Genomic DNA, 57,671 nt, shown 5'->3' with positions numbered 1-57,671 from the left:
TTATACATTCTGAAAGTATTGTAGTGATCGGTAAGAATGGTAATTTAAAAGGCGAGTTAAAGGCTGATAAAATCGTTGTAAATGGTTATTTTGAGGGCGAATTAGAGGCAAATAGTTTAGAAATTTTAACCGGTGGAATGGTTAATGGAGATATCAATATTAAAGAATTAGCTATAGAAAATGGCGGACGCTTTAATGGGGTGAGCAAGATCAAGCAAGATGAACCGGTTAAATTAATAGAAAATACACCAGAAGAATAAATGCAAGCTAATTTTTTTGAATACTTGCAAGAAAATAAAGCACCGCAACTTGTGCTTTGTGAAAATGATAAAGAAGCTTTTTTATTGACTCAAGTTTCTCTTTATCAAGGTTTTAAAACTTTTGTTTTACCAGATTTTAGAGCTGAATTTGGGGATGATCTAAGGGCATTTTCTAAAGAACTTTTTGAAATTTGTAAAGTTTTAAATGCCTATCATAAAGAAAACAATGATAAAATTTTAATCTCTCCATTATCTACTGTTTTAAAAAAACTTCCCTCTAAAAATCATTTAAAAAATTATGTTGTATCTAAAAAAGATACATTTAAAATCAATGAATTTCGTGATGAACTTGTAAAATTAGGCTATGAATTTGTTGATATGGTGCAAGATAAAGGTGAGGTGAGTATTAGAGGTGAGGTTATCGATATATTTTGCATCAATGAAGAGACTCCAATTAGAATTTTATTATTTGATGAAGAGATAGAAAGCATTAGAAAATTTGATCTTGCGACGCAAAAATCCATAGCTAAAGAATATGAGAGTTTTGAAATTTGTCCATTTTTAAACCATTTTTCAAATTCAGATTATGAAAATTTTCAAAATAATTTAGAGCATTTTGAAAGTAATACTTTAATCAATGATATCAATTCTTTGGGCTTTTGGTGTATAGATGATTTTTATGATTATTTAGAGCTTGATTTTGTTAGTATTAAAAAATTTGATGAACAGGAATGGCAAAAAGATTTAAGCAAGATCAATGCTAGAATTATACCTGAAGTAAAAAAATATAAAGATTTGAAAAGTTTTTATAATAAAGATTTTTTTTATTTTCATCAAAATAAAAAGATTACGGTATTGGCAAAAAATGAGGCTCTTTTTAAAGCTTTAGAATTAGATGAATTTTCAAATATTCATTTTGCAAAAAGTGAGTTGATTTTAAATTTAATCACTCATGAAGAATTGATTATCTCACTCAATAAAAAAGAAAAACAAAAATACAAACGCAAAGCAAATTTAATCATAGATGAGCTAAAACAAGGCGATTTTATTGTCCATGAAGATTATGGCGTGGGTAAATTTTTAGGTCTTGAGATGATCAGCGTAGCGGGAGCTAAAAAAGAATTTGTTTCTATTGAATATCAAAATAGCGATAAACTTCTTTTGCCAGTTGAAAATTTATATCTTATAGACAAATATTTAGCTACAAGTGGTTCTATTCCACTTTTAGATCGTCTAGGAAAAACCACTTTTATTAAATTAAAAGAAAAATTAAAAGTCAAGCTTTTAGCCATTGCTTCTGAGATTGTTGCTATGGCGGCTAAAAGATCTTTGATTAAGCCAAAGCCAATCAAAGTTGATTATGCCCAACAGGTATATTTTACCTCAAAAGCCGGATTTTCCTATACCGAAGATCAAGTTAAGGTGTGTGAGGAAATTTTACAAGATTTTCAAAGCGGTAAAGTTATGGACAGGCTTTTAAGCGGAGATGTGGGTTTTGGTAAAACTGAAGTTGCCATGAATGCCATTTATCCCGTGGTTAAAAGCGGATTTAGTGTTTTTTTCTTTGCACCAACGACGCTTTTATCACATCAGCATTTTAAGACTTTGAAAAAACGTTTTGAAAATTTTGAAATTCCTATTTTTAAGCTTGATCGTTTTACAAATTCTAAAGAGAAAAAAGCACTTTTAGAATATTTAGATCAAGAAAAACCTTGTGTTATTGTTGGCACTCATGCGCTTTTAAATTTACAGTGTAAAAATCTAGCTCTTGTGATTATTGATGAGGAGCATAAATTTGGAGTAAAACAAAAAGAAAAATTAAAAGAATTAACCCAAAATTCACATCTTTTATCCATGTCAGCTACTCCTATTCCAAGAAGTTTAAATCAGGCTTTAAGCTCTATAAAATCTTATAGCGTATTGCAAACTCCGCCAGAAGATAGACTGGATGTGAGAACTTTTGTTAAAGAAAGCGATGATGCGCTTTTAAAAGAAATTATTTCTAGAGAATTAAGACGTGGAGGGCAAATTTTTTATATTCACAATCACATAGCAAGTATTGAACAATGCAAAAAACATTTGCTTGAACTTTTTAAAAATTTAAAAATTTTAGTCTTGCATTCTAAAATCGATGCAAAAGTACAAGAAGAAGAAATGCTTAAATTTGAAAATAAAGAATATGATTTGCTTTTAAGCACTTCTATAGTTGAAAATGGCATTGATTTGGCCAATGCTAATACTATGATTGTAGAAAAAAGTGATCGTTTTGGAATGGCTGATTTGCATCAATTGCGTGGAAGAGTTGGAAGGAGTAATAAGCAAGGATATTGTTATTTTTTAGTTGAAAATAAAGAAAATATCACTCAAGATGCTTTAAAACGTTTAATTTCTTTAGAAAGCAATTCTTTTTTAGGAGCAGGATCTGTTTTGGCTTATCATGATCTTGAGATTAGAGGTGGAGGAAATTTATTAGGAATTGATCAAAGTGGGCATATGGAACAAATAGGACTTAGCCTTTATTTGAAAATGCTAGAGGATGAACTCAATGCTTTAACAAAAAAAGAAATTTTTGAAGAGAAAAAAATTGATTTAAAATTAAATATCAATGCTTTTTTAAATTCAGAATTGATTTCTGAAGATCGCCTTAGACTTGAAATTTATCGTCGCTTGAGTAAGTGTGAAAAAATCAATGAAATTTATGAAATCGAAGGTGAAATTGAAGATCGTTTTGGTAAGCTTGATGTTTATACTAAGCAATTTTTATCTTTAATGATGATTAAAATTTTAGCCTTAGGCAAATTTAAAGTAATCAGCAATTTTGAACAAAATATTCAATTTATAAATTTTAATGATGAAAAAGAATTTATCAAAGCAAGAAGCAAAGATGATGATGATGTTATCGATGCTATTTTAACATATTTAAGAAAAATAGATGAAAATCAAAATATCTCAAAGGATATTGTATGAACGGAGCAGAAATCTTTAAAAAATTGTTGAGTTTAAATTTGGATTTTAAAGAATTTGATTGGCTTGAAAATCAGGGCTTAAGTGATGTTGAATTATTAATTTCTGTTATTTTAACGCAAAATACAAATTGGAATAATGTCTTAAAAGCTTTAAATAATCTTAGAAATTCTCAAATCATTTCTTTAGAGCAAATTAGTCAAATAGAAAATCACAATCTTGCATTGCTTATAAAGCCAAGTGGATTTTACAATACTAAAGCAAAGCGTTTAAAAGATTTAATTGAAGCGATTTTAAAAAAATACAATGATTTGGATAATTTTAAGGAAAATGTTTCTAGGGAATGGCTTTTAAAGATTAAAGGTTTAGGTTTTGAAAGTGTGGATAGTATTTTAAATTATCTTTGCAAAAGAGAAATTTTGGTTGTCGATAGTTACACTCATAGACTTGCTTTATTTTTAGGATATGAATTTGAAGATTATGAAGAATTGAGGGAATTTTTTCAAAGTGGTATAGAAAACGAACAAGAAAATTTATGCAAAATTTTAAACAAATCTTATGAGCTTTATGAACTTTATCAGATTTTTCATGCTTTGATTGTTGCTTTTGGAAAACTCGCTTTTAAGGGTAAAAAATTAAGCCTTGAGGGTGAAAAATTGATTCAAATTTTAAAGGAGGGATGATGAGAGCAAAAGGGAGTGATTTGATTCCTGTTTTAACAATAGCGGGAAGCGATTGTAGTGGTGGAGCTGGAATTCAAGCGGATTTAAAGACTTTTAGCGCTCACGAGCTTTTTGGCATGAGTGTAATTTTAAGTGTTGTGGCTGAAAATACAGCAAGGGTTATTTCAGTACATGATATACCAACTTCAAGCGTGGATGAGCAAATGTTAGCTGTTTTTGAAGATATAGTGCCAAAGGCAACTAAGATAGGAATGATAGGAAGTTGTGAGCTTATGAGCTGTGTTGCGAAAAATTTAGAGCTTTACAAACCGGAAAATTTGGTTATTGATCCTGTGATGTTTGCTAAAAATGGTTACGCTTTAATGCCTGAAGAAAATTGTGATTTTTTTAAAAAAACGATTGTTGCTTTTGCGGATTTACTCACCCCAAACATACCAGAAGCAGAATTTCTTTGTGGTTTTAAAATCAAAGATGAAGAAGAAATGATAGAAGCGGCAAAATATTTATGTACTTTGGGTGCTAAAGCCGTTTTACTTAAAGGCGGACATAGTGAAAATAATGCAAACGATGTACTCTTTGATGGTAAAGAAATCCATATTTTAAAAGGTGAGCGTATAGAAACTAAAAATACACATGGAACGGGTTGTACTCTTTCTTCAGCTATTGCAAGTAATTTGGCTAAGGGTTATGATTTGTTAGAAGCAGTCAGTAGTGCAAAAGAATACGTTAAAAATGCGATTTATTATTCTTTAAATTTAGGCAAAGGTTGTGGGCCAACCAATCATTTTTATAGGTTTTTAAGTGAAAAATAATCTTGATTTAAAATTATATCTTGTTGCAAGCAGAGGAAAAAGAAGCGATGAGGTATTTTTAAATATACTTGAAAATGCTATTAAAGGCGGAGTTGGTATAATTCAATTGCGCGAAAAAGAACTAAATTCTCGCGAGTTTTATGAGCTAGGAAAAAAGGTGCAAAAGCTTTGTAAAACTTATGAAATACCTTTTTTAATTAATGATAGAATCGATATAGCTTTAGCTTTAAATGCCGATGGTGTGCATTTAGGACAAGAAGATTTGCAAGTTAAGATCGCAAGGGAGCTTTTGGGAGAGAAAAAAATAATAGGTTTAAGTTTAAAAACCTTAGAACAACTTGATTTTATAGAAAGTGCTGATTATTTAGGTTGTGGTGCAATTAGGGCAACGCCAACCAAAGAAAGCTCCCTTATAAGTTTAGAAACTTTAGGGCAAATTTGCAAAAAAAGTCCTATACCCGTAGTGGCCATAGGCGGGATTGATGAAGAGGTGATATCTGAATTAAAAGGTATTGCTTTGACTGGAATTGCTGTTGTTAGAGCCATCATGGAAGCTAGTGATCCTTATTTAAGTGCAAAGAAACTTAAGGAAACTTTTTGTGCCAATTTATCTTCTAAATAAAGCTCCTTTTGAGGGAGTGAAAAATCTTATCTTAAATGAGATTGTTTTTTTTGATATTAAACTCAATTTAGATCGATATGATGCTTTAATTTGTACTTCAAAAAATGCTTTAATAGCTCTACAAAAAAACAAAATTCCTTTAAATTTGGATATGGAAGTTTATACCATAGGCGAGAATACGGCTTGTTTTGCCCAAAAATTAGGATTTAAAAATATTAAAATTGCTAAAAAATCTTATGCTAGTGATTTTTTTCAAGAATTTAAAGAAGAGTTGGAAAATAAAAAATGTCTTTATTTAAGAGCAAAAATCATAGCTTCGAGTTTAAATTTAGATTTAAGAAATAATGGTGTTGATTTGGATGAAGTTATTGTTTATGAAAATGTTTTTAAATCAAGCGGTGAAATTTTAATACATCCTTCGATATTTATTTTTACTTCTGCTTTAAGTGTGGAAAATTTTTTAAAAAATTATAGTTTGCATGAAGATGATATCGCTATAAGTATTGGAAATAGTACAGCAAAAAAGCTTTTGAATTTTAAAAATCTTTTTGTGTGTGAAAAACAAAGTATTGAAGCTTGTGTTGCTTTGGCTAAAAAGTTAGAGTCTAGACTAGTATAATTTAGTTTTTTTGGGTTTAAGCCAGAAATTTTCTTTTGTGTGCAAAATGAAGGTTTTATTGATTAAAATTTCATCATTAACTCCTTTTTGAGAATTTAAGGCTATGCTAATATGAGCAATTATAATCCCATCTTTGCTTAAATTTGCGTCTTGATTGATGGATATAAGTTTAAAATTTTCACACTTAGCGATGGGGTAATAATAAGTGATTTGAATTTTATCATTTGGATTAGGATAGTTTAAAGTGATGGAATTTAAACATTCTTTATTTTCTAATTTAGCTTTATATAATAAATATTTGGCGAGTTTTTCATCAATGAGTATTTGTGTTTGTAAATAATAATACGTATCTCTTATAAATCTTGGCGTGTAGCTTAAAAGTGTAGTGTTTAAACTCAGCCAAAATCCTAAAAAAGATATTAAAACTATGAGAGTGATTAAAATATAAGCTTTTTTCATAAAAATAATCTTTTTTCAAGACAATATTCTTGCTTTTGGTTTTTCATACATATTTTTAATTTGGAATTTTGCATTTTGAAAAAACTTATATTTTCGGCTAAGATGGCTTTTTGTTTTAATTCATCGTTAAATTTTGGCTTGATTTCATAATGAATTTGATTGTCTTTAAAAATGAGATTTAACTCAGCACTTATAGGTATAAAGTCCCCAATAAAAGAACTTGAAAGATTGTTTTCTGATAGAATAAAAATTTTTTTAATTTGATGATCGTGTAAGCCATAAACTATGTTTTGTTCATCCTTATAAAGTGCTTTTCTATTTTGAAGTTGGGTTTGTAAATCGCTTTTTGGAGAATATAAAGTAGCATTATTTTTTAAAATTAAAGCGGAGTTAAGCAAACGTGTCTTTTTATCTTCAAGAATCAATAAATCATCTTTTAAAAAACAATGGATAGAATACTCATCTATCAGACTCATATCAATGCAAGATTGGAGTAATTTTTCTATTTTAAGTAGTGTTAAATGCGTATTGGTGGCAAGTTCTTTTGATTTTAAATTTTTATTATTGAGTTGATAAAATTCCCATAAAGGTTTAGAAAGTATGGCAAGTATTGTTCCAGCTAAAAGAAGTGCAATGATGAATTCAAAAAGGGTAAAAGCTTTTTTCATGGTAGAAAATAGAAAGTGTAATTTTGATCTTTTATGTAAAGTCTTTTAAATTTAAACAAATCATTCTCTATATAATGTTCTTTAAATTTTAAATCTTTTAATTCTTGAGTATGAAGTGTAATGTCTTTTTGCTTGGGATTTAGATAAAGTTCATTTTGGAGTGTGTATAATTTTTGAAAAATATCTAATTTTTTTTCATTTTGATGAAAATAAAAAAATAGTTTTGAAAGACTTATAAAAATTATGCTTAAAATTATAATTGAAATAATTATTTCTAAAATAGAGAAAGCGTTTTTCATTCATTTGTATTTAAAAATTTTTAAATACAAACAGCATTTCCCTGAGGATAAAAAATGCTATTTTTGTATTTAAAAATTATATTTTTAAGTATTTTAATTATTCATTTTCATTTTTTTTGATGTAGTTAGAAATTTGATCAGCTTGAAAAAAATCAGGATAATTAACTGTATCAAGTATAACTTGAACCATAGTATTATTATCAAGATTGATAACCACAGGGGCTAAAAAATTTACAGTGGACTCCTCTATGCTTTTAGCAATGGCTACTATATTATAAATTTTCATGTTAGAATCAGGTGTTAAAGAAAGCAATTCTTGATAATAAGTTGGTATATCAAATTCATAATCAGGTCTTATAAGATAAGGATTGATAAGTACAAATGAAAAATTTTTGCCATCTAGACTTTTTAATCTTACAAATACTTCATCTATAGTTGAAAATTCCATATTTTTAGTTTCTTCAAAACCTAAAATGGGACATTTAACAGCTAAGGTCATTTTTTCTCCTCAAGATTTATAATCATTATTCTATCATAAAATAAGCAATATTAGTTCCAAATTTTAAATTTATTTATCTAAATTTATTATAATTTACAAAAAATAATCGTAAAATAATGATTTTAATAAGATATTTTAAAAGGCGTAAATTAATGAAAAAAAATTTTTTTCTTTTTATTTTAATAGGAATTTTTTTAAGTTCATGTAGTGTAAAGACCAATGAGGGTTTGTATAATTTAACTGCAAAAGAGTGGTATAAACAAATAATTAAAGATTTACAGGATAAAGATTTAGAAAAGGCTGATGAGCATTATAATGGTATGGCCAGCGAACACGTTTCTAATCCGCTTTTAGAAACCACGCTTATAATTTTAGCACAAGCCCATATTGATGAAGAAGAGTATCAATTGGCTGAGTTTTATTTGGATGAATATAATAAAAAATTTGGCAGTTCTCGCAATGCTGATTATATACGTTATTTAAAAATAAAGGCTAAATTTGATGCTTTTGGGGTGCCAAATCGAAATCAAGCACTAATGCTTGAGAGTCAAAAAGAAATCAGTGATTTTTTACAAGATTATCCTGATACAGAGTATAATCCTTTGGTGCAAACTATGCTGACTAAATTTAATTTAGCGATTTTTTATCTTAATGATACAATTAAAGATTTATACTATAGAACCGGACACACTCAAAGTGCAGAAATTTACGAACAAAAACTAAGAGAAAGTGAATTTTATAAGCAAAGTATTATAAAGCCAGAACTTCCTTGGTATAGAAGCATATTTGAAAAATTTTAATTTTAAAGGAAAATAATGCAAATAGAAGACATACAAAAATATCCAGCTGATTTGCCTGTTTTGGTAGAAGATGAATTATTTTTATATCCTTTTATGATTACACCTATTTTTATCAATGATTCTGAAAATATGAAAGCCTTAGATCTTGCAATTAAAAAAGATTCTATGCTTTTTGTTGCTCCTTCTAAATTTGAAAACGGAAGAACTTTTGATGAAATTTATGATTGTGGGGTTGTGGGTACTATTATGAGAAAAGTACCTTTGCCTGATGGAAGAGTTAAGATACTATTTCAAGGTTATGCTAAAGCTAGAATTATAAAACCAATTTCAAATAAACCTTTAGAGGCAACTATAAATTTAATCGAAGAAGAACCTTTGGATAATACTAAAAAAGAAGCCTTGCTTGGAGTTTTGAAAGAAAAAATCAAGGCATTAGCTAATATCAGTCATTATTTTTCTCCTGACTTGCTTAGAACGATTGATGAAGGAATGGATGCTTCTAGAATTTGCGATTTAGTTTTAAATATTATACGTATTAAAAAACAAGATGCTTATAGTTTTTTTATTTTGACCAATTTAGAAGAAAAACTTTTAAAATTAATTGATTTAATAGCTCAAGAAATTGAAGCAAATAAAATTCAAAAAGAAATTAAAAATAAAGTCCATTCTCGTATTGATAAAGTAAATAAAGAATATTTCTTAAAAGAGCAACTCAGACAAATTCAAAAAGAGTTAGGAAGTGATTCTCAAAAAGAAGATGAGGTTAGAGAATACTATAAAAGATTAGAAAATAAGAAAAAATTTATGCATGAAGATGCTTATAAAGAGATTAAAAAACAAATTGATAAATTTGATCGTATTCATCAGGATAATTCTGAAGCGTCTATGATACAAACTTACATTGAAACGGCCTTAGATGTTCCTTTTGAAAAAATATCCAAAAAAAAGCTTGATATCAAAGAAGTATCTAAGCATTTAAATAACGATCATTATGCCTTAAATAAGCCAAAAGAGCGTATAGAGGAGTATTTTGCTGTTAAAGAGCTTTTAGAAAAACGTTCGGTTTCCGATAAAGATGGAGCCAAAGTTATACTTTGTCTTTATGGTCCTCCTGGTGTGGGAAAAACTTCTTTGGCTAACTCGGTTGCAAAAGCGTTAAAAAGAGAACTTATCCGTATTGCTTTAGGAGGGCTTGAGGATGTAAATGAATTAAGAGGGCATCGTCGCACTTATATAGGAGCTATGCCAGGACGTATTACTCAAGGGCTTATAGAAGCAAAGCAAATTAATCCAGTGGTTGTTTTAGATGAGATAGATAAATTAAACCGAAGTTTTAGAGGGGATCCGAGTGCTGTTCTTTTAGAAATCCTTGATCCAGAGCAAAATTCAAAATTTAGAGATTATTATTTAAATTTCAATATCGATTTAAGTAAGATCATTTTTATAGCTACCGCAAATGATATAAGCAATATCCCAGCACCCTTAAGAGATAGGATGGAATTTATAGAGCTTAGTTCTTATACACCTAATGAGAAATTTCATATTGCTAAAAAATATCTTATTCCAGATGAACTTAAAAAACATGGATTAAAAGCCAGTGAATTAAGTATAAATGATGAAACTATAGAACTTATTATTAGCGAATACACTAGAGAATCAGGTGTGAGAAATTTACGTAGAAAAGTAGCTGAAATTTGTCGAAAAAGTGCAAAAAAATTACTTTTAGAAAAGATAAAAAAAGTAAATATTAATGTTAAAAATCTAGAGGAATTTTTAGATAAAAAGGTTTTTGAGATTGAAAAAAATGATGGAGAAAACCGTATAGGACAGGTTAATGGTTTGGCTTGGACAAGTGTGGGTGGTGATGTATTAAAAGTTGAGGCGATTAAGATAAAAGGCAAAGGAAATTTAACTCTAACTGGTAGCTTAGGCGACGTGATGAAAGAATCAGCTAAAATTGCTTTTAGCGTGATTAAAGTTTTGATTGATCAAGGTAAAATCAAAGTTCCTAAAAAATTTATCTTAGATTCTAAAGGCAATGTTTATGATCATTATGATTTGCACATTCATGTTCCAGATGGTGCAACCCCTAAAGATGGACCAAGTGCAGGTATTACTATAAGTACTGCAATTGCTTCTGTTTTTAGTGATAAAAAAGTATGTGCCGATGTTGCAATGACGGGTGAGATTGATTTGGCGGGAAATGTATTGCCTATAGGAGGTTTAAAAGAAAAACTCATTGCTGCTTACAAGGCTGATATAAAAATCGCTTTAATTCCAAAGAAAAATTATGAAAGAGACTTAAAAGATATTCCTAGCGAAGTTAAGGACAATATGAAAATAATTGCCGTGAAAAATTTCGATGAAGTTTTAAAATATGCTTTGGTAAAATAAATAATCAAGCAAAGGTAAAAAACCTTTGCTTTTTATTATAATCCTTCAAAAGGATTACTAATCACTTCTTTTCTATCAACTATATAAGGAATTAGTGCAACGTGTCTAGCACGTTTGATCGCTACTTCAACCATTTCTTGATATTTTTTACTTGTGCCTGTTAAACGACGAGGCATAATTTTAAATCTTTCTGATAGAGCATGTTTTAACATAGCTGTATCCTTATAGTCTATAAATTCAACTTTTGCTTCCGTATATTTGCAATATTTGCGAGAATATTTTCTTTTTTCTGCCATAATTAATCCTTTTTAAAATGGTAAATCTGTGTCGTCACTATCATAAGCATCGACATCAATTTCTTTAATTTTCTCTTGGTTTTGGTTAGAGTTTGGTGTTTTTTGTGGAGCTTTTTCAAAATTGCTTTGACTTGCATAAGGATCATAGCTTTGATTTTCGTAATTTGTATATGAATTACCAAAATTTCCACTATTTTGAGGTGTATTGTTTGCTCCTAGCATTTCCATATTTTCAACTTGGACGCTATGTTTTGAACGATTTTGACCATTTTGATCGCTCCATTGTTCAAATCTTAGACGCCCTTCGATTAAAATTTTTGATCCTTTTGTGAGATATTGATTTGCAACTTCTGCTGTTCTGCCATAAAAGCTGATATCAATAAAGCAAGTTTCCTCTCTTTTTTCTCCATTTACAGTAAAACGTCTAGTTACAGCAATAGCTGAAGCACCAATCGCATTACCATTTTGCCCATAACGCATTTCTATATTGCGCGTAAGATTACCAACCAAAACAACTTTATTAAACATTGTATTCCTTATTGAATTTCAGGAGTATCTAAAGGTTTAATCTCTTTTTTAGATTGCTTGATACCGTGACTTAGTTTTTCCCAAGCCGCAATCTCTTTTTTATTTTCATATTTTACGATTAAAAATCTAATAATTTCTTCTGTGATTCTTAAAACTCTTTCTAACTCAGCAATTAATTTAGGAGGAGCTTTAAAATAAATAACAAAATAAGTTCCACGCTCATATTTTTTAATTTTGTAAGCGAGTTTTCTAGTGCCCATTGGAACAACAGTTTCGATTTCTGCACCATTTTTTGTAAGGACTTCTTTGACGAATTCCAACTTAGTATTAACTTCTTCCTCTGTAAGAGTTGGTTTTAAAATAAATAAAACCTCATAATGTTTCATAAATTCTCCTTGTGGATATTAAGCCCAATAAATGAGCAAGGATTTTGCAAAGTTTTGACTATGCAAACTTTTAATTATATCAAAATATACTTAATTTATACTTGATAGGATGAAATTATTACCAAAAGTAACATTATTTATTTAAATTTAATTAAAATATATTTTAATTTTATTCAAATGGTGTTTTTTATGCTAAGATAATTTTAATGATTCTATTGATTAGGAGAATGCTATGCAGACAAAACCTATTCGCTGGTTTACTTTCATTGTTTTAGTCATAGGGGGGGGGGACTGTCTTTAAACTCTCTTCCTTAAAGGATGCTTTTTATGTTCCTATGCAAGAATTTATGAGTCTTAGTAATACTCAAATTGGTCTTGCGCTTTCAGTTTATGGCATAGTCCAAACGGTTGGAAATTTCGCTTCAATTTATATAGCAGATAGATTTTCTAAGAAAATTCTTATTCCATTTTCCTTAGTATGTGTTGGTTTGGTGGGAATTTATATTTCTACTTTTCCATCATTTTATGGTATTTTAATTGCTTGGGGATTGTTAGCTTTGTTTGGTGAAGTGATTTATTGGCCTGTTCTTTTAAAGGCAATTCGCTTACTTGGAGACTCTACTCAACAAGGAAGACTTTTTGGTTTTTTAGAAGCTGGAAGAGGGGTTGTAGATACTATTGTTGCTTTTAGCGCTTTAGGAATTTTTTTACTTTTAGGATCAGGAGCAGGTGGATTAAAAGCCGCTATACTTTTTTATAGTGTTTGTGTAATTATCGCAGGTGTTTTGGCTTATTTTTTACTTGAAGATGATAAGATCAATACAACCGATGAACAAGGTAATGAAATCAGTAAAAATCAAGCTGCTTGGAATGGAGTTGTAAAGGCTATAAAAACTCCTGAAATTTGGGTGGTTTCTTTAACTATTTTTACTATTTATTCTATATACTGCGGTTTGACTTCATTTATACCTTTTTTAAAAGATATTTATGGTATGCCAATAGCTTTAGTTGGAGCTTATGGAATTATCAATCAATACACTTTAAAATTAGTCGGCGGTCCTATAGGTGGATATTTGGCAGATAAAAAATTTCATTCATCAACTAAATATTTAAGATTTGCCTTAGTCTTAGCAGCTTTTGCGATTTTAATTTTTATTTTTATGCCTCATGAAAAATTAAATATTTATTTTGGAATGTGTTTAACCTTAGGTTTTGGAGCGATTGTATTTACTATGCGTGCGACATTTTTTGCTCCTGTAGATGAGATTAAAATTCCTAGAGAAATCAGCGGAGCGGCTATGAGTATCGCTTGTATTTTTGGATATTCTCCTCAACTTTTTTGCTTTGCTTTGTATGGTTTTATCATTGATCATTTTGATAAAAGTTTATTAGGCTATAGAATCGTTTTTGCTTTGATGGGATTTTTTGCAATTTGTGGTGTTGTGGTAACAACTATTTTATTAAAAATGATAGCTAAGAAACAAAATAATTAAGGATAAAAAATGAAAATTGGTTTAGAAAGTGAAAGTATGCATTTATGGTTTCAAAATGGTAGAATGGATATATTTTCTTATATTGATTTTGCAAAAGAGTTAGGTTGTGATGGGGTGATTATAAATATTATTAAAGATTTTGGCTTGGATGAGGAATGGGGGTGTTTGGGAAGTAATGAAGAACATCATCTTAAAAAGATTAAAGCAAAACTTGATGAATATAATATGTATTGCGAAATTGATGCTAAGGGTTTCGATAAAAATAAATTTGAAAAAATTGCTAAAGTAGCACAATTTTTAGATGCAAAAATTATCAGATCTTATGTGCCTTTAACAGATAGCAATAAAAAGGTTAAAAGTGCAAGCGAGGGTAGCTTTGATGATTCTAAGATCACAGCGCTTTTTAATAAAGAAGAATTTTTAAGCTCATCGGATGAAATTAAGGCCTTAATTGACATTTTGGAAACATACGATTTAAAACTTGCCATAGAAAATCATGAATATCAAACTTCAGGTGATTTACTTGAATTATTGGCTTTAATTAATCATCCTAGAATAGGATTTTTATATGATTTTGGAAATTCTATGATGGCTTATGAAGATCCTATTAAAGCTTGTAAGGATATGGCAAAATATACTTTTAGTACACATTGTAAGGATCACATTGTTTTTAATGAAGACGGAGTGGATTATGTTTGTGGAGTGCCTTTAGGCGAAGGAAATATTGATATTAAAGCTTGTGTGGAAATTTTAAAATGTGAAGGTTTAGATCGTATTAATATAGAGCAATGCTATCCTTATTGTGCAACTTTTAAAAGAGAAAAAGGAACCGGTGGGGTTAGTGAGCTGGGCGAGGGTGCTTTTAAAATCGAAAAACCTTTATTTGAAGGCTTAAAAGCTATGCAATATTATTATCCTCAAGAGGTTTCAAAAGAACATTTAGAAAAGCTTTTAAAGCTACAAAAAGAAGGTTGTAGAAAAAGTGTTCAGTATTTAAAAAGCATTATTTAGAAAAAATTTCATTGATTTTTTTCTCAATTTCATCAAGTATTGCAAAACGCTTTTTATACATAGAGCGTTTTTGACTTGGAATTTCTTCAATCTTTTTTCTCAAATGAGAGAGTTTATAATAATTGCGTTTATTTATTTTTATAAGCTCTCCACCATTTTCAAGCCAAATTTTTTGATAATTTACATAATAACCTTTGCTTTGTCCTTTTTTGGATCGAATTTGATTTTTTTCATAAACGCCGAGTGTGGTATCGCAATTTAAAACTTTAGTTAAAATTTTAATGCATTCTATGATTAAATCTATAGGTCTTAATCCAAAAAATTTTTTAGTACAAATTTTATTGATTTTCAAAGAATCTAAATTTTCATGCTTATAGCCTTGTATACAAGCGATTAAAATATTATTTTCAAGGGTAAAGCAAAAACTTGCTTGTAGGATGACTTGAGTGTTAAATTTAAGCTTAATAGCCCAAAAACCTTCCTCGCAAACATGATAATTTTGATCAAGATCGATTTCAAAAATATTTTCTTCATCTTTAAGTGTAAAAATATTTTTCTTTCCTGGAAAAAAATGAAATATTTTTAAGCCTTTATTAACATCATAAAGTAGAGTCCTTACTCTTTCATCGGCATTAAAACTTTTATCACAAAATCTTCTAATAACATTATAACAGGCATAAGGCCTTTCTTGAAAAAAATATTTCAAATGATTATTTTTTTCTTCATTGAGTGTTTTAATGAAAAAATTTACTTGAGAAAAATATAAAATTTTTCTAGCCCAAAAACGAGAATAACGCCAAAAAATAATACTTTTTTTAGGATCTGAAAAATCGGGCAAAGGATAGGTGAAATTTTGACTCATTGTAAAGCTCTTAAAATATCATTAAAAGTAGCAAAAAGCATCAAGCTTAAAAGTATAGCCATTCCTCCATAACTTAGATATTCAAAAGCTTTTTGTGGTACTTTGCGTCTAAAAATAATTTCATAAATATTAAACAGTATATGTCCTCCATCAAGCATAGGAATAGGTAAAAGATTTAAAATTCCTAGATTGATTGAAATTAAAGCCGCGATAAACAAGAGGAGTGTAAAACTTGTTTGTGCTGCTTTTGAGGTGATATTAGCCATTGTGATAATGCCACCTAAATTTTTAGCTTCCACATCTCCAACGATAAGTTTTGCTATACCCTTAACAATAAGTGTTGAAGCTTTGATGCTTTCATCTAAAGCATAATTTAGACTTTGTAATCCCGTGTGAAAAACTAATACATCAGTGCCTTTTGGACTTACCCCAAGTTGTGCTTTTGGAACTAATTGACCAAAATCATTATACCCTTGTCCTATTTTTGGAGTAAGATTAAAATTGATTTTTTCTCCATTTCTATCAATTACAATATTTAAAGGCTTTAGACTTAGGTGTTTTGAAATTTCATCAAAACTTTGAATTTTAACTCCATTGATGGATAAAATTGTATCATCGGGTTTAATTCCAGCTATTTGTGCAGCAGAATTTGGCGCAATGGCTCCTATTTGTGCTGATAATTTTTGTATCCCTAAATTTCCGATGAGAATATAAAGTATAAAAGCCAAAAGGAGATTAAAAAAAGGCCCAGCAAATAAAATATAAATTTTCTTAAACGCAGATAAAACACTGTAGCTATCAGGATCTAAATTTTCAAAACCTGGACGCATATCATCTTGCCCCTTAAGTTTGACATAGCCTCCAAAAGGTAAAGCACTTAAGCGATAAATAGTATTTTTAAAATTAAACTCTAAAAGACTTTTTCCAAAACCGATGCTAAAAATTTCTACTTTAACACCTAGGGATTTTGCGGCTAAAAAATGCCCTAACTCATGAAAAAAGATTAAAAAAGAAATTACTAAAATTGTTGCTAAAAATTCAATAGAATAAAATTTAAATCCAAGTATGAGTATTAAAATTAAAAAAAATAAAGATTTCATTGTAATTTTCCTTTGTTTTGTTTCATATAGCTTAAAACGTATTCAAAACCAGAATAAAGAGTTAAAACAAAGGCAATATAAAGTAAAATTTGTCCCCCTGTCCATTGCATTGTTAAAAAACCTATGGCTATCATTTGAAAGGTTGTTTTTAGTTTTCCTGCAAATGAGGCATTGACGTTTAAATTTTCACTGACCATAACTACGCGAAATCCTGTGATAAAAAATTCGCGAACGAGTATGAGATAAATAATCCATTCATTTGCTCTTCCTATCATCAATAATCCTAAAAAAGCTGCCAAGATAAGCATTTTATCAGCTAAAGGATCTAAAATACCTCCTAGTTTTGTTGTTTGATTCCAAGTTCTTGCAATATAACCATCAAAAAAATCACTGATTGCGGCTAAAGAAAATGTTAAAGCTGCAAAATAATTAATCCAGCTTTGATCTATTTTTTCAAAAGAATGGGTGAGCAAGAAAAAAAATAAAGGAGCTAGCATAATCCTTAAAAATGCTAAAATGTTGGGTAAATTCATACAAGACCTTAAATTCTATAAAATTTAAAAAATTATATAGAATTTTAGCAAAGTAATGGTAAAAATAGAATTTTAATTCTATTTTTTTATTTGGTTATAAAAATTGAACCACTTTATCAAAATCAAAGCGATTTTTTTGCGGCAAATTTTTATCATTGGAGTAACCTAGAGCTACAACCAATGTCGCTATTTCTTTTTGAGTGTCAAGATCTAGGTAGGAATCAAGTTTAATTTTATCAAAGCCCCCTATTGGACAGCTAGCTATATTTAAGGCATTGGCGCTATAAAGTATGCTTGCTAAGGCAATATGAGCTTGCTCTCTAGCGTAAGCAATTTTTTGCTCATGATTTAGAGATTTTAAAAAAGGCATATAGGTATCTAGACGTTTTTGAATTTCTTTTTCTTCCATATCTCTTTTTCTTAGTTTTTCTTCAAAATAATCTAAAAAATCAAGTCTTGATAAAATGATGATCAAAGCAGAACAATTTTTAACATGATTTTGATGATTGCAAATTTGAGATAATTCTTCTTTCTTCTTTTCATCTTGTACAACCAAAAACCTCCAAGGTTCTAAGCCTAAAGAACTAGGACTTAATCTAGCGACTTCTAATATATTTTTTAGATCTTGTGGATTTAATTTTTCATTTTTAAAATTTCTACAAGAATATCGATGTTTAAAAATATCCAATTCTTTCATTATTTTTCCTTATAAAATTCAACAACTTCATTAAAATTTAAGCGTTTGGTTGTGTGTTTTGGCTCTTGTGCTCTATATCCAAGGGCTAATACAACCGCTGTTTCAAAAGGATATTCTAATTTTAAAAATTGATCTATTTTTTCTTTGTCAAAACCACCTATCATACAAGAATCAATTCCTAAGCTTATGGCAGCTAAAGACATTTGCATCATTGCAAGATAGCATTGAAGTTGGGCATAATGATAGAGTTGTTTATCGTCCATGGTGTCGGTTTTTTGAGTATAAATTTGTAAAATTTTTTGAAATTTTTCTTCATCAGAATCAGCAAATCGACGCACTTGCTTTTGGATAAAAGCATCTTTGCTTTGCAAATCTTTTCTGGCTAAAATAACGATATTATGGCTCGCACTAGCGACATTTTGCTGATTAAAACATAATTTGGAAAGATTTAAATTATCTTCTTGCTTTTCAAAAACAATGAATTTCCAAGGTTCAAGACCATAAGAACTCGGAGTTAAAATTCCACTTTCTAGGATAAAATTTAAGTCATTTTTATTGATTTTTTTATCGCTAAATAATTTACAAGCGTGCCGTTTTAAAATAAGATCTTTAAAATTCATGGTTAATTCCTTAATGTAATTTAAGCTAAATTAATTATAGGTTATAAAAGTTTAATCATTTATAAAATTAAAATTCAAAAATTTCTGGCTTGAGTTTTAATAATAAACAAAAAGTTGCCATCGCAGCTTGTTTTTGCATTAATTCTCTATCTCCGTCTAAATGAAGAATTTCTTGCACAAATGTTCCATCTTTAAACATTGCCCCTATATAAACAGTACCTGATTTTATAGCGCCTTCATCGTTTTCTCCGGTTACTCCACTGATAGCTAAGGCAAAATCAGGCTTTGCTGTTTTAAAAATTCCTTTTAACATAAAATACACACAACGTTCGCTATATTCTCTTCTATTTTGCAAATTTTCTTCTGCAATGCCTAGCCATTCATGTTTTAATCGATTAGAATAGCTCACAATCGATCCTTCAAAAATTTGACTCACCCCGTTAAATTTAGTAAGCATACTAGCGCAAAGCCCGCCTGTGCAGCTTTCAGCAAAGGAAATTTTTAAGTTTTTTTCTAAAAGTTTTGAAATAATAAAATCCAAAGGATTTTTTCCTAAAAATACTTTTTGTCCAAAAAGATTTTTAATGCTGGTTAAAAATCCATCTAATTTTCCAAAATTAGGACAAGTGGCTTTAATAAGTGTGAGATTATCTAGTATTTTACTTGTTTTGATTTTAACTTCATAAGATTTTGTTAAGGCATCAAGAAGTACAACTGCACTTTCATCATCAATCCCAAAAAGGCAAAAATAGGTAAAATTAGGTTGTATATTTCCAAGAAGTTCTGGAAGTTTCTTACCTATTGTAGTTTTTATAACATTGATTTTTGAATGGATAAAATCACATACAAAACTATCTTTAGAAAAATAAGCTTTATCAGGAACTAAATTATCCTCTTTTAAAACCAAAGCATCTTCATTGAGTGTTGCAAGAATTTTAGCTATGGTTGCATAATGATTAGATGTGGTAAAAAGAGTTATAAAATCATATTCTGTTAGAAGTTTTTCTAGTAAAAAAGGTAATTCTTTATCGGTTTTATTTTGAAAACGAATTTCACAAATTTCTTTAAATTTTTTTTCATAAGAGCGATAAATATAATCCTTATAATCATCATTCATTGCCAATTCATCGCCAATAAGAAAAAGTAAATGTTTCATAAAATTTCCCTTTTTTGTGTAATTATAGCTAAATTTTAAACTAATTTTAGTAAAATTTGAGATTATAAAAAATTTAGGTGGAAAATGATGGACTATAAAGATACCTTACTTTTGCCAAATACTACTTTTTCAATGCGTGCTAATTTGGCCGAATTTGAACCTAAAAGATTTGAAAAATGGTTTAATCAAAATTATGCTTATGAGAAAATGAAACAAAAGCGTAAAGATACTTGTGATACCTTTACTCTACACGATGGTCCTCCTTATGCAAATGGTTATATTCATATCGGTCATGCTTTAAATAAAATTTTAAAAGAAACGATTATCAAATTGCATTATTTTAATGGAGAAAAAATTCGCTTTACCCCAGGTTGGGATTGTCATGGCTTGCCTATAGAACAGCAGGTTGAAATTAAACTTGGTGAAAAGAAGAAAAGTCTAAGCAAAAAAGAGATCCGAGAATTTTGTAGAAAACATGCTGATGAATTTGTTAATATTCAAAGAGAAGAGTTTAAAAAACTTGGCATTATAGCGGATTGGGATAAGCCTTATCTGACGATGAAATTTGAATTTGAAGCCGCTATTTATAGGACTTTATGCGAAATTGCTAAAAAAGGATTGCTTTGTGAGCGTTCCAAACCTGTTTTTTGGAGCTGGGCTGCAAAATCAGCTTTGGCTGAAGCTGAGGTAGAATATGAAGATAAAGAGGATTATTCTATCTTTGTAGCTTTTGATTTGGATGAAAATGCTTGTAAAAAAATAGGAGTTTCAAAAGCTAGTGCGGTTATTTGGACAACTACGCCTTGGACTTTAGTGGCTAATCAAGCCATCGCTTTAAATCCTAATGAAAATTATGTGATCACTAAAGAGGGCTTTATTTTTGCAAGTGCTTTGCTTAAAAGTATGGTAGAAAAAGGTTTAACAAAAGGAGAGGTGCAAAAAGAGCTTAGCGCAAAAGAATTTGAAAGATTAGAAGCGATTAATCCTTTAAATTTTAGAAAATCCACTTTGATTATGGGTGAGCATGTATTGATGGATGGTGGAAGTGGGCTTGTGCATACTGCTCCAGGTCATGGTGAAGATGATTATTATGCTTGTTTAAAATATGGTATTGAAGTTTTAATGCCTGTGGATGATGGAGGGTGTTATGATGAAACTTTAAGGACTAAAAAACTTTTGCCAGAAAATTTACTAAATGAATTTATAGGACTTCATATTTTTAAGGCTAATGAAAGAATTTTAGAACTTTTGGGTGATTCTTTATTGCATTCTTCAAAATTTATACACTCTTATCCGTTTTGTTGGAGAACTCACAAACCTGTCATTTACAGAGCAACTAAACAATGGTTTATTTTAATGGATGAAGCACTTTTAGAGGGTAAAACTTTAAGAGAATGCGCAAAAGAACAAATTCTAAAAACAAAATTCTATCCACAAAGCGGTATAAAAAGAATCGGATCTATGGTTGAAAATCGTCCTGATTGGTGCATCTCACGTCAAAGAGATTGGGGGACGCCTATAGCGTTTTTTAGAGATAAAACCACCAAAGAAGTGATTTTTGATACTGAACTTTTTGATTTTGTGGCTAATATTTTTGAAAAACATGGAGCCGATGCGTGGTGGGAATTTGAAATTAAAGATTTAATTCCTAAAAATTCAAAATATAATCCAGAAAATTTAGAAAGAGTTTATGATATTTTAGATGTTTGGTTTGATAGCGGAAGCACTTGGAATGTGGTTTTAAATAGCGGAATTTATGACGCTGGAGAAAAAAGAGCTAATATGTATTTAGAAGGAAGTGATCAGCATAGAGGTTGGTTTCAAAGCTCTTTACTTATTGGAAGTGCTATTAAACAAATCGCTCCTTATAAAAGCATTTTAACCCATGGATTTACTACAGATGAAAAAGGGCAAAAAATGTCCAAATCTAAAGGTAATGTGATAGCACCTGAATATGTAGCCAAAACTTACGGGGTTGAAATTTTAAGACTTTGGATACTCTTAAGTGATTATTCAAGTGATTTAAAAATTTCTGATAATATCTTAAAGCAAGTAAGCGAGCAATACCGAAAAATAAGAAATACCATAAGGTTTTTACTTGCGAACATTAATGATTTACAAAATTTACAAATTAATGAATTTAGTTTTATAGATAAATGGATACTCACGCGTGCAACCCATGTGTTTAAAAATGTTAAAGAAAATTTCCTAGCTTATGAATTTGCTAAAGGCTTTAATATGCTTTTAAATTTTTTAAGCGCAGATTTAAGTGGAATTTATCTTGATATCAGTAAAGATAGATTGTACTGTGATGCTAAAAATGGCGATCGTAGAAAATCAGCTCAAGTGGCAATGGCTTTAATCACTAAAGAACTTTTAAATTTACTTGCTCCAACTTTAACTTATAGTGTTGATGAGGCTTTAGAACATGCTAATGATTTGATTAAAGACAATATCGCTGATGTTTTTGATCTTAGTTTGAAAGAAAAATTTGAATATGATTTTGACATAGATGATAAATTTTTACTCAATGTGCGTGAGAAATTTTTTGAAAAAATCGATGCACTCAAAAAAGATAAATTGATAAAATCAACTTTAGAACTTAATCTTATCATGGATTCTAAGCGTTTTGATTTTATACCAAAAGATGAATTAAATGATTGGTTTATGGTGAGTGATGCTAAAGATGGCTTTGGTGAAATTTTGTGCGAATTTGAAATTGAAGATGAAAAGTTTAAGATCGCCAAAGCTATATCACATAAATGCCCTAGATGTTGGAAACTAGAAAGCCAGAAAGAAAACGAACCTTGTGTGCGTTGCAATGAGGTTTTGAAAAATGTTTGAGTATCCTATTTCAAACTGTGTAGTGATTGCAACTATTTTTGTGATTGCTTTTTTCTGTGGTATATCGATTGTTTTGATTAAAAAATATGCAAAAAAATACAAGGAAGGAAAATGATAACTTTAAAAGAGGCCTTGAAATTATCTCAAGAAGAAATTCAAAATTTAAAAAAAGAATTAAATGAAAGAGCTAAAAAAGAAAGCCATCTAGGGGCTTATATAGAACAATTTTTAGGCAAAGATTTAAGTCAAAGTTGCGAAGGAATTCCTATTGCTATTAAAGATAATATTAATGTTAAGGGTTGGGAATTAACCTGTGCGAGTAAAATTTTACAAGGTTACGTGGCACCTTATGATGCGAGTGCTATTGTGAATTTGAAAAAAAATGGTTTTGCTCCTTATGGACGAACTAATATGGACGAATTTGCGATGGGTAGTTCAACAGCGACTTCTTATTATGGAAAAACTCTAAATCCGTTAAATCCAAATAAAGTTCCAGGGGGATCAAGCGGAGGTAGTGCCGCGGCTGTAGCCGGTGGCTTAGCTTTGGCAAGTTTAGGTAGTGATACGGGTGGCTCTGTGCGTCAGCCTGCTGCTTTTTGTGGTTGTGTTGGATTTAAACCAAGTTATGGCAGGGTTAGTCGTTATGGTTTGGCTTCTTATTCTTCAAGTCTTGATCAAATAGGTGTTTTAACGCAAAATGTTGAAGACGCTGCGATTTTATATGATGCTATTGCAGGATACGATAAAATGGATAGCACAAGTGCAAATATTGAGTTTGTTAAAACAGCACCACAATTAAACGCAAATAAAAAACTAAGAATTGCGGTGATTGAAAATTATATCAATGACGCAAGTGAAGAGGTTAAAAAAGCTCTTTTAAAAACTATAGATATGTTAAAATCACACGGGCATGAAATTGTTTATAAACATATGCTTGATTGTAAATATGATATAGCGGCGTATTATATTATTGCAACGGCTGAGGCGAGTGCGAATTTAAGTCGTTATGATGGTGTGCGTTATGGAAGGCGTTCTGAAAATATAGAAAATCTTAAAGATATGTATATTAATACTCGCAGTGAAGGTTTTGGAGAGGAGGTAAAAAGAAGAATTTTACTCGGAACTTTTGTGCTTAGTAGCGGATATTATGATGCGTATTATATCAAAGCACAAAAGGCTAGAGCCTTTATAAAAGCTAAATATGAAGAAATTTTAAAAGATTGTGATTTGATTTTTATGCCTGTAGCTCCAACAACAGCTTTTGATTTTAACGCTAAAAAAAGTCCTATTGAAGTTTATTTAGAGGATGTTTATACTATTTCTTTAAATTTAGCCGGTCTTGGAGGTATTAGTGTGCCAGTGGGTAAAGATAAAGATGGGCTTAATATTTCTGCCCAGCTTGTTTGTAAAGCCTTTGAAGAGCAAACCTTGCTTGATGGTGCTTTAAGTCTTGAAAATATTATAAAGGAAGGAAAATAATGAATATAGTCAAACGTGCTTTAACTTTTGAAGATGTGCTTTTACGTCCTTGTTATTCTGAGATACTCCCAAAACAAGTTCAAATTCATACTCAACTTACAAAAAACATTTCCTTAAATATGCCTTTGATTTCTGCTGCGATGGATACAGTAACTGAACATAGAGCAGCTATTATGATGGCAAGACTTGGTGGGCTTGGGGTTATCCATAAAAATATGGATATCGCTTCTCAAGCAAGAGAAGTTAAAAGAGTAAAAAAAAGCGAAAGCGGGGTGATCATAGATCCTATTTTTATCGGTCCAAAATCAAGCATAGCTCAAGCCTTAGAAATTATGGCAGAATATAGAATATCAGGCGTTCCGGTAGTTGATGAGTCTAGAAAATTGATCGGAATTTTGACTAATCGTGATTTAAGATTTGAAAATGATTATTCTAATTTAGTTGAAAATGTGATGACAAAAGCCCCTTTAATCACTGCTCCAAAAGGATGCACTTTAGATGATGCTGAAAAAATTTTTAGCAAAAATAAAGTAGAAAAATTACCGATTATAGATAGTGAAGGTCATTTGGAAGGATTGATCACAATTAAAGATCTTAAGAAACGTAAAGAATATCCAAATGCAAATAAAGATAGCTTTGGAAGACTTCGCGTTGGTGCTGCTATAGGTGTAGGACAAATCGATCGAGTCGATGCTTTAGTGGAAGCTGGGGTTGATGTTGTCGTGCTTGATTCTGCGCATGGGCACTCTAAGGGTATTATCGATACGATAAAAGCTGTAAAACAAAAGTATCCAAATTTAGATTTGATCGCGGGAAATATCGCTACCGCAGCGGCTGCAAAAGCTCTTTGTGAAGCGGGTGCGGATGCTGTAAAAGTGGGAATAGGGCCAGGAAGTATTTGTACCACTCGTATAGTTTCTGGTGTGGGCGTTCCTCAAATTTCAGCCATAGATGAGTGTGCTATCGAAGCTAAAAAATACGGAGTTCCGGTGATTGCTGATGGTGGGATTAAATATTCAGGTGATATAGCTAAGGCTTTAGCAGCGGGTGCGAGTTCTGTTATGATAGGATCTCTTTTAGCGGGAACAGATGAAAGCCCAGGAGAGCTTTTTACTTATCAAGGAAGACAATACAAATCTTATCGCGGAATGGGATCGCTTGGAGCGATGCAAAAGGGCAGCTCTGATCGCTATTTTCAAGAAGGAACAGCTCAAGATAAATTAGTTCCTGAAGGTATAGAAGGACGTGTGCCTTATGTGGGTAGCATTAAAAGCGTGGTGCATCAACTTTTAGGAGGACTTCGTTCTTCTATGGGTTATGTGGGTGCTAAAGATATACAAGATTTTCAAGCTAGAGCTGAATTTGTGGAAATTACAAGCGCAGGTCTCAAAGAAAGTCATGTTCATGATGTAACTATAACTCATGAGGCGCCAAATTATAAGGTTAATCAATGAGTTTTGAGGAAAAGATAAAAAAAGCCAATGAAGCCTTAGATAAATTAAATAATGATGAATTGACTTTAAATGAAAGTGTGAAAATATATAAAATGGGTCTAGAAAGCATTAAAAAAGCTAGAGAAGAATTAGAAAAAGCAAAATTAGAAGTGGAGAGTATCGATGAGTAAAATTTCAGCCTTGCAATTTCCTACTTTAGCTTTAAGTGAATCAAGATTAGATTATTATTTAAAAGCTTCAAAAGATAGTGGAGCCGATCTTGTTGTTTTGGGTGAATATGTCATCAATAGTTTTTTTACTGAATTGCTTTCTATGCCAAAATCCATGATAAAAGAGCAAAGCGAGGCTAAAAAAGAAAGCTTAATACGCCTTTCAAAAAAATATGAATTAGAAATCATAGCGCCTTTTATCAGCGTTGAGAGCAAGGGTTGTAAAAAACTTTGTTTAAAGGTTTCTCCTAATGGCGTAAAAAGTTATGAACAGCAAATTTTGATGCCTTATAATCATTGGAACGAAAAAGGTTTTTTTAATAATAAATGCGACAAATATAAACTCTTTACTTTTTCTTACGCGGGATTAAAATGCGCTTTACTTTTTGGTTTTGAAGTTCATTTTGATGGCTTTTGGAAAATGATCATGCAAAAAAAGATCGATTTGGTTATTATCCCTACGGCTTCAACCTTTGAAAGCAAAAAAAGATGGGAAGAACTTTTAAAAATGAGAGCTTTTTTAAATTCAACCAGTATTTTAAGAGTTAATCGCATAGGTAAGCTTAAAGAGGATTGGAATTTTTACGGCGATACTATGTTTATTGATGCTTTTGGTGAAATTCAAGAAAGACTTGGTAACGAAGAAGAAATGCTAATTATCGAGCCTACAAAATCAGACGAAGCGAAAAAACTTTGGTGTTTTGAAAAAATGGCAAAAGGTTTTGAAAGATAATAAGTACATAATTTAAAAATATTTATTTTTATGTGCTTATAATATAATTTTTATATTTGAGATTTTATATGAGAAAAATTTTATTGCAAATTATTATTTTTACTTTTTTGTTTATAATTGTTTTTACAGTGAATAGAATTTTGATGCAAATTGGTTTTATTCCTAGTAATTTAGTTAGCGATAAAAGTGAATTTGTCCAAATGTATCTTTTAGGCATTTTTCACGATATAAGATTTCTAAGTGTTGCTTTTTTACCTTTTTTATTGTGTGCTTTTATATCTTTGTTTTTTTCTCAAATAAAATTTGGTAGTATTTTTAAAGAAAGAATATCTAAAATTTATTTTATAGTTTCTAGTTTTTACATAGTTTGCATTGCTTTTCTTTCCTTAGGTTTTTCTTATGCAAAATATTATTATTATGAAATTTATAAAAGCAAATTTGATATTTTTATGTTTAGCTTAAAAGATGATAATACAAAAACTATTTTAGACATTATTTATAATGATTATCCTATTTTAAAAATTTTTGTATTTATGTTTATTTTTGGATTTTTGTGTATTTTTCTTAATTCAAAGATTCTAAGATTAAAATTAAGAGCTATTAAGTTAAAATTTCCTATATTGATATTGTTAAATTTAATATTAATTGGAAGTTATATTGTGGCCTTAAGAGGTCCTTTTAAACATGTAGCTATCAATGTTCAAAATTATTCTTTTAGCGAATTTAGCGTTTTAAATGATACTATGCTAAATCCTGTCATGGCTTTTTCTTGGGCTTTTAAACAATACCGTCAAGAAGAAAGTTTTAAAGCAATCAGTTCTTCAAAAGCCCAAAATCTTAAAAATAAACTTTTTGATGATTTATATACAAGTCCTAAAAATATACAAGCTGAAAAAATTCATCCTAGTGTTTTTGTCAATTTAATGGAAAGTTTTGGACTTAATTTGGCAGATTTTTCAAATGAAGAGCATAATTTTTTAGGTGCTTTAAAGCCACATTTTGAAAAAGATTTTGTATTTAAAAGATTTTTAAGTGCTTATAATGGCACGATACCAAGTTTTGCTAATTTGTTTTTTATAAGTCCATATCAAAATATCTCTACAAGTAAATTTCAAAAAACTTATTTAGATTTAACCCCTATTGCTGTTTATAAAAAAGCAGGATATAAAGTTATTTTTGTAAGCGCAGGAAATGGTTCATGGCAAAATGTTAAAAATTATTTAAGTGTTTTAGGTGTTGATGAAATTATTGATGAAAATGTTTTGATGAAAGAATACAAACAAGCTAAAACGAGTGAAAATGGTTATGGGATAGCTGATAAATATTTATATAAAAAAGTTTATGAGTTATTGCAAAAAAATCCTCATAATACCTTGATCATCGGCTTAACAATTTCAAATCATCCCCCTTATAAAATCGCACAAGAAGGTTTATCTAAGCTAGAAAATATCCCACAAGCTTTGCTCAACTTACTTCCTTATGATAAAAATAAGCAAGAAAATATCATTAAAGCTTATACGTATGCAAATAATGAATTTGGTAAATTTTTAAATAAGGTTAAGCAAAGTTCATTTAAAGATAGTGTTATAATCGCAGCTACTGGAGATCATAGAGTTCGTGAAATGGGGATTGATTTAAATTCTCAAAAAGCCTTTGCTTATAGTGTGCCTTTTTATCTTTATATACCTAAGATTTTGCAAAATAATCTTTACTATGATAAAAATCGTTTGGGTTCTCATAAGGATATTTTTCCTACTCTTTATGCTTTAAGTCTTAGCAATGCTCATTATTTAAGCGTTGGTGGAAGAAATATGCTTGCAAAACCTACAAATAAAAAATTAGAATTTGCTTTTAATGATGTTGTATGGGCGGATAATGATGGAGTTTATATAGGAAATAAAGGATATTTTTTTGAAAATAATAATACTTTAAAAGATAACAATAAAGCTTTTGATCTTGACGCGTATCATAAGAATTTTGCTCAATCTTATAAAGAATTAAATTTCTATCAGTTGGCTCAACGTTTAGGTGTGGCAAAGTAAGGCTTATATTTTCTTTTTAGTAAAAAAGTGTTAAAATTTAGGCTTTTTAAAATAAAGGCTTAAAATATGCAAAAAATTCATTTTATTGGTATAGGCGGTATAGGAATTTCTGCACTAGCAAGATTTTTAAAGGAAAAAGGCTGTGTTATTAGCGGGAGTGATCTTAAAGAAAGTAAGATTACTAAGGAGCTCGAAAAAGAGGGCGTTAAGATCTTTATTCCCCATCATCAAGATAATGTTTTAAATAAAGACTTAGTTGTATATTCAGCGGCTATAAAGGAAGAAAATCCTGAATTCAAACATGCTAAATCTTTAGGTATGAAATGCCTTTCAAGAAAAGAGGCTTTACCGCTTATTTTGCAAGATAAGCGTGTGTTTGCTGTTGCTGGTGCGCATGGAAAGAGCACTACATCGAGTATTTTAGCTTCTTTATTTGATGATGCTTCGGTGATTATAGGCGCTATTTTAAAAGAATTTGGCTCTAATATGATCTATAAAGAAAGCGAAAATCTTATTTTTGAAGCAGATGAAAGCGATAGCTCTTTTTTAAATTCTAATCCTTATTTAGCCATTGTTACTAACGCTGAAGCGGAGCATTTAGATCATTATGAAAATCAAGTTTCAAAATTGCATCAAGCTTATACGCAATTTCTTGATATGGCAAAAATTCGCGTTATCAATGCAGAAGATGATTTTTTGAAAGATTTTAAGGCAGAGGCTTTGCGTCTTTATCCTAGTAAAGATATTAAAAATTGCACCATGAAAATAGAAAATTTTAAGCCTAAAATGAGTTTTGAACTTAAAGATCTTGGGAATTTTGATATTTTAGGAATGGGTTATCATCTAGCTATCGATGCTTCTTTGGCTATTTTAGCGGCTTTAAATTTTTTAGATGTAGAGACTATTAAAGCTAGACTTAAAAATTATCAAGGAATTAAAAAAAGATTTGACATTTTACATGCAGATGAAAGCTTAGCTTTAATCGATGATTATGGTCATCATCCCACAGAGATTAAAGCGACTTTAAAAGCAGCTAAAGAGTATGCTAAACTTGGCGGTTATGCTAAGATCACAGCTATTTTTGAGCCTCATCGTTATACGCGTTTATTAGCAAATTTGCAAGATTTTGTCCATGCTTTTGATGGGATTGATGAACTTGTGATTTTACCCGTTTATGCTGCAGGGGAAGAAAAAGTTGAAATCGATTTAAAAAAATACTTTCCTAAGGCTTTATTTGTAGAAGATATCAAAAGAGAAGGTAAATTTTTAGTCAGTGATAAAGGAAGGGTTTTTGATAAAGGACTCATTATAGGATTTGGAGCAGGAGATATTAGTAATAAATTAAGGCAAGCTAATGATTAGATTTTTTCTGTATTTTTTTATTTTCTTGTTTTTTGCTATTTTTGTTTTTGCTCTTAATAAAAAATCAAGTTTAAAGCTTAAATTAATTTATCTTTTTTTCTTTATATTTTTAATAGCTTTTGCAGTATGGTTTGAGTATAAAAATTCAAAACAAGATTCTAAAACAATACTTTTGATTGAAAAATTCAACCATGGTGAAAATATTGTTTGTAAAGAAGGAAATGTCTCAAATCAATTTTTCAATTATGAAAGCGGTACGCAAAGTTTTATTTCAAAAAAAGATAATTTGATTATTGATATAAAAAGATGTGAGTTATAGATGGAAGATATTGCTTTAAGGCTTGATTTAAAAGCTTATTTGGATGAATTTAAGGCTTTATTTGCAAGAGAAAAAGATATATTTTTGCAAGGGGATTCTCATTTGCATTTTGAAAGAATTTGTGAGCTTTCAAAGATAGATTTTAAGCCCCCGCTTTCTTTAAAAAAATTAGATTTTGCTTTAATGCATTTAAGCAAACAAGGTGTTTTACATTTAGCAGAAATTTATGAATTTGTTAAGATTTTTCGTTATTTTAAGTATTTAAAGGGTTTAAAATTTGAAACACATTTGAAAACTTGGCTTGAAAAAATTGAATTTCCAAGCGGGATTTTAGAACTTAGTGAAAAATTTGATGATAAAGGCGAGCTAAAAGAAAACCTAGATGAAAGATTGATCAATTTAAATACAGCTTTTAAAATGAAAAATGAAGCCATACAGGCCGAATTTAAAAAATACTGTTATAGCAAATCTTTAACCCCTTATCTTATGGATACTCAAATTCATCTTGTTAATAATCTAGAATCTTTACTCGTTAGAGGCGGTTTTAATCACGCTATAAAAGCAAAGATTATAGGAAGAAGCACGGGAGGAGGCTTTTATATCGTTCCTGAAGGTGTTGAAAAATTGCAAAATGATTTAGAGAAATTGCAAAATCAAAAAGAAGAAATTTATTATGAATATGCTAAAAATTTTTCCATTTTTTTAGCTAAAAATTTATTATTCTTAAAATTTATTAACAACGCTTTTGATTTATTTGATCATTATAGCGCTAGAGTTTTGATGGCTAAAAAGAAAGATTATGAATTTCTCTTGTGTAAAAATTCAGACGAGATTGTTTTAAAAGATTTTGCACATCCGGCTTTAAAAAATCCTAAAAGCGTTTCACTTGAATTTAAAAAGCAAGTTTTGATCATTACTGGGGTAAATGCTGGTGGAAAATCGATGCTTTTAAAAAGCATTTTAAGCGCTTGTTTTTTAGCTAAACATCTTTTGCCAATGCATATAAATGCAAATGAAAGCAAAATAGGAACTTTTAAGGAATTTGATGCCATTATTGAAGATCCGCAAAATGTGAAAAATGACATTTCCACCTTTGCAGGAAGAATGCTCCATTTTTCCAAACTCTTTACAAAGAAAAATTTACTTTTAGGCATAGATGAAATAGAGCTTGGGACAGATTTTGAAGAAGCAGCTTGCTTGTATAGCACTTTGATCTCTCATTTGATTTCTAATAAATTAAAAATCATCATCACCACACACCACAAACGCCTTGCTATGCTTTTAGCTGAAAATGAACAAGTTGAATTGATAGCGGCTTTATATGATGAGGAATTTTCAAGACCAAAATACGAGTTTTTAAAAGGCACCATAGGAAAATCTTATGCTTTTGAAACGGCTTTGCGTTATCAAATTCCGCCAAATTTAGTTAAAAAAGCCAAAGAGCTTTATGGGGAAGATAAGCAAAATTTAGAAGAAATGGTGAGTAAAAATATCAATCTTGAGCTTGATTTAAAGCTAAAATTAAATGAAGTGGATAAAAAAGAACAAAAGATTGATGAAATTTTACTTTCTTTAAAAGATCAAAAAGAAAAAAATGAAAGCGAATTTCGTCAAAAACTAAGGGATTTAGAGCTTAAATTTTATCAAGCTATAGAAGAAGCTAAAAAAACTATACGCTTAAAAGACACTAAAGAAAAACAAAGAAGTTTAAACAAAGCTAATGAGCTTAAGAAAAATATCGTTTTGCCAAGTATGGAGCAAAATGAAGAATTGAGAGTCGGGGATTTTGTAAAATATGAAAAGATTAAAGGAAAAATCGTAGGAATTTCTAAAAATGATGCTTTAGTGGAAAGTGAAGGGATAAAACTTCGTGTGCCTTTAAAACTGCTTAAAAAAAGCGGTGCTATCCCTAAACCTAGTCCAAAAACAAGTATAAATATCACAAAGCCTAGTAATTTGGGCGTGAGTTTGGATTTACACGGGCTTAGAAGTGATGAAGCGATTTCAAGGCTTGATAAATTCATTTCAGATGCCTTGATAGCGGGTTTTGATGAGGTGATCGTTTATCATGGTATAGGTACTGGAAAACTCGCTTTTGCGGTAAGAGAGTTTTTAAAAACGCATAAAAGCGTAAAAAGCTTTAGCGATGCTTCGATCAATCAAGGCGGCTTTGGCGCTAAGGTTGTGAGATTATAAAAATTAGAAAAAATCTTGCAAAAATATTTATTTTCTTAAAGTATTTTGTGCTAGACTTTGAAAAATTCAAGGTTTAGTGATGAAAAATATAATGATATTAAGCGGAGCAGGGTTATCTGCTCCAAGCGGACTTAAAACTTTTAGAGACAATGACGGACTTTGGGAAGAATACGATGTGATGGAGGTTTGCTCTGCAACAGCTTTTAGGAAAAATCCTAAAAAAGTGCTTGATTTTTACGATGAAAGAAGAGAGCAGCTTAAAAACGTAGAGCCAAATCACGCCCATAAAAAAATAGCAGAACTTAAGCAAAAATGGGGTAAAAATCTTTTTGTCATCACGCAAAATGTCGATGATTTGCTTGAGCGCGCAGCGTGTAAAGATGTGATCCATTTGCACGGCTTTTTACCTGAACTTCGTTGCCTAAAATGCGGTGAAATTTTTAGTATCGGCTATGAAAAAATGGCCGGTAAATTTTGCCCTAAATGCAAAAGTGAAAATTTAAGACACAATATAGTCATGTTTGAAGAGGCGGTGCCTATGTATGCCACTCTTTATTCTTTGCTTGAGCAAACTTCGCTTTTTATCAGCATAGGCACAAGCGGAGCAGTTTTGCCAGTAGGGCAATACGCTAGCATGTGTGAAAAAAGTATTTTAAATATTTATGATAAAGATGATAATTTAGAAAAATATTTTGATAAAATTTATATTGAAGATGTTGTAAGTGCGATTGATAAAATTGCACTAGATATTGAAGAATTTATGGAGAGTTAATGTTTGATTCTTTGTTGAATGGATTGATTTTAGGATTTGGCGTTAGTGTTCCTTTTGGGCCGGTTAATATTTTGATCTTAACCTATGCTTTAAGATCTTTTAAAAATTCATTAGCAGTAGGCTTTGGGGCTTTTAGTGTCGATATGCTTTATCTTTTTTTATTGCAATTTGGGCTTTTGAGCTTTTTAAACAATGATATTTTTAAATATATCTTGGCTATTTTTGGCTTTTGTTTTTTAAGCTATATGGCTTTTTTAATGGTTAGAAAAAAAAGCGAAGCTTTAGATCTGCAAAATCAAGATTTTAAAGAAAGTCTTTTAAAAAGTTATATCAAAGGATGTTTTTTAAATGGAACAAATCCTTTTGTTATAGGATTTTGGTTAAGTACAGCTGGGGTGATTATCGGAGATGGACATCCTTATATTATGACTGTTGGGCTTATCATTTCTATCATAGCTTGGGTTTTTGCCTTGTCTTTCTTTGTGGCTAAATATAAACATTTCTTTGGTGCAAAGGTTATTAAGATTGTAAATATAGTTTCAGCTTTGATTATAGAATATTTTGCCCTTAGTTTGTTGTATAAAACTTTTATAGGATAAAAAATGAATGCCAAAGAACTTTTAATCGAGCTTTTAAAATTTAAATCCATCACGCCAAAAGATGATGGAATTTTAAATTTTATCGCCTTAGAACTTAGCGATTTTGAAGCTTTTTTTGTGGAAAAAGAGGGTGTAAAAAATTTATTATTGACAAAAAAATTTCAAGATGGAGGCGATCATTTAGCATTTTGCGGCCATGTAGATGTTGTGCCTGCGGGTGAGGGTTGGCAAAGCGATCCTTTTAAACCTGTAGAAAAAGAAGGCTTTATTTATGCAAGGGGTGCTCAAGATATGAAAAGCGGTGTAGCTGCTTTTATCCATGCGGTTAAAAATGCGAATTTTAAAGGCTCTAGACTTTCTTTAATACTAACAAGTGATGAGGAAGGGGAAGCAAAATACGGAACTTTAGAGCTTCTTAAATTCATGCAAGAAGAAAATATCTTGCCTGATTTTGCTATAGTGGGTGAGCCAACTTGTGAAAAATATCTAGGAGATAGTATCAAAATAGGACGCAGAGGTTCTATCAATGGTAAAATTCTCATACGTGGAAAACAAGGACATGCTGCGTATCCTGAAAAATGTATCAATCCTATCCATGATTTTTCTCATGCTTTGAAATTTTTAGCGGGCTTTGATCTTGATCCTGGTAGTGCAGATTTTACTCCTTCTAAGATAGTCATTACTGATATTAGGGGAGGACTTGAGGTGTGCAATGTAACTCCAAATGATCTAAAATTGATGTTTAATGTTAGAAATTCTCCAGATACAACTTTAGATGATGTGAAAAATTATATCGATAAAATTTGTCATGGTTTAAATTATGAATTAGAAATCAAACAAAGTTCAAAACCTTTTTTAACTCATCATGATAATAAAGTGGTGCAAAAATTAAACGAAAGCATCCAAAAGATCACGCAACGCGTTCCGAGTTTCAATACTAAAGGCGGCACAAGCGATGCAAGATTTTTAGCAGAATTTGGTATAAGTGTATGTGAATTTGGGGTATGCAATGATAGAATTCACGCTATTGATGAAAGAGTAAGTGTGGAAGATTTTGAAAAACTTTGTGAAATTTATAAAGATTTTATAGAAAATTTTTAGAGGCTAGCAATGATTATCAATGGTGAAAAGCTTGATTTAAAAGAATTAAGATTGATGGATTTTTTAAAAGAAAAGGGTTATAAAATCGAACTCATCGCCTTAGAATTAAACGGAGAAATTATCCCAAAGGATCGTTTTGAAAATTTGATTTTAAAAGAAAATGATAAGGCTGAAATTGTAAGTTTTGTAGGGGGTGGCTGATGAAAATAAAATTCAATGGTAAAGAGCTTGAAACCTCTTTTAAAAGCACTTTGGAATTTTTTCAAAGTGTGAGTGAAAATGAAAATGATGTTTGGATAGTCAATGGCTTTGCAACAAAAGAAGATCTAGATTTAAATGAAAATGATGAGCTTTTTTGCATACAAAAAAATACTTTGCCTCCAAAAGATGCACTTGATGCGATGATGAGAGCAAGACACACCCCAAAACTTCACGATAAATTAAAAAATTCAAGTGTTGCGGTGTGTGGCTTAGGTGGCCTTGGCTCTCACATAGCTATCATGTTAGCAAGAAGTGGAATAGGGGTTTTAAAACTCATCGATTTTGATGTGGTAGAGCCTAGCAATCTTAACCGCCAAGCTTATCGCGTGTGTGATTTGGGTAAATTTAAAACCGAGGCTTTAAAAGAACAAATCAAAGAAATCAATCCTTACACGCAAATTGAAATTGAAACTTTAAAGATAGATGAGCAAAATTTAGCCCATTTGTTTAAGGATATAAATATCGTTTGTGAAGCTTTTGATACGCCTTTAGCAAAAGCTATGATCGCGCAAAATTTTCATAAATTTTATCCTGATATAACTTTAATCTGTGCTTCAGGACTTGCAGGTTATGGCGATAGCAATAGCATACAAACGAGAAAAATTGCAAAAAATTTCTATGTTTGTGGGGATTTGGTGAATGCAGCACAAGTTGGAAATGGACTGATGGCACCACGGGTTAATATTTGTGCAGGACATCAAGCTAATTTGGTTTTAGAACTTTTAGCTAGCAAGGAGTAAAAATGGATGATAAATTAAAAATTGGAAAATATGAATTTAACTCACGTTTTATTTTAGGATCGGGTAAATTTTCACTTGAGTTGATTAAATCAGCGATCGAAGAAGCAGGAGCACAGATCATCACTCTAGCTTTACGCCGTGCTTATACGGGAGAGGTTGAAAATATCTTAGATTATATTCCAAAAAATATCACTCTTTTGCCTAACACTTCAGGAGCAAGAAATGCTCAAGAAGCTTTACGCATAGCAAGGCTTTCAAGGGAGTTAGGATGTGGAGAGCTTATAAAGATCGAGGTGATCAGTGATAGTAAATATTTATTGCCGGATAATTACGAAACGATCAAAGCTTGTGAGCTTTTAGCAAAAGATGGTTTTACGCCTTTGCCTTATATGTATGCTGATCTTTATGCGGCTAGAGCAATGAGAGATGCTGGAGCTGCGGCTATTATGCCTTTGGCCGCACCTATAGGAAGCAATAAAGGCTTGTGTGCTAAAGAATTCATACAAATTTTACTCAATGAAATCGATCTTCCTATTATCGTAGATGCGGGCATTGGCAGTCCATCTCAAGCTTGTGAGGCAATGCAAATGGGAGTGAGTGCAGTTATGGCAAATACGGCCATAGCTGAAGCAAAAAATATCGCTTTAATGGCTAAAGCTTTTTCTTTAGCGATAAAAGCGGGAAGAGAGGGTTATTTAGCCGGTTTAGCAAGTGTGAGTGAGGCTAAGGCAAGTTCTCCTTTAACAGGATTTTTAAGGGATTAATCATGCAAGATTTTATGCAATATTTGCCTCACATGCAAGAAATAAAAAGTGATATTTTAGATAAAGTTTTGTTTGAAATAAAAGATTATAATGAGGCTAAATTTAGCACTAAAGATGTTGAAGAGGCTTTAAATTCTACGCATTTAAGTATAGAAAATTTAAAAGCTTTGCTTTCAAGTGCGGCTGAAGAATTTATCGAGGAATTAGCTTTTAAATCATCAAAGACAAAAATAAAATATTTTGGAAATTCTATATCGCTTTTTACTCCGCTTTATTTGTCAAATTATTGTAATTCTAAGTGCGTGTATTGTGGTTTTCAAAAGGGTAATAAAATCGCAAGAGCAAAGCTTAATGAAGATGAAATTCACAAAGAGATGAAAGTGATTGCAAAAACAGGTTTGCAAGAAATTTTGTTATTAACAGGGGAAGGAAGAGAATTTGCAAATGTAGAATACATCGCAAAAGCTTGCGCTATCGCAAAAGAGTATTTTAAAGTCATAGGGGTTGAAATTTATCCTATGAATGAAGATGAGTATAAAATTTTGCATGAAAATGGCTGTGATTATGTGACTATTTTTCAAGAAACTTATAATCCTTTAAAATATTCTAAAATTCATCTTGGTGGCGAAAAACGCATTTTTCCTTATCGTTTTAACGCCCAAGAAAGAGCTTTAAAAGCGGGTATGAGAGGGGTTGCTTTTGCTGCACTTTTAGGTATAGATGATTTTAGAAAAGATGCTTTGGCTACGGCTTTACACGCGTATTTTTTACAGCAAAAATATCCACATGCTGAAATTTCTCTTTCTGTGCCACGTTTAAGACCTATTATCAACAATGCTAAAATTCATCCTAAAGATGTGAACGAAAAGCGTCTTTTGCAAGTGCTTTGCGCGTATAGACTTTTTTTACCTTTTGCAGGAATTACGATATCAAGCCGTGAAAGAATAGGCTTTAGGGATGAGGTGATTAAGCTTGGGGCGACTAAAATGAGCGCAGGAGTTAGCGTAGGGATTGGCGAGCATAGCGGTGAAAAAAAAGGCGATGATCAGTTTGAAATTTCAGATGAAAGAAGCGTAGAAGAAATTTTAACCATGCTTAAAAATGCAAATTTGCAAGCTGTGATGAGTGATAGTATCTATGTGGGATAAAAAGATTATCGCTATAAGCGATCGAAAAATTGTTGAGGGTGATTTTTTAAAACAGGTTGAAAAAATTGCCAAGTCAGGTGTAGATGCTTTTGTGCTTAGAGAAAAAGATTTGAGCGAGTTTGAGTATTATGACTTAGCTAAAGAAGTTTTGCAAATTTGCTCTAAGCAAAAGCTTACTTGTATTTTGCATTTTTTTGACAGACAATGTTTGAAATTAAATCATAGATATTTTCATGCACCGCTTAGTTTATTAAGACAAGAGCCTAGATTGGCTCGGTATTTTCATTTGCTTGGAACTTCCATCCATAGCAAAGAAGAACTTTTGGAGGCTATGAATTATAAGGTTAATTATGCTTTTGCTGGACATATTTTTGAAAGTTCTTGCAAGAAGGATTTAAAGCCTAGAGGAATTGAGTTTTTAAATTCCTTACTTACTTTTAGCAAAATTCCACTTTATGCCATAGGTGGGATTAATCTAGAAAATATTGAAAAACTTAAAAATTTAGATATAGCTGGAGTTTGCATGAGAGAAGCTTTGATGAATGAAAAAAAATTAAAAGTTTATTTAAATGAATGCAGACAAAAATGCGAGTAGACATATAGTTTTACCCCAAGATCTTAGAAAATTAAAAAATATTAATTATAAGAATTTTCAATTTTGCACCTTTGCAAGATATATCCAAAAAGATTCTTTTCATTCTAATTACATAAATTTACAAAAACATCTTTTAACCTTTGTCAAAAAAGGCTATAAAATTTTACACACATCTAAAAAAGATTATAGAATTAATTCTTATGAGGTTTTGTTTTTAAAATCAGGAAATTACACCCTTAGCAATATAGGTTTAAAAGATGGAATTTATGAAGCGCATTTATTTTTCTTTGATAATGCTTTTTTAATAGAACTAATTTATAAATACAAGCATTTGCTCAATTTTAATCCCTCTTGCTTAAATGATGAAATTTTTTGGATACGAAATGATAAAATTTTGCAAGGAATTTTAGAAAGCTTTAATCCATATTTTGATGAAAATACGCAAATTTTAGATCCAATTATTAATTTAAAATTTGAAGAGATTTTTTTGCATTTGCTTTTAAATAAAAATTCAAATTTTATCACTTTTTTAGCTGAAATTTTAAAAGAATTTCGTCTGGATTTATCTCAGCTTTTTGAGTATTGTGAGAAAGAATTTTTAAGTGTTCAAGAAATGGCCGATTTTGCCAAGCTTGATTTGGCGAGTTTTTCTAGAGAATTTAAAAAATGCTTTAAGATGAGTCCAAAAAGATGGTTGGATGAAAAACGTTTGCAAAAGGCTAAATTTTTGCTTGAATTTTCTAAAAAAAATATCAATGAAATAGCGACAGAATGTTCCTTTTCTTCTATATCTTGGTTTATAGAAAGATTTAAAAAAAGCTACAAAATGACTCCTAAGCAATATCAAAAATCAAAAAACTTATATTTTTAATCAAAAAACTAATACATTTTATTTTTTTTAAAATATATAATTTTTTTAATTTTTTAACAAGGAGATAAAATGAAAAAATATATTTTAAGTCTAGCTTTATTAGCAACTTGTGCTTTAGCTGGTGAGTTAAAATATCAAGAAATTGAAGGATTTTTAAGTCCTGAAAGTGTTTTTGTAGATAAAAATGCCGTATATGTTTCCAATGTAGGAAAAAAGCTTGAGCCTTTAGCAAAGGATAATGATGGTTTTATTTCTAAACTTGATAAAAATGGAAAAGTTTTAGAATATAAATTTTTGAGTGGTTTAAATGCTCCAAAAGGTATGAAAGAAATTGACAATATTTTATATGTTGTGGATATTGATACGCTAAAAGGTTTTGATCTATCCACTAAAAAAGAGGTTTTTACTTTGCCTATAAAAGGAGCGATTTTTCTTAACGATATAGAAAAGCTTAATGATACAACGCTTTTAATCAGCGATACAGGAACGGGTATTGTCCATAAGATTGATTTGAAAACAAAAAAATATGATGAATTGTTAAAATTAGATCTTAAAGAATTTGGCGGCCCAAATGGTTTGTTTTTACACCAAAACCTTCTTTATATCGCTGGATATGATCCTAGTGGAGTTAGCGGAGGAGTGGTTTTAAGCTATGATCTTAAAAATAAGAAAATTCAAGTGATCAAAAGCGAAAAAGAACCTTATGATGGTATAGTTTTAAAAAATAATATTTTATATGTAAGTTCTTGGGGAAAAGATCTAAAAGGTGTAATTTATGCTTTAAATTTAAAAAATAAAAGTGTTAAAAAACTTGATCTTCCTTTGATAAAAGGACCAGCGGATATATTTTTAGATAAAAATAATTTATGGATTCCTAAGATGGCAGAAGGTAAAATACTTAAGGTTGAACTTGAGTAAAGGAAATTATGACTTCTTTTAAAAAAATTTTTTGGCTTAATATTTTTATCGTTATCATTATAGCCTTCAATCTTAGAGCCCCTATTACAACGATAGGGCCTATGGTTGATGTTATCAAAGAAGAATTTAATCTAAATTCCACTTTTTTAGGAATTTTAACCAGTTTGCCTTTGATAGCTTTTGGAAGTATTTCCTTTATCGTGGGTTATTTTTCCGCTATTCGTGCGGTTATTGTAGGAATTTTTTTAATCTTTATTGGTGAGCTTTTACGTTCTTATCTAGGGCTTTATGGTTTGTTTATAGGTATGCTTGCTATAGGCTGTGGGATAGCGATTGCCAATGTAGTTTTGCCAAGTTTTATCAAAGAAAAATTTCCTAAACAAATGTCAAGTGTTATGGGTTTATATAGCTTTATTTTAAGTGTCTCTTCTATAGTAGGCATTGCTTTAGCTACGCCTTTACTTCATGCTTTTAATTTATCTTTAGCCATGGTATTTTGGGCTATTTTTGCTTTTATAGCCTTGGTGATTTATTTTCCTCAAGCAAAAAATGGAAGGCTTTTTAGAGCTAAAAAACCTTCTTCTAAACAAGTGAATATTTTTAAACACCCTACAACATGGAAAATCACTCTTTTTATGGGATTTCAAAGCTTTTTAGCTTATTCTTTATTTTTTTGGTATGTTCAAATAGTTACTGAAAAAGGCTTTGCTAAAGATTTTGTAACCAATATGCTTTTATTTGGGCAATTAGTTGCTATGCCAGTTTCTCTTTTTGGACCCTTACTTTTAGGCAAGATTAAAAAAGAATACCACACAAGCTATATTGCGATTTTGTGTGCTATGTATGCTATATCTTTTGGAATTTTACTCATTTGTAATAATGAATTTATGATTATTTTGGGCGCTTTTATTATGGGTTTTCCTTGGGGTGGTGTTTTTGGCATAGTTTTGCTTTTTATCGCTCAAAAAAGTCACAATGCACAAATTGCAGCGAGACTTTCAGCCTTCGCTCAAGGCTTTGGGTATTTAATCGCTGCACAAGGGCAGTGGATTATAGGGTTTTTACATGATCAATTTGGAAATTTTTCAGGCGCCATTGTGATGCTTTTTGCAATTGGAATTATAGTAAATATTGTTGGATATCTATCCTATAAAAGCGAAGTTATCAAATAAGCTTAAGTATTTTTTCAAGTAAAATATCCGATCCATTTTTTTGGATAATATCTTGCAAATTTTTAGAGATACTTTCTAAATTTGTATCTAAAATAGTTTTTAAAATTTCATCTACGTTAGCATTATTTTGTGTAAAAATTTTACATAAATTTTGATCTTGTAAAAATTTAGCGTTAAAGTATTGATGATTTTTTGCCGCATAAGGATAAGGGATGAAAATAGCAGGCAAAGCATTAGCGCAAAGTTCAAAAAGTGTGCTTGCGCCCGCTCTTGATATAGCCAGATCGGCTATATGCATTTTTTCTTCTAAATTTGGACTAAAGTCAAATACATCAGCTTTAATATTTAAGTTTTGATAAATTAGTTTGTATTTTTCTAAATCATTTTTTCCACATTGGTGGATAATATTAATATTTTTTTCATTTAAACTAGGTGCTAATTGTATGGCTAATTCATTGATAAAACTAGCTCCTTGAGAGCCTCCTAGAAAAATAATACTTTTTAATTCTTTGCGAATTCTTGCGTGATTAAAAAATTTATCTGCCACAGGATAAGGCGTAAAATCTTCTTCAAAAGCACTAAAAAACTTTTTAGAAAAAGGTTTTAAAAGCTTATTTAAAGAGCCACTTTTTGAATTTTGTTCATGTATAAATAAAGGTATTCCAGAAAATAAAGCACCAAAAGATGCAGGTGCTGCGCTGTATCCTCCTACACTAATAACAGCTTTTACTTTATAGTCTTTAAAAATTTGTCTGCATTCTTTAGAAAGTTTTAAAATGTGTAAAAAAGAATTGATTTTATTGAATTTGCTTTGATTAACAACGCCTTGAGAGCTTAGAAAAAATTTATCCTTAAAACGTGTTTCTTTTTCAAACCACGCTTTATCTTGTCCGTTTTGACTGCCTATATAAATACAAGCTATATTTTTTCTTTGCGCACTTTCTAATAAACATCTTACTATGGCTAGATGTCCACCTGTGCCACCTCCAGTTAAAACGATCATAATTTAACCTTTTTAGAAATCATCAATACATACCCTATGCCTATACAAATTGCCCACATGGAACTTCCACCATAACTTAAAAGCGGAACCGCAACACCTTTAAGCGGAGTAAGGGAGATAATACCAAAGGCATTCATAAAAAATGAAAAAAGCAAAAGTAAAGCAATGCCAGAGCAAAAGATAAAATGCTCTTTTTTATCGCAACGTCCTGCTATTCTAAAAATTCTTAAAATCATCCAAAGATAAATAAAGCAAATAATTCCGAGTCCAAAAAGTCCGATTTCTTCTGTGATACCAGAGAGGATAAAGTCTGTATGAACTTCACTTAAAAAACCTAATTTAAAAGTTCCAAGCCCTAAACCTTCCCCAAATATCCCTCCATGGGCTATAGCATTTAAAGAGTGTGAAATTTGATATGGCTCTGCATTAGTACTTACTCTTAAAGCATTAGCCATCCAATCAGGAAGCATTGGCAAAAAGGCATCTTGTATATTTCCCCACCAAGATGCGATTCTTTGGATACGCCTTTGGTTGCTAAAAATAACCATTATGCCCACCATCATAATGATTAAAGTTCCAAAGGCAAAAAGCCTTTTACTAGCTCCTGCAAAAAAAGCTAAAGCTAAAATTAAAAAGAAAGAGATAACGCTTTGCCCTAAATCATTTTGCGTAATATAAATATATCCTATAACTATAGTTGCAACGATACAATAGGGTAAGAGAATTAAAACCTCATGCTTAATTGCTTTTTTACTATCATCAATACGTCTTGTATAACTCCAAGCTAGAAAATAAATGAGTCCTATTTTAAAAAATTCAACTGGAGATATAGAAAGTGGTCCTAAGCGAATCCATCTTTTAGCGCCCCCACTAGCCGTTGCTAAAGCTGAAGGTAAAAAAGGTAAAATTGTGATAAAGATAAAAGAAACAATAAGAATAGCAAGTATAATTCTTTCAGAATTTTTTTTATCTGGATCAAGCCTTGAAATAAAAAACATGATTAAAATTCCACTCACTCCAAAAAAAAGTTGGCGAGTAAAAAAGTGAAATTCATTATAATTAAAAAAAAGTACAGTAAAAACTGTCAGTGAATATGAAAAAACTATTCCTATAGTGATGAGTATACAACTTAAATAAAATAATTTCTTATCAGCAACCATTTTGATTTTTACTTTTCTTTGTTTTGGAAATAAAATTTATAAAGTTTTATTATAACCAAAATAATTAATTTTTTTGCTAAGTTTTTATAAGGATATTTTGATAGAATTGCTTTTAGTATTATTATTTCAAAGGCAAACTATGATGCAAATTCATAAAATTCTTATAGCAAATCGTGCTGAAATAGCCGTTAGAGTTATCCGTGCTTGTAGGGATTTGCATATCAAAAGTGTTGCAATTTATACCGAACCTGATCGCGAGTGTTTGCATACAAAAATTGCCGATGAAGCTTATCAAATAGGTAGCGATGCAATAAAGGGTTATTTAGATATTGCTAGGATTATAGAAGTTGCTAAGGCTTGTGGCGCTGATGCTATCCACCCAGGTTATGGTTTTTTAAGTGAAAATTATGAATTTGCTAAGGCTTGTGAAGAATCAAATATTATTTTTATAGGTCCAAAATCTGAAGTGATTTATAAAATGGGCAATAAAAATATCGCACGTAAATTGATGGCACAAAATGGGATTCCTATTGTTCCAGGTACTGAAAAATTAAATTCTTATAGTATAAATGAGATTAAAACTATAGCGGAAAAAATCGGTTATCCTGTGATTTTAAAAGCTTCAGGTGGCGGAGGGGGACGCGGAATTCGCGTTATTTATAAAGAAGAAGATCTTGAGAATGCTTTTGATTCTTGCAAAAGAGAAGCGCTGACTTATTTTAAAAACGATGAAGTATTTATGGAAAAATTTGTCATAAATCCTCGTCATATAGAATTTCAAATTTTAGGAGATAATTATGGCAATATAATACATCTTTGCGAGAGAGATTGCTCTATACAAAGAAGACATCAAAAAGTGATCGAAATTGCTCCTTGTCCTAGTATCTCTGATAATCTTAGAAAAACTATGGGTGTAACTGCTGTTGCGGCCGCTAAAGCGGTGGGTTATACCAATGCAGGAACGATAGAGTTTTTGCTTGATGATTATAACCGTTTTTATTTTATGGAAATGAATACAAGAATTCAAGTTGAACATCCTATCACAGAAGAAATTACAGGGGTTGATCTTATCGTGCGTCAAATTCGTATTGCTGCAGGGGAAATTTTAGATATAGAGCAAAGCGATGTTAAGCCTAGAGGATTTGCTATAGAAGCTAGAATTACAGCTGAAAATGTGTGGAAAAATTTTACTCCAAGTGTGGGTAAAATCAATGAATATTATCCAGCACTTGGTCCTTCTGTAAGAGTGGATAGCCATATTTACAAAGATTATACCGTGCCACCTTATTATGATTCTATGCTTGCTAAATTAATCGTTAGGGCAACGAGTTATGATTTAGCGGTTAATAAACTTGAAAGAGCTTTAAAAGAATTTACCCTAGATATTAGAACAACCATACCTTTTTTAATTGCGATTACAAAAACAAGAGAATTCAGAAGAGGTTATTTTGATACTTCTTTTATAGAAACTCATTTGCAAGAATTATTAGAAAAAACGCAAGATTGCCATCAAGAAAATAAAGAAGAGGTGGTGGCTGTGATCGCAGCAGCACTTGAAAAAATCAAAAAAGGAAAATAAATGGATTTTTTAGATAGTTTAAAAAATATAAAAAAAGAAATGCAAACTCATACCAAAGATATAAAAAAAGAAAAAAAGCAAAATAAACAGGAAAAAATTTTAGACAAAGAGATGCAAGAAATTTTTCTAAAGGAAGAAAAATTGCAAGATGAATTTTCTGAATTTATTAAAAATTCAGATATTAAGAAAATTTAATGTTTGAAATTGGATTTTGTACTCTTGAAGATCAATGTCCATATTTAGAAACAAAACGTTCAAGAATAGAATATAAATATATACAAAATTGCCCTAAGGAAATCAATACAAAATTAATCCAACGAGGCTGGAGACGCTTTGGAAGATATTTTTCTCGTCCAATTTGTAAAGATTGCGAAGAATGTCTTAGTCTTAGAATTTTAGCGGATGAGTATAAATTTTCGCGTAGTGAAAGAAGAGTTTTTAAAAAAAATATCAATACCAAAATGATACTTAGAAGACCAGCTTTAAGCAATGAGCATTTATTTTTATACGATAAGTATCATCGTTTTATGGAAGATAAGAAGAACTGGAAAAGGTATGATTTAAATTTCAGACAATATTATAATCTTTATATAGATGGATTTATGGATTTTGGTTATGAGCTTGCTTTTTATGTTGATAATAAGCTAGTTTGTGTGGATCTTATTGATGAGGTTGAAGATGGAATTTCAAGTATTTATTGTTTTTACGATCCTGATTTTTCACATCTTTCCTTGGGCAAATTTTCTCTTTTGAATGAGATTAAATTTGCTAAAAGTAAAAATTTAAAATATATTTATTTGGGATATTTTGTAAAAAAGTGTCAATCTTTATCGTATAAAGCCGATTATACACCTAATGAAATTTTAAAAGGGACAAGTTCTCTTTTTGAAAATGAGGTTTTATGGGAGAGAGAAGATGCAAATCGTGCAAACTTTAGAAACGATCAATGTTAATACTGATGATATTAGCGTTTTTCAGTATTTTAAAGACTTAATTACCAAAAATTTCACAAAAGTTATAGGGCGAAAAAATAAGATTTTTTCTTTTTTTGAAGAAAATGAAATTCCACAGCGTCGATATTTTTTAAAGGTTTTAGATCAAAAGTATCGCAAGAGTTCTAATGAAAGCATAGAGAATTTAAAAGATGCACATTTTAAAACTTTTAGACTTAATTTTGAGCAAAGTAATATGCTAAAACCTATGCTTTTTATAAAAACAAGTTTTGCAGGAAATCAAATTCTAATGCAATTAAGCTCTAATGAAAAATTGTTTGTAACTTATATGAAAAATTATTTTAAAGATCATCAAATAGAATATGATGAAATTACAAATGTTTTAATGCTTAAATATAAAGATGAAAATACCTTGGAACTTTTTGAGACTTTTGCTGATGAGAGTGAGCATTTAAAATATCGCGTTAATTTTGAAGTCGATCGTCAAGAATATAAAGATTTTCGTCAAAATATCTTTAAAAAAGAAAATGCAAAATGGAAATTTAATGCCCTAGCAAAGCTTTTTAATAACTATTTTGCAACCTTAGAATGCACACCGCAAAATGATCTTAGCGAAATCAGACAAAAATATTTAATGATGGTAAAGCTTTATCATCCTGATTTTTATCAAGGAAAAAATGCCCAAGAGAAAGCTTATGCAAGAGAGCAATTTGAAAAGATACAAATTGCTTACAATAATCTTAAAGCCCTATATAAAAACAATGCTTAAAAGACTTAAATCAAGTCTTTTAATCTATTTTTTTTCTTTCGTATATCTTTCTTAATTTACTATCAAGAGTGTAACAAAATTTAAAAAGTGCTGGTACAACTAGCAAGGTTAAAAGAGTTGAGCTAACAAGACCGAAAATAATCGCTATAGCCATAGGGGAATTGGACTCATATCCTGCTCCTCTTGAGATGGCAAGTGGAAGCATGGCAAAAATCATTGCAAAAGTTGTCATTAAAATAGCTCTTAAACGAGATTTTCCAGCGATCAATAAAGCCTCATCAGGTTCTACGCCCTCATGGCACTTTTTATTGGCTACATCCACAAGTAAAATCGCATTTTTTCCTACCATACCAAAAAGTAAGATGATGGCGATTAAAACAAAAAGTGAGAAATTGTGCCCCGTGATAAAAAGTCCTATAGAAGCTCCTCCAAAGGCTAAAGGCATGGTAATCATTATAATGAGTGGCAAAATAAGACTTTCATAAAGTGCAGCCAAGACAAGATAGATTAGTACAAAAGCTAATGCTATAGCCATAGCAAAGCCTTGAACAGTTTCTCCTAAAAGATTTATAAAGCCAGAAAAGGCATAGTTTAGATTTGAATTTTTACCTAAAATATAATCCATATTGTTAAGTAAGAGTTTTTGAACGGCTCCTAGTGAAATATCATTAACTCCGGCTGTAACCTTAATAGATCGGCTTTTATTGTAGCGATTGATGGTTTTTAAATCTTTAGTATAAGAAAAATCAACCACGCTTGAAAGATCTAAATTAATACCTTGATTATTTCTTATATTAATACGCTTTAATGCCTCTATATTTTTCTTAAAATCAGGTGAAAAGCTTAAAATAAGATCATCTTTTGAATTTCCTCTATCCATACTTCCGACGCTAAGTTGCGAAAAAGAATAACTTAGTACCGCAGCAATATATTCTGGATTAACATCTAAAAGTTTTGCTTTTTCTTTGTTGATGTGTAAAGCAACAGCATCTTTTGTGGCATTAGCATTATCACTTATATCTACAATGCGGGAATTGCTTCCTAAAATTTCTTTAGCACGATTAGCGGCTTGTTTTATGGAGTCTAAATCATCGCCTAAAACTAAAAATTGAACTGGATCATCAATTCCTGCACCTTCTATTTTTGGAAGTTCTAAAACTTTAATTTTGATACCATCTTCTTGGAATTTTTGACGATATAAATTAACTATCGCACTTTGCCTTAACTTTCTCTCGCCTAAATTTTTGAGTTTGATATAAATTTTAGCTTTTGTAGCGTCTTTGGCATCATCATAACCTAAAATCAAAAAGGCGTATTTTACGTTTTCATCTGTTTGAATTTTTTCTAGCAGATTAAGACTTTTTTTTCTCATAGCTTCAAAACTTAGATCTTGCTTACTTTCAAGTAAAACTTGAATTTCGCTATCATCTTCCATAGGTAAAAAATCAAGCCCAATACGACTAGCTAAATCAAAGGATAAGATTACAAAAACGAGACTTGCTAAGATAAATTTAGTTTTATTTTTTAAAATTTTATAAAGTATATTTTCATATTTTTCTTCTATTTTTTGAAAAAAAGCTTCACTTCTTTGATAAAATCGGCTTTCTTTCGGATTTAAAAATCTAGCACTTAAACTTGGAATTAAAAATATAGAAACTAAAAAGCTGATCACAATACCACTTGCAGCGCTAATTCCTAGGGCATTAAAAAATAGCCCCGGAATGGATTTCATATAAGAAATAGGGATAAAAACACAAAGTAAAACAACACTGATGCTTAATACACTAAAACCTATTTCATTAACTCCTAAAAAGGCAGCTTGTAAGGGCGAATGTTCTTTTAATTTTTTAGCGATATTTTCAATAACAACAATGGCATCATCTATAAAAATTCCTATACTTAGAGTTAGAGCAATAAAAGTGAGGCGATTTAAATCATAACCTAAAATATCAATGATAAAAAAAGTTGAAATAATTGAAGTTGGGATAGCAACACAAGCAATAAGAGTAGCGCTTAAATTTCTCAAAAATAAAAATACAATAATCAGCGTTAAAAAAATACCCAAAACCATATCGAAAATAACCTGTGAAAGGTGTTTGTAGATATTTAAACTTTTATCATAAACAATGTCAAGTTTTATATCGCTAGGAATTTGCTTTTCTAAAGTGCTTAGAGATTTTTTGACATTTTTTATCATTTGGAGTGTGTTATAGTTGCTTACTTTACCAAGCTCTAAAAGCACACCTTCTTTACCTTGATAAATCGCACTTTGTTTTTCATCCTCATAAAGGCTTTTTATGTCTGCAATATCGCTTAAAAATACACCTGTTTTGATGCGTAAATTTTTTAACTCATTTAAATCATTAGCCTCAAAATAACCTTTGATAATATAATTATCATCTTGATTGTTTAATTCTCCTAAAGCTTGTTTAAAATTTTGACTTTTGATGATATTGGCTACATCATAGGCATTAAGATTATATTTTTGCAATTGTTCAGGCTTTAAATTGATACGAATTTGAGGCTTTAAAAAACCCTTAGCATCAATTTTTCCTACACCATCAACCCTTTGCAAAAAAGGTTTAATTTTGTCATTGATGTTTTGCATCAGTGAAAGTTTATCGGGTGAGTAAAGAAAAAGTGATATAGCCGAGCCTGAATCAGAGCTTATTTTTTCAACTTCAGGTTTGGTTGGAAGGCTTAGGGTGCCTATTTTATCTCTTACATCGTTGGCAGCTACTTCAAGATTTTTTCCAAGTTTAAACTCAACAACAGAAACGCTAAAATTATCATACGCAACCGAAGTGATGGTTTTAACCCCATCAATTTCACTCAAGGCATTTTCAATTTCTTTGGTGATTTTTGATTCTATAAAATTTAAATCCCCATTTGCTTTGCTTGTGATTTTAATAAGAGGTATGGAGACATTAGGAAATAAATTGACACTCATGTTAAATGCAGAAATAAGCCCAAAAATAATGAGTGCTAAAAAAAACATCAATACAGTAATAGGTCTATTTATCGCTAATTTAAACATATTTTAATCTTTTGTAATGATTTTGCCTTCCCCAAAAAGACCTGGGGTTAATCCGGAAGCTTCAACTTCGGCATAAATTTTTCTTGTTCTAACTTCTATACTTGGATAAATTAAGCTGATTTTTCCTTTGATTTGATTATCGCTTTGATCTATTTTATAGATAAATTCATCTCCAACCTTTACTTTGTCTTTATATTTTTCATCAAAGCTTAAAACAAGTTTGCTTTGCGGGTAAGAAAAAATTTCTACCAAAGGTTGAGCTACTCCACCAACCCCTTCTCCAATTTGTATAAATTTGTTTGCAATGATTGCATCATAAGGGGCTCTTAGTTCTTTTTTTTCGAGTATGTTTTTATAGTAATCTATATTGATTTTAGCTTTGGTTAAATTTAAGCTAGCAATATTAAATTGTGTTTTCATATCTTCATAGCTTTGTTTATCGATAACATCTTGAACGGAATTGATTTTTTTCATCTTGCTTTTTGTATTTTCGTATTGAGCTAAGGCTAGGTTATATGAATTTTTAGCATTTTCAAGGGCTATTTTTTCGCTAGTTTGATCAAGAGCAAGTAAAAGATCCCCCTTTTTAACCTTTTGTCCGATTGTGATTGGAATTTGAGAAACTATTCCTATGCTTTCTATGGCTAATTTGCTTTGTTTTGAGGCTTCTACATTGAAACTAGCATAAATTTCTTCCGCAAAAATCATATTGAAAGAAAATATTAAAAATAAAAATATTTTCATTGTTTCACCTTTGAAATGATTTGTATTCCAGCATTAAAATAATAATTTGCTTTTGTGATTTCAAATTCATTTTGTGCTAATTCTAAGTCGCTTTGAGCTTTGAATTTAGCCTCTAAAGCTTGTAAGTATTCTACGTAAGAAACAAGTCCCGCGCTATATTTTTTATCTATACTTTCAAAAGCTATGTTAGCAGCTTTAAGTGCTGATTTTAAAGCCATAATTTGTTCTTTTAAAACTTTTATATTTTTAAGTAAATATAGCAATTCTTCGCGGTTTTTTCTTTCGTTTAATCTCGCATTTGCATTTGCAATTTGCACATTTAAGCGTTCTTTTTCAACCTTTTTAGCTCTAGAATTAAAATCAAAAATTTTCCATTCTAAACCTAAAATAATTTGATTATTTTGTGAATATTTTTGCAAAATTTCATTGGTTATATCAATAAAAGGATAGGGGACTTTTGGATTGTAATTGTTTTTGTAAAATCCGAAATTATCCTGAATAAAAAATTTAGGATAGTATTGAGATTTAGCTAAATTAACATTTTCTTTAGCTAAATTAACATTTTCTCTTGCAATAAGCACGTCATAATTATTTAACACTTTATCATAAAAAGGTTTTTCTAATGTCGCTTGGCCTTCAGGGATGAGATTTTCTCCTGTTAAAATTCTAATTTCTTTTTGGATATTTTCAAGTTTTAATTCATTTTGATGTAACATTAAAACACTTAAATGAAATTTAGCCTCTATGCTTTCTAATTCATCCTTAGAACTAAGTCCTGTTGAATAAAATTTTTTCAATCTTTGCAAGGTTGATTTTAAAAACTCCACTTTTTGTTCATCTGCGGCTATGATTTTTCTTAAACTTAAAGAGTTAAAATAAAGAGTAGTTGCATTTAGGGCTAAATAATTTCTAGTTTGCTCTTTACTAAGCAGACTGATTTTTTCTTGTTCTTTTAAAGCCCTTAAGTTAGCTTCTCTAGCTCCGCCATCAAAAAGTAGAAAATTAAGAGAAAATTTGGCAAATAAACTTTCTTGAGGATCAATGATAAAACGATCTTTGTTGTTAGCCACGTAGGCTGAATTTAAACTAAGACTTGGCAAATAATTTCTAAAAGCTTCACTGCTTGCAAGTTTAGCTTGTTCGCTTTGAATTTGTTTAATAAAATATTGCTCGTTTTTTTGACTTAAATTAATAAGTTCTTTTAAATTAGAACCAAACAATACTAAAGGTAGAAATAAAATAATATTTAAAAATCTCATAAGCTAGAGTATAACATACTTAAGCTTAAGAGAATTTAGTGTGATTAGTATTTATAAGAAACGGATAAAATTCCTTTGATACCTTCTCCATAATAGCAAGAATAATAACATCCGCTAACATATTTTTTATTAAAGATATTATCGATATTTAATTGAACATTCCATTTATCATAATTATATCTAAAGGCAAGATCATAAAGTGTGTATGAAGGCACCTTAATATTAGGGTTGCCAGCCTCATCGGTACTACTTCCTATATAGCGTATTCCAAAGCTACTTTTAAAATTTTGCTTATGATCGATTTTAAAGGTATGAGAAATTTTAGTGGCAAAAATATCTTTTGGCATCATTGGCGTTCTTATGGTTTTTAATGCATCTAAAGAGGTGTGAGTTTGAAAATAATGTGTATAAGCTAAAGTGTAATCTATACTTTCACTCAAAGCTACATTTGAGCTTAGTTCTAAACCTTTAGCATTTTGCTTTCCAGCTTGTATGGATACGGGTATAGGCGCACTTGGATCGGCATTAACTAGAGCATTTTTTTCTTGGATGTCAAAATAAGAAAGATTAAGTTCTCCATCGATAAAATAAGGAAGATATTTAAAACCAGCTTCGTATTGTCTGCTTTCATAAGGCTTATAATCCTTACCATCCCCATCGCTTCCAGCTATAGGTCTAAAGGCTCCTGAGTAACTTACAAAAGGCATCAATCCTATATCTTCAAATACATACATTAAGCCTGTTTGAAAGGTTGTGTGATTGACATTGTAATCGCTTTTGCTTCCAAAGCTTTTTGCATTGCTTTTAGCTTTATCAAAACGCATACCAAGATCCAAAATCCATTTATCATAAAGTTTAGCTCTATCTTGGACATATAAGCCTAATTGCGATTGTTTTATTAAATAAGTAGGCACTTTGCTTTTAATTTGTGGGGTATGATCAGGATCAAAGATATTAACATTGCTTGCACTTCCATAACCATATTTTCCATTGACATAGATATATTGATAATCTATTCCGCTTGTAAGGGTATTTTCAAGTTCTTTGTAGCTATTTTTTAAAATCAGTCTATTATCTAAGGTATGGCTTCTTGCTATACCATCTAAGATGATAGAACTTCTTGTGGCTGTAGTAGGATTGTCAGGATCTAAAGCTGAAAAACTTACAGCAAATTGACTTTTATCTTCCATATTGTAGCGATAATTTTGCATAAAAGTTAATTCATCATTGAAATAATGTATGAATTCATATCCTAAGGAATATTGCTTTCTTTTTAGATAATCACTCAAAGGCGATCCTAAATTTGTACTTGGTTTAATTGTTCCTTGCGGTGTATCAATAATGGTTCCATAAACAGGAAAAAAGCCGGTTGTAGGGACTCCTTGATCGTATTGAAAACTTGCAAGAAGTGTTAAAAAAGTATCATCATTTATATCTACGGCTAAACTTGGTGCAAAATAGTAATGCTCTTGCCAAGTTCCATCAAGCTGTCCATTTTGTCTAAAATAATTTCCTACGATTCTAAAATTACTGTTTGTATTAAAAGCCTTATCTCCAACATCAAAAAATAAGCCATTTTGAGATAAATTTCCTATCTTAGCTCCAATTTCTGCTATAGGAGTTTTTTGAGGTCTTTTGCTGACTAGATTGATCACGCCGCCACTTTGAGAAGATCCATAGCTTAGAGAATCAGCCCCTTTAACAACTTCTATTTTTTCTAAACCATACAAATCAGGAGACCATCCAAAATATCCACCCTTGTAAATTGCTGTTCCGTCTAAAACCAAACTTGCATCAAACCCTCTTAATTTAAGCCAATCTGTCGTATCTAAATCCGCACCATAAATTTGAGAAACAAAACCACTTTCATAACGAGTGATTTCATCAAGTTGTTCTGCGCCTTCTTCTTGAATTTGTTTAGAGCTGATCACAGAAACACTTTTTGGACTAAGATAATCCACGCTTTGACTTCCTTTTTCAACAGATCCCACAACGCTAACAGCGCCGAGTTCATAAGAGGATTCTTTAGCTAAAGCTAAACTTGCACTTATTGAAATAAGTAAAAAAGAATTGAATATTTTATTCATAAAAACAAGATCTCCTTTTTTTGTAAAAACAAATTGAATTTTAATTATAATAATGAAATTGACTTTCAAAATGTGAATTATATAATTTTAAAATTTAAAGAAAAATTATTTTTTATTTATTTTTTATTTTTCTTTATGTTATAATCCGAGCTTAAGTTTTTCAAAGAGGATATGATGAGTAATGGCACTCATAAAAAGTTGCAATGTAAATTTTAAAAATCAAAATCAATATATTATTTATCCTACAAATTTATGTTTTGAAAATGATAAAATTTATGCTCTTATGGGGCATAATGGTTCAGGGAAATCTACTTTATTGAAAATTTTAGCCAGACAATTAAAACCATCTTCTGGAAAAGTTTGCTTTGATGATGAAGATATAGCGAAACTTCCTTCAAAAAAATTAGCTCAAAAAATAGCTTATTTGCCGCAACATTTGCCTAATTTAGGATATTTAAGCGTAAAAGAACTTGTGAAAATGGGGCGTTATTCTTATGAAAAATTGTTTTTTAAAAATCAAGATGAAGGATTGATTGAGGAAGTGATGAGATTGACAAATACTTTAAGTTTGTCAAATAGAGAAATTCATACCCTTTCTGGCGGAGAAAAGACAAGGGCTTTTTTAGCCATGCTTTTGGCTCAAAAAAGCGAATTTTTATTTTTAGATGAACCTTTGGCTGCTTTGGATATCGTGTATCAATTTGAATTGATGGAATTAATATCTAGATTAAATAAAGAATTTAAAGTAGGTATAGTGCTGATTTTGCATGATATTAACTTAGCGGCATTGTATTGTGATGAAATCATTGCTTTAAAAAAAGGAAGGGTTATTTTTAATGCAAACAAGCAAGAGTTTATGCAAGAAGAAAAATTAAAAGATATATTTAATATTGATGCTAACATTATAGAGCATCCTAAGAGAAAATCTCCTATTGCGCTTTTTTGATATGAAAAAAATTGCTGTTTTATTTTTAATTTTATTTGAATTTATACAAGCTAAAGAATTAAAAATTATCGCTTTAGATTGGACTATGGCTGAAACAATGATGATGTTAAATTATCAACCTTTAGCGGTTGGAGATAAAAGGATATACAATACTTGGGTTAAAGAACCTGCTTTGCCTAAAGATGTAAAGGATGTTGGTCTTAGAGTTCAGCCTAATATAGAATATATGATCAATTTAAAGCCTGATTTGATCATAACTTCATCTTTATTTAGCATTGATAATCATATTTTAAAAAATAAAATAAAAATTATTGATTTTTATCAAAATAAAAAAGATGTGTATTCTAGCATCAACGAAGGTGTTTTACAGATAGGAATTCTCTTAAATAAAAAGCAAGAAGCTTTAAATCTTATCGACGATACAAGAATCTTTTTTGAAACTTCTAAAAAGAAATTGCGCTATACCAAACCTATTGCTATAGTTCAATTTATAGATAAAAAACATTTAAGAATTTATAATAAACACAGTCTTTTTGGTGCGGTCTTGGATCAACTTGGTTTAAAAAATGCTTATGATAAAAATATAAACAATGCTTGGGGTGTTGATATAATAAGTTTTTTAGATCTTTTAAAACTTCCAAAAAAGACAAAATTTATAGTGATTAAGCCAACTCCTTTTGTGCTCGATAAAGAATTAAAGCAAAATCCTTTTTATCAAAAAATGAATATTTTTAAGGATTATAATGAATTAGAGCCTATTTGGAGTGCAGGATCATTGATGAGTATGAGACGTTTTGCTAAAGATCTTTTGAAGGTGATTGAGTGAAAAAAATTATTTTTTCATGTATATTTGTATTGATTGCTTTATTTTGTATTTTTCTTTTTTTGGAATTTGATTTTTTGAAAAAATATGATCAAGAAAATTTACTTTCTTTTGTTTTTGTAAATTATAATTTAAGCCGTTTTTTTATGTGTTTATTGTGCGGTTTTTTACTCGCTTTTTCTTCTTTGATTTTGCGTATCGTGATGCAAAATCCTTTAGCCAGTGATACAACTTTAGGTGTGGCCCCGAGTGCTAGTTTTGCTATCTTAATCGCTACTTTATTTTTTCCTGATTTTTTAAATATTTCAAAAGTGTTGATGGGCTTTTTAGGGGCTTTTTTAATTTTATTTTTAATTTTTATTTTTATGCTTAAAAAGCATTTAAATTCTACAAGTATCATCCTTTTAGGTCTCATAAGTGGGATGGTTTTTGGTGCTTTAAGTTCTTTGATGATTCTTTTTTATCCAGAGGAAAGCAAGTCTTTTTTACTTTTTAATAGCGGTTATTTTACTCAAAATGGTTTTAAAGATGTTATAGAGCTTTTTTGTTATTCTAGCATAGCGTTAATTAGCTTGTATTTTTTTATCCCTTATTTAAAAATTTTAAATTTAGGAGATAAGCTTGCAAGCAGTGTTGGGCAAAATATCTTTTATGTTAAATTTTTTGCCTTGTGTTTGAGTGCTTATTTTATCACTTTGGTGGTTTCTTTTGTAGGAGTGATTAGCTTTTTAGGTTTGTTTGCGAGTATTTTTGTGGAATTTTTTAAGATAAAAAACACAAGAAAAGAGTTTTTGCTTTGTGGTTTTTTAGGCTTTTTTTTATTGTTTGGGGTGGATTTATTTTTACAAATTTTACAAATTACAAAAGGGGTTGATTTGCCTACAGGGGGAGTTTTGGCATTGCTTGGATCTCCCCTACTTATTTTTGCTGTTTTTAAAATGCTAAAAGAAAATTTTAGCGATGATGATATTTATATTTTTTCTTATTTTAAGGAAAAATATATCATTTTAGGTTTAATCTTGCTTGTTTTGATGCTATTTTTTTTTAATTTATATTTTGATTTTTCAACTTTGAGTTTTAAAAATATATTGAATGAAATTTTAGCATTAAGATTAAATAAACTTGTTATTTTGCTTTTATGCGGTGTTTTGTTAGCTTTGGTTGGGTTTATCTTACAAAGATTGAGTTTTAATCCTATGGCATCACCTGAGATGCTAGGGATTAATTCCGGAGCAAGCTTGGGCGTTTTATTTGCTTTGTATTTTTCTTTAGAATATGTTCAAATTTTTGCTATTATAGGGGCTTTATCGGTTTTATGCTTTTTATTTTTTTTAAGCTTTAAATTTAATATCAATATGCAAAAAATCATCCTTGTAGGTATAGCTATAATGTTTTTTGCAGATGCTTTGGGCAAAATTTTCTTAGCTAGTGGAGATTTTAAAGCTTATGCTTTTTTAGCTTATACTCAAGCAGGACTTATTAATATAGATGAAAATTTAAGTTTATTTTTATTAATTTATACGGGTATTTTTTTGTTGGCTTTATATGTGCTATATCCTAGTTTAAAAATTTTTTCTTTAGGGGAAAATTGTGCTTTAAGTCTAGGGCTTAATGTGGTAAAAATTAGAATTATCTTTCTTGTTTTAAGTGCCTTTGCTTGTGCTTTAAGCGCTTTATGCATAGGTCCTTTTAGCTTTGTGGGTTTATTAGCTCCTCATATTATGAAATTATTGGGTATTAAAAAGCTTTATAATCAACTTTTTGTGACAGCCTTGCTTGGAATTTGCTTAATGTTTTTGGCTTATTTTATATCCAAAATCATTTTATTTCCTTATGAAATTCCTTTGGGTATTGTAGCGACTTTACTAGGAAGTATTTATTTATTTTTTATGATAAAAAGATATTAAAATTTTTTATTAAGCTCGTATTAAGTATAATCAAAATTCTGATTTTAATATAAAGGCTTTCTTC

General features: G+C 30.2%; 56 protein-coding genes and 1 pseudogene (1 of these 57 running past the window's edge). 38 read left to right on the top strand and 19 right to left on the bottom strand.

Annotated elements, in window-relative coordinates; genetic code table 11:
• The 6 genes in view from H2280_RS04005 to H2280_RS03980 are tightly spaced (each overlapping or abutting the next) and all read left to right on the top strand, a layout consistent with a single transcriptional unit that may run on beyond the window.
• Positions 1–260 carry the 3' portion of a bactofilin family protein gene (locus H2280_RS04005; RefSeq protein WP_137623428.1) on the top strand. 139 nt of this gene lie to the left of the window's left edge, so 260 of the gene's 399 nt are visible here — the last part of the coding sequence; its start codon lies off the left edge, out of view; it ends in the stop codon at positions 258–260.
• A complete protein-coding gene (locus tag H2280_RS04000) occupies positions 261–3,227 on the top strand; it encodes a DEAD/DEAH box helicase (RefSeq protein WP_337215740.1) in 2,967 nt (988 codons plus the stop codon).
• Entirely contained in the window at positions 3,224–3,907 is a 684-nt protein-coding gene (locus H2280_RS03995) for a 3-methyladenine DNA glycosylase (RefSeq protein ID WP_337215739.1), read from the top strand. Before H2280_RS04000 ends, H2280_RS03995 begins: the two co-directional genes overlap by 4 nt.
• Positions 3,907–4,719 carry a bifunctional hydroxymethylpyrimidine kinase/phosphomethylpyrimidine kinase gene (thiD, locus tag H2280_RS03990; protein WP_337215738.1) on the top strand — a complete coding sequence of 271 codons (813 nt, stop codon included), beginning with the start codon at positions 3,907–3,909 and terminating at the stop codon, positions 4,717–4,719. Before H2280_RS03995 ends, thiD begins: the two co-directional genes overlap by 1 nt.
• Positions 4,709–5,341, top strand: coding sequence for a thiamine phosphate synthase (gene thiE / locus H2280_RS03985; protein WP_337215737.1), 633 nt, complete (start codon positions 4,709–4,711; stop codon positions 5,339–5,341). The genes thiD and thiE overlap by 11 nt, the downstream gene beginning before the upstream one ends.
• Positions 5,319–5,960 carry a uroporphyrinogen-III synthase gene (locus H2280_RS03980; protein ID WP_337215736.1) on the top strand — a complete coding sequence of 214 codons (642 nt, stop codon included), beginning with the start codon at positions 5,319–5,321 and terminating at the stop codon, positions 5,958–5,960. The genes thiE and H2280_RS03980 overlap by 23 nt, the downstream gene beginning before the upstream one ends.
• On the opposite strand, the gene H2280_RS03975 is transcribed toward H2280_RS03980, so the two are convergent.
• From H2280_RS03975 to fliW, 4 genes are all read right to left on the bottom strand, one after another.
• Positions 5,952–6,419 carry a hypothetical protein gene (locus H2280_RS03975; protein WP_337215735.1) on the bottom strand — a complete coding sequence of 156 codons (468 nt, stop codon included), beginning with the start codon at positions 6,417–6,419 and terminating at the stop codon, positions 5,952–5,954. The two genes, H2280_RS03980 and H2280_RS03975, sit on opposite strands and share 9 nt — an antisense overlap.
• Entirely contained in the window at positions 6,416–7,087 is a 672-nt protein-coding gene (locus tag H2280_RS03970; RefSeq protein ID WP_337215734.1) for a hypothetical protein, read from the bottom strand. The genes H2280_RS03975 and H2280_RS03970 overlap by 4 nt, the downstream gene beginning before the upstream one ends.
• A complete protein-coding gene (locus tag H2280_RS03965) occupies positions 7,084–7,386 on the bottom strand; it encodes a hypothetical protein (protein ID WP_337215733.1) in 303 nt (100 codons plus the stop codon). The genes H2280_RS03970 and H2280_RS03965 overlap by 4 nt, the downstream gene beginning before the upstream one ends.
• A gap of 97 nt (positions 7,387–7,483) precedes the next feature.
• Positions 7,484–7,885, bottom strand: a complete 402-nt coding sequence (gene fliW / locus H2280_RS03960) for a flagellar assembly protein FliW (RefSeq protein ID WP_137623419.1) — start codon at positions 7,883–7,885, stop codon at positions 7,484–7,486.
• Between the two features lie 152 nt (positions 7,886–8,037).
• Here fliW and H2280_RS03955 point away from each other — a divergent pair, with 152 nt between their 5' ends.
• Positions 8,038–8,685 carry an outer membrane protein assembly factor BamD gene (locus H2280_RS03955; RefSeq protein ID WP_137623418.1) on the top strand — a complete coding sequence of 216 codons (648 nt, stop codon included), beginning with the start codon at positions 8,038–8,040 and terminating at the stop codon, positions 8,683–8,685.
• 15 nt (positions 8,686–8,700) lie between these two features.
• A complete protein-coding gene (lon, locus tag H2280_RS03950) occupies positions 8,701–11,079 on the top strand; it encodes an endopeptidase La (RefSeq protein ID WP_137623417.1) in 2,379 nt (792 codons plus the stop codon).
• A 35-nt stretch (positions 11,080–11,114) separates the two neighbouring features.
• Here lon and rpsR read toward each other — a convergent pair whose 3' ends face one another.
• Genes rpsR through rpsF form a run of 3 tightly spaced genes read right to left on the bottom strand, consistent with a single transcriptional unit; the run spans position 11,115 to position 12,289 of the window.
• Positions 11,115–11,375, bottom strand: coding sequence for a 30S ribosomal protein S18 (rpsR, locus tag H2280_RS03945; protein WP_059117862.1), 261 nt, complete (start codon positions 11,373–11,375; stop codon positions 11,115–11,117).
• 12 nt (positions 11,376–11,387) lie between these two features.
• Positions 11,388–11,903, bottom strand: coding sequence for a single-stranded DNA-binding protein (locus H2280_RS03940; protein WP_137623416.1), 516 nt, complete (start codon positions 11,901–11,903; stop codon positions 11,388–11,390).
• An 8-nt stretch (positions 11,904–11,911) separates the two neighbouring features.
• Positions 11,912–12,289: a 30S ribosomal protein S6 gene (gene rpsF, locus H2280_RS03935; RefSeq protein WP_137623415.1), complete on the bottom strand. Its 378-nt coding sequence runs from the start codon at positions 12,287–12,289 to the stop codon at positions 11,912–11,914.
• 232 nt (positions 12,290–12,521) lie between these two features.
• Here rpsF and H2280_RS03930 point away from each other — a divergent pair.
• A pseudogene (locus tag H2280_RS03930) lies at positions 12,522–13,782 on the top strand (MFS transporter).
• 9 nt (positions 13,783–13,791) lie between these two features.
• Positions 13,792–14,793 (top strand): sugar phosphate isomerase/epimerase family protein, encoded by a 1,002-nt coding sequence (locus H2280_RS03925; RefSeq protein WP_337215732.1) that lies wholly within the window; start codon positions 13,792–13,794, stop codon positions 14,791–14,793.
• Here H2280_RS03925 and H2280_RS03920 read toward each other — a convergent pair.
• The 6 genes from H2280_RS03920 to H2280_RS03895 form a co-directional block, all read right to left on the bottom strand.
• On the bottom strand, positions 14,786–15,655 hold the full coding sequence (locus H2280_RS03920) for a VirK family antimicrobial peptide resistance protein (RefSeq protein ID WP_337215731.1): 870 nt from the start codon (positions 15,653–15,655) through the stop codon (positions 14,786–14,788). The genes H2280_RS03925 and H2280_RS03920 overlap by 8 nt on opposite strands.
• Positions 15,652–16,755 (bottom strand): RIP metalloprotease RseP, encoded by a 1,104-nt coding sequence (gene rseP / locus H2280_RS03915; protein ID WP_337215730.1) that lies wholly within the window; start codon positions 16,753–16,755, stop codon positions 15,652–15,654. Before rseP ends, H2280_RS03920 begins: the two co-directional genes overlap by 4 nt.
• Positions 16,752–17,288, bottom strand: coding sequence for a CDP-diacylglycerol--glycerol-3-phosphate 3-phosphatidyltransferase (gene pgsA / locus H2280_RS03910; RefSeq protein WP_137623410.1), 537 nt, complete (start codon positions 17,286–17,288; stop codon positions 16,752–16,754). Before pgsA ends, rseP begins: the two co-directional genes overlap by 4 nt.
• Positions 17,289–17,382: 94 nt before the next feature.
• Positions 17,383–17,988, bottom strand: a complete 606-nt coding sequence (locus H2280_RS03905; protein ID WP_337215750.1) for an NAD(P)H-dependent oxidoreductase — start codon at positions 17,986–17,988, stop codon at positions 17,383–17,385.
• Positions 17,985–18,605: an NAD(P)H-dependent oxidoreductase gene (locus H2280_RS03900; protein WP_337195748.1), complete on the bottom strand. Its 621-nt coding sequence runs from the start codon at positions 18,603–18,605 to the stop codon at positions 17,985–17,987. Before H2280_RS03900 ends, H2280_RS03905 begins: the two co-directional genes overlap by 4 nt.
• 67 nt (positions 18,606–18,672) lie before the next feature.
• On the bottom strand, positions 18,673–19,761 hold the full coding sequence (locus tag H2280_RS03895) for a CinA family protein (protein WP_137623407.1): 1,089 nt from the start codon (positions 19,759–19,761) through the stop codon (positions 18,673–18,675).
• An 87-nt stretch (positions 19,762–19,848) separates the two neighbouring features.
• On the opposite strand from H2280_RS03895, the gene ileS reads away from it, so the two are divergent.
• From ileS to H2280_RS03790, 21 genes are all read left to right on the top strand, one after another.
• Complete coding sequence (gene ileS / locus H2280_RS03890; protein WP_337215729.1) at positions 19,849–22,605, top strand: isoleucine--tRNA ligase; 2,757 nt, start codon at positions 19,849–19,851, stop codon at positions 22,603–22,605.
• Positions 22,598–22,720 (top strand): hypothetical protein, encoded by a 123-nt coding sequence (locus H2280_RS03885; protein ID WP_281276516.1) that lies wholly within the window; start codon positions 22,598–22,600, stop codon positions 22,718–22,720. The genes ileS and H2280_RS03885 overlap by 8 nt, the downstream gene beginning before the upstream one ends.
• The gene (gene gatA, locus H2280_RS03880) at positions 22,717–24,084 is read left to right on the top strand and encodes an Asp-tRNA(Asn)/Glu-tRNA(Gln) amidotransferase subunit GatA (protein ID WP_337215728.1); all 1,368 of its coding nucleotides are present in this window, start codon (positions 22,717–22,719) and stop codon (positions 24,082–24,084) included. Before H2280_RS03885 ends, gatA begins: the two co-directional genes overlap by 4 nt.
• Positions 24,084–25,538 (top strand): IMP dehydrogenase, encoded by a 1,455-nt coding sequence (gene guaB, locus H2280_RS03875; protein WP_337195744.1) that lies wholly within the window; start codon positions 24,084–24,086, stop codon positions 25,536–25,538. Before gatA ends, guaB begins: the two co-directional genes overlap by 1 nt.
• On the top strand, positions 25,535–25,708 hold the full coding sequence (xseB, locus tag H2280_RS03870) for an exodeoxyribonuclease VII small subunit (protein ID WP_137623403.1): 174 nt from the start codon (positions 25,535–25,537) through the stop codon (positions 25,706–25,708). Before guaB ends, xseB begins: the two co-directional genes overlap by 4 nt.
• Positions 25,701–26,480, top strand: coding sequence for a carbon-nitrogen hydrolase family protein (locus H2280_RS03865; RefSeq protein WP_137623402.1), 780 nt, complete (start codon positions 25,701–25,703; stop codon positions 26,478–26,480). Before xseB ends, H2280_RS03865 begins: the two co-directional genes overlap by 8 nt.
• Positions 26,481–26,548: 68 nt before the next feature.
• Positions 26,549–28,522, top strand: coding sequence for an LTA synthase family protein (locus H2280_RS03860; protein ID WP_337215727.1), 1,974 nt, complete (start codon positions 26,549–26,551; stop codon positions 28,520–28,522).
• 66 nt (positions 28,523–28,588) lie between these two features.
• Positions 28,589–29,884: a UDP-N-acetylmuramate--L-alanine ligase gene (murC, locus tag H2280_RS03855; protein ID WP_337215726.1), complete on the top strand. Its 1,296-nt coding sequence runs from the start codon at positions 28,589–28,591 to the stop codon at positions 29,882–29,884.
• Positions 29,877–30,203 (top strand): hypothetical protein, encoded by a 327-nt coding sequence (locus H2280_RS03850; RefSeq protein ID WP_337195740.1) that lies wholly within the window; start codon positions 29,877–29,879, stop codon positions 30,201–30,203. Before murC ends, H2280_RS03850 begins: the two co-directional genes overlap by 8 nt.
• Positions 30,204–32,399 carry an endonuclease MutS2 gene (locus H2280_RS03845; RefSeq protein ID WP_337215725.1) on the top strand — a complete coding sequence of 732 codons (2,196 nt, stop codon included), beginning with the start codon at positions 30,204–30,206 and terminating at the stop codon, positions 32,397–32,399.
• Between the two features lie 79 nt (positions 32,400–32,478).
• Positions 32,479–33,171 carry an SIR2 family NAD-dependent protein deacylase gene (locus H2280_RS03840; RefSeq protein WP_337215724.1) on the top strand — a complete coding sequence of 231 codons (693 nt, stop codon included), beginning with the start codon at positions 32,479–32,481 and terminating at the stop codon, positions 33,169–33,171.
• Positions 33,171–33,770, top strand: a complete 600-nt coding sequence (locus tag H2280_RS03835; RefSeq protein WP_137623397.1) for a LysE family transporter — start codon at positions 33,171–33,173, stop codon at positions 33,768–33,770. The genes H2280_RS03840 and H2280_RS03835 overlap by 1 nt, the downstream gene beginning before the upstream one ends.
• A gap of 3 nt (positions 33,771–33,773) precedes the next feature.
• Positions 33,774–34,871, top strand: a complete 1,098-nt coding sequence (gene dapE / locus H2280_RS03830; protein ID WP_337196113.1) for a succinyl-diaminopimelate desuccinylase — start codon at positions 33,774–33,776, stop codon at positions 34,869–34,871.
• Between the two features lie 9 nt (positions 34,872–34,880).
• Positions 34,881–35,072: a sulfur carrier protein ThiS gene (gene thiS, locus H2280_RS03825; protein ID WP_137623392.1), complete on the top strand. Its 192-nt coding sequence runs from the start codon at positions 34,881–34,883 to the stop codon at positions 35,070–35,072.
• A complete protein-coding gene (gene thiF / locus H2280_RS03820; protein ID WP_337215749.1) occupies positions 35,069–35,872 on the top strand; it encodes a thiamine biosynthesis protein ThiF in 804 nt (267 codons plus the stop codon). Before thiS ends, thiF begins: the two co-directional genes overlap by 4 nt.
• A gap of 2 nt (positions 35,873–35,874) precedes the next feature.
• Positions 35,875–36,636, top strand: coding sequence for a thiazole synthase (locus H2280_RS03815; protein ID WP_137621492.1), 762 nt, complete (start codon positions 35,875–35,877; stop codon positions 36,634–36,636).
• A 2-nt stretch (positions 36,637–36,638) separates the two neighbouring features.
• Entirely contained in the window at positions 36,639–37,784 is a 1,146-nt protein-coding gene (gene thiH / locus H2280_RS03810) for a 2-iminoacetate synthase ThiH (RefSeq protein WP_337215723.1), read from the top strand.
• Complete coding sequence (locus tag H2280_RS03805; RefSeq protein WP_337215748.1) at positions 37,774–38,379, top strand: thiamine phosphate synthase; 606 nt, start codon at positions 37,774–37,776, stop codon at positions 38,377–38,379. Before thiH ends, H2280_RS03805 begins: the two co-directional genes overlap by 11 nt.
• The gene (locus H2280_RS03800; RefSeq protein ID WP_137623388.1) at positions 38,354–39,250 is read left to right on the top strand and encodes a helix-turn-helix domain-containing protein; all 897 of its coding nucleotides are present in this window, start codon (positions 38,354–38,356) and stop codon (positions 39,248–39,250) included. The genes H2280_RS03805 and H2280_RS03800 overlap by 26 nt, the downstream gene beginning before the upstream one ends.
• 69 nt (positions 39,251–39,319) lie before the next feature.
• The gene (locus tag H2280_RS03795; protein ID WP_337196111.1) at positions 39,320–40,168 is read left to right on the top strand and encodes a YncE family protein; all 849 of its coding nucleotides are present in this window, start codon (positions 39,320–39,322) and stop codon (positions 40,166–40,168) included.
• Positions 40,169–40,176: 8 nt separating this feature from the next.
• Positions 40,177–41,340: a CynX/NimT family MFS transporter gene (locus H2280_RS03790; RefSeq protein WP_337215722.1), complete on the top strand. Its 1,164-nt coding sequence runs from the start codon at positions 40,177–40,179 to the stop codon at positions 41,338–41,340.
• Here H2280_RS03790 and murG read toward each other — a convergent pair.
• Positions 41,333–42,346, bottom strand: a complete 1,014-nt coding sequence (gene murG / locus H2280_RS03785) for an undecaprenyldiphospho-muramoylpentapeptide beta-N-acetylglucosaminyltransferase (RefSeq protein WP_442862193.1) — start codon at positions 42,344–42,346, stop codon at positions 41,333–41,335. The genes H2280_RS03790 and murG overlap by 8 nt on opposite strands.
• The gene (gene ftsW / locus H2280_RS03780; RefSeq protein ID WP_337196110.1) at positions 42,340–43,503 is read right to left on the bottom strand and encodes a putative lipid II flippase FtsW; all 1,164 of its coding nucleotides are present in this window, start codon (positions 43,501–43,503) and stop codon (positions 42,340–42,342) included. Before ftsW ends, murG begins: the two co-directional genes overlap by 7 nt.
• Positions 43,504–43,642: 139 nt before the next feature.
• Here ftsW and H2280_RS03775 point away from each other — a divergent pair, with 139 nt between their 5' ends.
• The 4 genes from H2280_RS03775 to H2280_RS03760 are packed head-to-tail and all read left to right on the top strand — an operon-like array spanning position 43,643 to position 46,804.
• Positions 43,643–45,082, top strand: a complete 1,440-nt coding sequence (locus H2280_RS03775) for an acetyl-CoA carboxylase subunit A (RefSeq protein WP_337215747.1) — start codon at positions 43,643–43,645, stop codon at positions 45,080–45,082.
• Positions 45,083–45,277, top strand: coding sequence for a hypothetical protein (locus tag H2280_RS03770; RefSeq protein ID WP_137623383.1), 195 nt, complete (start codon positions 45,083–45,085; stop codon positions 45,275–45,277).
• Positions 45,277–46,035 carry an arginyltransferase gene (locus H2280_RS03765; RefSeq protein ID WP_137623382.1) on the top strand — a complete coding sequence of 253 codons (759 nt, stop codon included), beginning with the start codon at positions 45,277–45,279 and terminating at the stop codon, positions 46,033–46,035. The genes H2280_RS03770 and H2280_RS03765 overlap by 1 nt, the downstream gene beginning before the upstream one ends.
• Positions 45,998–46,804, top strand: coding sequence for an adenylosuccinate lyase (locus tag H2280_RS03760; RefSeq protein WP_337196107.1), 807 nt, complete (start codon positions 45,998–46,000; stop codon positions 46,802–46,804). Before H2280_RS03765 ends, H2280_RS03760 begins: the two co-directional genes overlap by 38 nt.
• A 19-nt stretch (positions 46,805–46,823) precedes the next feature.
• On the opposite strand, the gene H2280_RS03755 is transcribed toward H2280_RS03760, so the two are convergent.
• From H2280_RS03755 to H2280_RS03740, 4 genes are read right to left on the bottom strand one after another with little or no spacing between them, the layout of a single operon-like run.
• Positions 46,824–49,841 carry an efflux RND transporter permease subunit gene (locus tag H2280_RS03755; RefSeq protein WP_337215721.1) on the bottom strand — a complete coding sequence of 1,006 codons (3,018 nt, stop codon included), beginning with the start codon at positions 49,839–49,841 and terminating at the stop codon, positions 46,824–46,826.
• A gap of 3 nt (positions 49,842–49,844) precedes the next feature.
• Complete coding sequence (locus tag H2280_RS03750; RefSeq protein ID WP_337215720.1) at positions 49,845–50,585, bottom strand: efflux RND transporter periplasmic adaptor subunit; 741 nt, start codon at positions 50,583–50,585, stop codon at positions 49,845–49,847.
• Complete coding sequence (locus tag H2280_RS03745) at positions 50,582–51,844, bottom strand: TolC family protein (RefSeq protein ID WP_337215719.1); 1,263 nt, start codon at positions 51,842–51,844, stop codon at positions 50,582–50,584. The genes H2280_RS03750 and H2280_RS03745 overlap by 4 nt, the downstream gene beginning before the upstream one ends.
• A gap of 44 nt (positions 51,845–51,888) precedes the next feature.
• A complete protein-coding gene (locus H2280_RS03740) occupies positions 51,889–53,931 on the bottom strand; it encodes a TonB-dependent siderophore receptor (protein WP_337215718.1) in 2,043 nt (680 codons plus the stop codon).
• Between the two features lie 181 nt (positions 53,932–54,112).
• Here H2280_RS03740 and H2280_RS03735 point away from each other — a divergent pair, with 181 nt between their 5' ends.
• Genes H2280_RS03735 through H2280_RS03725 form a run of 3 tightly spaced genes read left to right on the top strand, consistent with a single transcriptional unit; the run spans position 54,113 to position 57,607 of the window.
• The gene (locus H2280_RS03735) at positions 54,113–54,877 is read left to right on the top strand and encodes an ABC transporter ATP-binding protein (protein ID WP_337215717.1); all 765 of its coding nucleotides are present in this window, start codon (positions 54,113–54,115) and stop codon (positions 54,875–54,877) included.
• 1 nt (position 54,878) lies between these two features.
• A complete protein-coding gene (locus H2280_RS03730) occupies positions 54,879–55,703 on the top strand; it encodes an ABC transporter substrate-binding protein (RefSeq protein WP_337215716.1) in 825 nt (274 codons plus the stop codon).
• The gene (locus tag H2280_RS03725; RefSeq protein WP_337215715.1) at positions 55,700–57,607 is read left to right on the top strand and encodes an iron ABC transporter permease; all 1,908 of its coding nucleotides are present in this window, start codon (positions 55,700–55,702) and stop codon (positions 57,605–57,607) included. The genes H2280_RS03730 and H2280_RS03725 overlap by 4 nt, the downstream gene beginning before the upstream one ends.
• The last annotated feature ends 64 nt before the right edge of the window (positions 57,608–57,671 follow it).

Origin of the sequence: Campylobacter sp. 2457A (genome assembly GCF_020135895.1) — a bacterium.
Lineage (GTDB): Bacteria > Campylobacterota > Campylobacteria > Campylobacterales > Campylobacteraceae > Campylobacter_D > Campylobacter_D taeniopygiae.
Note: the sequence above shows the minus strand (reverse complement) of the source record. Positions and strands in the feature narration are given on the sequence as shown.

What these genes read in the sequence shown, in the direction of transcription:
- H2280_RS04000 (WP_337215740.1), top strand. Translation starts at nt 261, where the DNA reads ATGCAAGCTAATTTTTTTGAATACTTGCAAGAAAATAAAGCACCGCAA.
- H2280_RS03995 (WP_337215739.1), top strand. Translation starts at nt 3,224, where the DNA reads ATGAACGGAGCAGAAATCTTTAAAAAATTGTTGAGTTTAAATTTGGAT.
- thiD (WP_337215738.1), top strand. Translation starts at nt 3,907, where the DNA reads ATGAGAGCAAAAGGGAGTGATTTGATTCCTGTTTTAACAATAGCGGGA.
- H2280_RS03975 (WP_337215735.1), bottom strand. Translation starts at nt 6,419, where the DNA reads ATGAAAAAAGCTTATATTTTAATCACTCTCATAGTTTTAATATCTTTT.
- H2280_RS03970 (WP_337215734.1), bottom strand. Translation starts at nt 7,087, where the DNA reads ATGAAAAAAGCTTTTACCCTTTTTGAATTCATCATTGCACTTCTTTTA.
- H2280_RS03965 (WP_337215733.1), bottom strand. Translation starts at nt 7,386, where the DNA reads ATGAAAAACGCTTTCTCTATTTTAGAAATAATTATTTCAATTATAATT.
- fliW (WP_137623419.1), bottom strand. Translation starts at nt 7,885, where the DNA reads ATGACCTTAGCTGTTAAATGTCCCATTTTAGGTTTTGAAGAAACTAAA.
- H2280_RS03955 (WP_137623418.1), top strand. Translation starts at nt 8,038, where the DNA reads ATGAAAAAAAATTTTTTTCTTTTTATTTTAATAGGAATTTTTTTAAGT.
- lon (WP_137623417.1), top strand. Translation starts at nt 8,701, where the DNA reads ATGCAAATAGAAGACATACAAAAATATCCAGCTGATTTGCCTGTTTTG.
- rpsR (WP_059117862.1), bottom strand. Translation starts at nt 11,375, where the DNA reads ATGGCAGAAAAAAGAAAATATTCTCGCAAATATTGCAAATATACGGAA.
- H2280_RS03940 (WP_137623416.1), bottom strand. Translation starts at nt 11,903, where the DNA reads ATGTTTAATAAAGTTGTTTTGGTTGGTAATCTTACGCGCAATATAGAA.
- rpsF (WP_137623415.1), bottom strand. Translation starts at nt 12,289, where the DNA reads ATGAAACATTATGAGGTTTTATTTATTTTAAAACCAACTCTTACAGAG.
- H2280_RS03925 (WP_337215732.1), top strand. Translation starts at nt 13,792, where the DNA reads ATGAAAATTGGTTTAGAAAGTGAAAGTATGCATTTATGGTTTCAAAAT.
- H2280_RS03920 (WP_337215731.1), bottom strand. Translation starts at nt 15,655, where the DNA reads ATGAGTCAAAATTTCACCTATCCTTTGCCCGATTTTTCAGATCCTAAA.
- rseP (WP_337215730.1), bottom strand. Translation starts at nt 16,755, where the DNA reads ATGAAATCTTTATTTTTTTTAATTTTAATACTCATACTTGGATTTAAA.
- pgsA (WP_137623410.1), bottom strand. Translation starts at nt 17,288, where the DNA reads ATGAATTTACCCAACATTTTAGCATTTTTAAGGATTATGCTAGCTCCT.
- H2280_RS03900 (WP_337195748.1), bottom strand. Translation starts at nt 18,605, where the DNA reads ATGAATTTTAAAGATCTTATTTTAAAACGGCACGCTTGTAAATTATTT.
- H2280_RS03895 (WP_137623407.1), bottom strand. Translation starts at nt 19,761, where the DNA reads ATGAAACATTTACTTTTTCTTATTGGCGATGAATTGGCAATGAATGAT.
- ileS (WP_337215729.1), top strand. Translation starts at nt 19,849, where the DNA reads ATGGACTATAAAGATACCTTACTTTTGCCAAATACTACTTTTTCAATG.
- H2280_RS03885 (WP_281276516.1), top strand. Translation starts at nt 22,598, where the DNA reads ATGTTTGAGTATCCTATTTCAAACTGTGTAGTGATTGCAACTATTTTT.
- gatA (WP_337215728.1), top strand. Translation starts at nt 22,717, where the DNA reads ATGATAACTTTAAAAGAGGCCTTGAAATTATCTCAAGAAGAAATTCAA.
- guaB (WP_337195744.1), top strand. Translation starts at nt 24,084, where the DNA reads ATGAATATAGTCAAACGTGCTTTAACTTTTGAAGATGTGCTTTTACGT.
- xseB (WP_137623403.1), top strand. Translation starts at nt 25,535, where the DNA reads ATGAGTTTTGAGGAAAAGATAAAAAAAGCCAATGAAGCCTTAGATAAA.
- H2280_RS03865 (WP_137623402.1), top strand. Translation starts at nt 25,701, where the DNA reads ATGAGTAAAATTTCAGCCTTGCAATTTCCTACTTTAGCTTTAAGTGAA.
- H2280_RS03860 (WP_337215727.1), top strand. Translation starts at nt 26,549, where the DNA reads ATGAGAAAAATTTTATTGCAAATTATTATTTTTACTTTTTTGTTTATA.
- murC (WP_337215726.1), top strand. Translation starts at nt 28,589, where the DNA reads ATGCAAAAAATTCATTTTATTGGTATAGGCGGTATAGGAATTTCTGCA.
- H2280_RS03850 (WP_337195740.1), top strand. Translation starts at nt 29,877, where the DNA reads ATGATTAGATTTTTTCTGTATTTTTTTATTTTCTTGTTTTTTGCTATT.
- H2280_RS03845 (WP_337215725.1), top strand. Translation starts at nt 30,204, where the DNA reads ATGGAAGATATTGCTTTAAGGCTTGATTTAAAAGCTTATTTGGATGAA.
- H2280_RS03840 (WP_337215724.1), top strand. Translation starts at nt 32,479, where the DNA reads ATGAAAAATATAATGATATTAAGCGGAGCAGGGTTATCTGCTCCAAGC.
- H2280_RS03835 (WP_137623397.1), top strand. Translation starts at nt 33,171, where the DNA reads ATGTTTGATTCTTTGTTGAATGGATTGATTTTAGGATTTGGCGTTAGT.
- dapE (WP_337196113.1), top strand. Translation starts at nt 33,774, where the DNA reads ATGAATGCCAAAGAACTTTTAATCGAGCTTTTAAAATTTAAATCCATC.
- thiS (WP_137623392.1), top strand. Translation starts at nt 34,881, where the DNA reads ATGATTATCAATGGTGAAAAGCTTGATTTAAAAGAATTAAGATTGATG.
- H2280_RS03815 (WP_137621492.1), top strand. Translation starts at nt 35,875, where the DNA reads ATGGATGATAAATTAAAAATTGGAAAATATGAATTTAACTCACGTTTT.
- thiH (WP_337215723.1), top strand. Translation starts at nt 36,639, where the DNA reads ATGCAAGATTTTATGCAATATTTGCCTCACATGCAAGAAATAAAAAGT.
- H2280_RS03805 (WP_337215748.1), top strand. Translation starts at nt 37,774, where the DNA reads ATGTGGGATAAAAAGATTATCGCTATAAGCGATCGAAAAATTGTTGAG.
- H2280_RS03800 (WP_137623388.1), top strand. Translation starts at nt 38,354, where the DNA reads ATGAATGCAGACAAAAATGCGAGTAGACATATAGTTTTACCCCAAGAT.
- H2280_RS03795 (WP_337196111.1), top strand. Translation starts at nt 39,320, where the DNA reads ATGAAAAAATATATTTTAAGTCTAGCTTTATTAGCAACTTGTGCTTTA.
- H2280_RS03790 (WP_337215722.1), top strand. Translation starts at nt 40,177, where the DNA reads ATGACTTCTTTTAAAAAAATTTTTTGGCTTAATATTTTTATCGTTATC.
- ftsW (WP_337196110.1), bottom strand. Translation starts at nt 43,503, where the DNA reads ATGGTTGCTGATAAGAAATTATTTTATTTAAGTTGTATACTCATCACT.
- H2280_RS03775 (WP_337215747.1), top strand. Translation starts at nt 43,643, where the DNA reads ATGATGCAAATTCATAAAATTCTTATAGCAAATCGTGCTGAAATAGCC.
- H2280_RS03770 (WP_137623383.1), top strand. Translation starts at nt 45,083, where the DNA reads ATGGATTTTTTAGATAGTTTAAAAAATATAAAAAAAGAAATGCAAACT.
- H2280_RS03765 (WP_137623382.1), top strand. Translation starts at nt 45,277, where the DNA reads ATGTTTGAAATTGGATTTTGTACTCTTGAAGATCAATGTCCATATTTA.
- H2280_RS03760 (WP_337196107.1), top strand. Translation starts at nt 45,998, where the DNA reads ATGCAAATCGTGCAAACTTTAGAAACGATCAATGTTAATACTGATGAT.
- H2280_RS03755 (WP_337215721.1), bottom strand. Translation starts at nt 49,841, where the DNA reads ATGTTTAAATTAGCGATAAATAGACCTATTACTGTATTGATGTTTTTT.
- H2280_RS03750 (WP_337215720.1), bottom strand. Translation starts at nt 50,585, where the DNA reads ATGAAAATATTTTTATTTTTAATATTTTCTTTCAATATGATTTTTGCG.
- H2280_RS03745 (WP_337215719.1), bottom strand. Translation starts at nt 51,844, where the DNA reads ATGAGATTTTTAAATATTATTTTATTTCTACCTTTAGTATTGTTTGGT.
- H2280_RS03740 (WP_337215718.1), bottom strand. Translation starts at nt 53,931, where the DNA reads ATGAATAAAATATTCAATTCTTTTTTACTTATTTCAATAAGTGCAAGT.
- H2280_RS03735 (WP_337215717.1), top strand. Translation starts at nt 54,113, where the DNA reads ATGGCACTCATAAAAAGTTGCAATGTAAATTTTAAAAATCAAAATCAA.
- H2280_RS03730 (WP_337215716.1), top strand. Translation starts at nt 54,879, where the DNA reads ATGAAAAAAATTGCTGTTTTATTTTTAATTTTATTTGAATTTATACAA.